The sequence below is a fragment of the Rhodoferax ferrireducens genome (genome assembly GCF_003347515.1).
Taxonomy (GTDB): domain Bacteria; phylum Pseudomonadota; class Gammaproteobacteria; order Burkholderiales; family Burkholderiaceae_C; genus Rhodoferax.
This window is the reverse complement of record NZ_QEII01000324.1, coordinates 1-54,745: the sequence shown is the minus strand read 5'-3', so window position 1 is coordinate 54,745 and position 54,745 is coordinate 1. Positions and strand designations below refer to the sequence as shown.

The following is a 54,745-nucleotide window of genomic DNA, read 5'->3' as shown; positions in this document are numbered from 1 at the left end:
CGGCCAGGGCGTCACACTTCTCGATGGCTACCTTGTAGTCGGCATCGCTCTTGGCTGCGCTGTCGTCCTTCTTGGCTTCGCCGATTTCTTTGTTCATCTTGGCGTCGGCCAGCGCCTTGGTCTCTACGGCCTTGGCCTCCTTCACGCACACGTCTTTGGCGTTACCGGCCTGGTCATCGCACTTTTCCTTGGCAACGGCGTAGTCAGCCTTTGCCTTGGTTTCCAGCGCCTTGGTCCGGTCTTTGGCCTTGCCCGAATAAGCGGATTCCAGCTCGGCGCGTGCGACCTTTTCCTTGCCCTTGGCTTCTTCCACACAGATGTCCTTGGCATTGGCCTTCAGGGCGTCGCATGCCGCCTTGTCGGTCTTGTACTCCGCGCTGATGCGGGTCTTGTCAGCCGTGTAATCGGCCTTGGCCATGGTGGCGGCCTGTGCCACTGGCAGTGCCAACAGGGTGGCAACAATCAGCGAGGCTTTGAAGTTAAATGAAGTAGTCATGAATGTCCTTTTCAATGGTGCAATATTGATTAGCAACTTGATGTGCTGCACCAAGTATGAAATGCAGGACGTCTCAAAAACACAGGATGGCGCCTCAAACTTCTGTAGTAGTTATCCTACGCGCTGCGTCCTCAGTGCGTCAGGCCGCGCGGATGTTCAAAGAAGAAACGTAGCATCTCCAGCGTGGCATCGGGGCCGCTGGCATCGGTGTAGGAACCCGTGGCGTGGCCGCCCGACCACGCATGCCCGGCCCCATGCACCAGCCAATGCTCGGTCACAGCCTGACCCTTGTCGCCATGCCGGGTAGAACGTGTGTAGCGCCGCCCCTGGGCCGAGACCCCCTGCTCCACCCGCGTGCTGCCGGCGCCGCCCTGCGCCGCGGCAATCACCTGCTCGCCATTGCGCGGATGCACGGTCTGGTCCTGGTCGCCGTGAAACACGATGGTGGGGACCAATATCTGCGGCTGCAGCGGCGCTTTCGCTGCCGCGCCAGGATGCCCGACCTTCGCCGGCACGACGAAGCCGACGTTGCCGCTCTTCATCACCATCAGCGCCTCGGCCACATTGTTCGCGGCGCCACTCGGCAAGCCCGAGTGCACGCCGACCGCAGCAAACAGGTCCGGGTAGGCCGCCGCGACGATGGCGGCCATGGCGCCGCCGGCCGACAAACCGGCGACGTAGACGCGACGTGCATCCATGCCGTACTCCTTCATCACCGTTTGCGTCATGCTGGCGAGCAGGGCTGGTTCACCGCGGCCGCGTTGCTGGTGGTTGTGCTTGAACCAGTTCCAGCAGCGGGAGGGATTGGCGTCCTGTGACTGCTCCGGGTAGAGCACAAAAAAGCCCTGCTCGCACGCCCGCTCATTCATGGCAGTGCCGGCAGCGAAGTCGTCCGGATCCTGGGTGCAACCGTGCAGCATCACCACCAGTGGCAGAGATCGGCCGACATGTCCCGGCGGTATGTAGAGCTTGAAGCGGCGCGTCAACGAGGCGTGGGTGTGCGTGCCACTAATGAACGCCCCGATGCCGGTGTCGGGGGCGGCCGGTTTGCGTGCATCCACCTCGAAGACACAGCCCTCCAGCACCAGTGGCGAAGCCTTTGGCCTCACAGCCTCGGCTGTCGGCATCGACGTGCCCGCCGCCCACGTGTTCATGGGGTCAGGCACGGAGCCCGCCGATGCCGCGCCACGCAACGCGCGTTGGATGGTCTCGGTCGCTTCCGCCAGGCGGCCCGACTGGGTCAGCCGTGTGGCGGTGCGCATTATTTCCTGAAAGGTTTCGTTCATATGCAACTTTCTTGGGTTGGAATGGCGGGTAAGCCGGCGGGTCTAGCGCAGCCGGTTGGCAAGCGCCGTCTTCACCGCCGGGCTGGCCTGCAGCGCCCCCAGCACCTCCAGCGAGGCAATGGTGGCCAAGGCCAGTTCAGGACTGACGTCATGGGCGATCGTCACCAGGCCGAGGACGCGAATCTGCAGCGTCTGGTTCGCAGCCTGCACGGCACGCAAATCGTCCGCGCTGAAGTGCTGCAGGCCAAGCACAAGCATCTTGCGCGCCACCACCTGCTTCACGGCTTCCGAGTGGGTGCCGAGCTGATTGCGGATGGCGGTGCGGATGAAGTCGGTTCGGTTGCTGTAAAAACCTTCAGCGACCAGCAGATCGACATGACCCAGGTCCACAAACCCGAGGTTGATGGTGATCTTCTCCGAGTCCGCCAGTTTGAGCTTGACGGGATTGGGGGCGGTATTTTTGATCATGGCGCCATAATACACCATCCACCTGGATGGCGTATGGATGGCATTTATACGAAATCATGATAAATGGAAGCGCTGCCGACTCGCTAACAAGTGCGGTGTGTGGACTACTGAGCACACACCGCACCACGGGCTTGAGCAAAAATCAATACCGCCGTGCAACTCCATTTTCGATCATCACCCGGTCACCGACTCGAATATTGGGGTTTGTGGTTTGCGTCAACGTTTGATAGGAACCGTCATTCATGCGAATCGTGAATCTGTAAGCGTCGGCACTTTGCTGCCTGCGCTTTTCAATCTCGTGTCCGGCATAGGCCCCCCCGGCCGCCCCGAGAACAGTGGCCGCTGCATTACCTTGGCCCTGACCGATCTGGTTGCCGACGATGCCTCCCACCACCGCGCCAGCGATGGTCCCGACACCGATGCCGCTACCACCGATGCCGTCATTGCCCTGCCTGACCAATTCAATGGATTGGACGACGCCATATCCAGAATGAATTCGATTAGAACTGGTGGATTGTGGGTACGCGGACCCCGAATTTCCCGCACTGCCTGGCATATCCATGTTTTCGCAAGCCCCGAGCGTCAGCACGGCGGTCACGCTGATGACTGATCCGACATGAGTCAAGAGTTTCATAATCAATCTCCTCGATGTGCTAGTCACTAGGTAGGAAAATTGTGGTCGTGGCGCCAATGTTCAGCAGCTCTCCATCCGGCGGCAGCGACAGCGTGCAGCTTGATGTGCCTGCTCGCCATGACCTCAGCTTCCCAGTCTATTGACCTGTCGGCGCCTTACTTTGTTCCCGACGATCTGCCGCTACGGGCTCTGGTTGAAGCCATGAAACGGGGTGTCAAGCTGCGCATCGTCGTGCCCGGCGCGCGCATAGCGGCCCTATTTGGCTCGCAGCTTTGCCCCCCTTGCGCGGGCGCACAGTCTGAGCCTCGCGCAAGACGGACTCGTCATAGCCGTCCCGATAGCAGCAGCACGAGAACGATGATCACCACCAGGCCCAATGCTCCGCTGGGTCCATAGCCCCAGTTTCTGCTGTGCGGCCAGCTGGGGATAGCACCAATCAATATCAGGATCAAGATAATCAACAGAATGGTTCCCAAGCTCATGGCAGCTCCTTGTGGTTATGAGAAACCTAGTTCGCGGGCGCCGAGGACGGCGCTGACGCAGGTGGCATCACGATCACAGTGGTGCCATCACCGGACTTGCCGGTTTCACCCGTGCTGCCGGCGGCACCCGTGCTACCGGTCGAGCCCTCGCTGCCGGTGGCACCTTGTGGCCCGGCTGCGCCAGCCGGTCCGGGTACAGGAGTGGCGGCGGGGGGGGCGGGAACATTGATGACATCGGGTTGTTTGTTGCACGCGCTCAGGCCCAACGCGCCGAATAAAGCCAAAATCAGTATTGATTTGTTCATTTGAAATCCTTCTTGAAAGTCGTGCCATGGTGAATTCCATGGATTGAGTGGAGCAATCATGACGCGTTGCGTCGGCACACGGCATCGGACGATTTGCCGCGTTCTTGTAGGAAAACCGCTTTTGAAGACGTCAGCAATTTGCCATTGACCGATATTCAAGGTCGACTAAAGGAACTGGCTCGACCGTGCGACGGCGTACAGACCCAGCAGGATCCACCCGATACGCTTGAATCCAACCGTTTCGCATGGGTCTTACGAAGGAAAAAGCACATGAACAATTACCGCCACCACGTTTCAGGCTTTTTTGCCGATCTCGACGACGCCGAAAGCGCGTATTTCACGCTGGTCGAGCGCGGGTTGCCGCGAAACCGGCTGCAGATATTCGAGACCAACCCCACCGGCCACGGCGCCATGACCAAGGTAAGTTGGTATTCCGCGCTGCTCCACGATAAGATTGAAAGCAGACAGATCGTGTTGGTGGTAGACAACCGGACGGAACAGGATACGGCCATCGCACGGGAGGTCATCCAGGCCTGCGTAGGCGACTATTAACAGGAGTACCGTATGGACAAAACCCATCCTCCCCTGGCCTTTGGGGTCTTCAAGCCGGTGGGACACACCGTCATCGCTTACAGGTCCGCAGTCGATATGCAGGCCGCCGTGAGCGCCCTGGTCGAGCACGGGTTCGTGTACTCGACCCTGGTCCTCTACACGCCTGAAGAGATGAAGGCCCAGGTCGACGCGGAGTTGCGCACGGCCAGCCCGCTCGCGGCCTTCGGCTATGAACTGGACCTGATCAAGGGGCACCGGGCGCTGGCTGAGAGCGGATGCAGTTTCCTGATCGTGCATGCCCCCGACGACAAGCGGGCCGAGTACGTCGCGACCGTGGCGCGATCCACGAAGGCCGTCGCAGCGCACCACTACGGTACCTTCATGATCGAAGAGATAACGGAGCAGGCGCCGGGGGGCGAACCGGCGTCCTGATCAAAGACGAAAAGTCGTGGTGCCATCGGTGGTGCTGCCGGAATCCAGGGCCTGAACCGATCGCAGGGGCTATGGCTTGCAAGCGCGCCAGGACAACTGTTGCAAAAAGGATCAACTGCTCCAGCCTGTGGCGCAGTTCTATCGGCAACTGCCGCCCCACAGCGGCATGGTCTTCTGGTTTACCACCATCGCGATGGTCTATTCATGCCCGCAGGGCGCGGGGTACGGTCCTTGCGTTGTCTTTCGCATGTGAAAGTCGCCCTATGGCGCCTGCAATCGAGAGCCAACGATGCCAGCATCCTGTGTTCAATCAGAGCCGCAGCCCCATGCGGGCGGGCGGCTCAGCCTGCATACCCGCATCAGCCTGCTGCTGACCGCGGTGGTGGCCAGCCTGACACTGGTATTGGGCGGGCTGTGGCTCAGCAATACACGCGACAGCATCCATGAGGAGGTCGAGGCCGCTACCCGCGTCTGCGAACAATGGCTGAACGTGCTCGCCGGCGAGGTGCGCACCGCACCCTCTGGCGATGCCAGCAATCGCCTGCTGGCCGATATCAAGTCGGTCGGACGCATCCGGGCCAATGCACTCGAAGTCATCGATAGCAGCGGCCAGCGCGTGTACCTGTCGCCGCAGCCGACCTACAAAGCGGGCCGATCCTCTCCCGCCTGGTTTGCAGAAATCACCGAACCGGTTTTTGGGCAGCGGCGCATTGGCGCCGCAAACCTGACCCTGATCCTCACCCCCGATCCTTCGCGCGCCAGCCTGGATGCCTGGGATCGCTTGTTTGAGATGGCCGCCTGGGCCTGTGCGCTGCTGGCTGGCCTGTTCGTCACGACCCGCTGGGCGCTGAACCGTGCATTGCATCCACTCGATCAAATCAAGGCCGCGCTCGAACGCACCGGCCAGGGCCGTTTCGAGACGCGCCTGCCGGTCTACGCCAGCCACGACTTGAATCGATTGGCGAATGCCTTCAACGGCATGGCGGATCGCCTGAAGGAAGCGGTCAATGACAATGTTCGCCTCGACAGCGAACGGGAACTGTCGCGCGTGCTGCAGGCCCGGCTCGAAGCAGAACGACGCAGCATTTCCCAGGAGCTGCACGATGAACTGGCGCAGGGCATCACCGCGGTGCGCGCACTGGCCGGTGCCATCGTCCAGCGCACGACCGACCAGCCGGCGCTGCATGGGCACGCACAAAGCATCATCGCCGTCACCAACCAGATCCAGGATGGCATACGCCACATCCTGCAGCGCCTTCGTCCGCTCGGCAGCCATGTCGTGACCGACCTGGAGCAGGCGCTACAGCACTACCTGGAACACTGGCAACAGCACTACCCGGCGCTGACGCTGCATGTCGATATGCATACCGGGACGATACAGGTCAGCAACGACCTGGCGCTGGCCGTGCTGCGCATTATTCAGGAAGGCTTGACCAACGTGGTCCGCCATGCCGCCGCAGCGCAGGTGCATCTGACGCTGCACACCCGGCAACAAGATGACGGCGAGTGGCTGGAACTGACGCTGGCCGACAACGGGCGCGGTCTCTGCGGAAAATCCAGCGACATGGCGGGTTGCGGCTTCGGCTTGACCGGCATGCGCGAGCGGGTCGCGGCGCTGCATGGTGAGCTGTCGATCGCCAGCATGGCGGGCGGCGGCGTGTGTTTGCGCGCGCGCCTGCCGGCGAACCGGATACAAGCCAAGCAGGCGCTCCCTCAATAAACCAACGTATTGCCTATCTTCAATGGAGCACTTGCCGTGAACACTGTTCTGAAAAACCTGACTATTTTGCTGACCGACGACCACGCCCTTGTCCGCATGGGTTTTCGTCTGCTGCTGGAAGGCGCCGGTGCCACCCAAGTGATCGAAGCCGATAGCGGCGAGGCCGCGCTCAGCCGCTACGACGAGACACACCCGGATGTGCTGGTGATGGATATCTCGATGCCCGGCATGGGCGGACTGGCGGCGCTGGTGCGCCTGCGCAGCCACCATCCGACGGCGCGCGTACTGATGCTGTCGGCTTACCACGACGCGATCAGTCCGGTGCGCGCGCTGAAAGCCGGTGCGATGGGCTATCTGAGCAAGCGCTGCCCGCCGGAAGAACTGGTCAAGGCGGTGCACCAGGTCAGCCGCGACCAGCGTTACATCGACCCGGAACTGGCGCAATCCGTGGCGCTGGCGCAGTTGACCGGCGACGCCGATCCGGCCAGCACCCTGACCGACAAGGAACTGCTGGTCTTCCTGCAACTGGCCCAGGGCCGCTCGGTCAATCAGGTGGCGCTTGACTTCCACCTCAGCCCGAGCACCGTCGGCACCCATCTGTACCACATCAAGCAGAAACTCAATGTGCACAACGCTGCCGAAATGACCATGGTCGCGCTGCGCGGCGGTTTTATTGAAGCCTGAGCGAAGGTTTCCGACCATTCCATTGCACAATCAATCGTGAACGCGAAGACGAAGCGCGGACAGTACGCAGGTACGGCAAGCGAAGTCGACAAAGTGCACGGTTGATTTTGCGATGGAATCAAGCCTGCAGCCAGCCCTTGTCCTGTGCCAGGTCGATGAACGCCTGCGTGCTGCGGCTGATGGCATCGGTGTTGCCGGGGAATGCCGTCTGCAGGTCGGTGACGATGCCGGCGACGTTGCGCTGGCCATCACAACGCTTGAGTATTTCACCGGCTGAACCATTCAGCTTGATCAAGCCTTCCGGATACAGCAGGATGTAGGCCGCCTGGCTTTCTTCCCAGCGAAACACATAGTGGGACGAGAGCCGGGGAACGACGTTGGCAGACAGGGTCATGATTCGATCTCGCAGGGTCGGGGCCAGGAACACAAGGGGCGGAAGCGGCAATCAGAATCGCCTGCCGCTTCCAAATACATTTAGCGCGTGTAGACGTAAGCCGTCACTTCAAAGCCGAGACGGATTTCGCAGTAGGCAGGGTTTTCCCAGATCATCGTGTATCTCCTAAATTTTGGTGTGGCGACATGCTGCACCTGAGCTGATTGTTTGCTCATCGACTGGTGTACGCCAGCGCGCTTTGTCCAAAAACATCTCGTGAAAATCATGAGCCGCCATGCGCGCCGAGGCCTGCCCGATGCGCTGCCGCCAACCCGGCCAGCAACGGCGGCAGGCAGGCGCTGCCTTGCTCGACGAAAACGCTATGCACCTGAATGCCGCTCGCACCGGCGCCCAGCGCGGCCCGCACGTCGGCGCTAGTGCGCATGCCACCGACCGCCACCAGTTGCGCCGCACCGTTGATGCGCCGCGCCCATGCCTGCAGCCAGTCAAGCCGTTCAGGCCGCTGCGGCAGCACCGCGACCACCGCATCGAAACCCGCTGCCAGCGCCATCTGCGCCGCCGTTGACAGCGGCTGGGCCTCCAGCGGCAGTTTGAGCGCCAGCGCCACATGACGCCGGCCGTCGGCAGTCAAACGTTGGCGCTCCCTGGCAACGGTGGCCAGCGCATCGGCCAGCAGCACCGCATGTTCCGGCGCCAGCAAGGGCCGGTAAGCGGCGGCACTCAAATTGAAGCTCAGGTAATCGGCCACCGGCCATGCCGCCTTCAGCCCGGCCAGCCAGTGCGCGGCCAGTGCCGTCAACGCAGCGCCCTGCCCCAGCCCCAGGCCGATGCCAATCAACACCTGGTTTTGATGATCCGGTGGGCGACCCAGTCCGGCAAGACGTTGTGCCAACACGGCGACGCCGGGCTGGCGGCCCGGCTCCGCCTCGGGTGTGACGGTGCCGAACTCGACGCTGCCAAAACCAGCCGCCAGCAATTCAGCCGCGCGGCTGCCATCGCGGTCGATTCCACCGGCCAGGCCCGGCCGCTCGCTCCCCAGACGCAACCGGCAGGCGCTCATCCCGCTCATCCGTAACGCCGCACAAAGTCGGCCATGCAGGCCGTTAGCGCCACCACGCCGGCTTCCGGCATCGCGTTATACAAGCTGGCGCGCAGCCCGCCGATCTGGCTGTGGCCGTGCAAATTGCTCAGGCCGCGTGCTTCGGCCGCCACAATAAATGCCTCGGTCAGCGCCTCGTCGGCCAGATGAAAACGGACATTGCTGGTGGAGCGATGGCCGATCGCCACCGGTGCGCGGTAAAAACCGTCGCTGGCGTCGATCGCCGCATACAGCAGCGCCGCCTTGCGGCGGTTGAGCCGGCCCATCGCTGCCAGACCGCCGTTGTCGGCAATCCAGTCAAACACCATGCCGGCCAGATGGATCGCTATGGTCGGCGGGGTATTGACGCAACTCTGCTGTTCGGCCTGAATCCGGTAAGAAAACGGCGTCGGCACCTGCGGCGCCGGCCGCTCCAGCAAATCCGCGCGCACGATCACCACCGTCATGCCGGCGATCCCGATGTTTTTCTGGGCCGCGGCGTAGATCAGCCCGAAGCGCGCCACGTCCAGTGGCGCCGTCAGCAGGCAGGAGGTCGCATCCGCCACCAACGGGATGTTGCCGCAGTCGGGCAGTGCCGGGTAGGCGATGCCATCGACGGTTTCATTGGGCGTGATGTGGCAATACGCGCTGTCGGCGGGCAGACGCCAGTCATGCAGCGGCGGCGCGGCGAGCGGCACGCTGCCGGCGAATTGCGCCGCCACGGTCACTTCGGCATAGCGTGCTGCCTCTACCATCGCGCGCCGCGACCAGTAACCGGAATCCGCATAGGCGGCGTGGCGCGAGTCGCCCAGCAGATTGAGCGGCACCATCGAGAACTGGTGCATTGCACCGCCGGCCAGGAACAGGATGCGGTAGTTATCCGGCAGCGCCAGCAGTTCGGCCAGGCGCTGGCGGGCATGCGCCAGCGTGATGCGAAACGCGGCACCGGTGAACGGGCGCTCGGCCGCGCACGCGCCGTCGGCGCCACGCAGCAGCAATTCCTGCTGCGCGCGCGCCAGCACCGCGTCCGGCAGCCGGGCCGGGCCGGAAGCAAAGTTATAACTCGTCATTTGAACAGGTAAGCGCCGCCGTGGGCGCCGGCCGCCATGAAAAACAGCAGCGGCAGCGACAGCATGGTGTTGGTGCGCGACGACAGGTGGCTGATGCGCGAGCAACGCAGCCGTTCGCTGATCGTGGCCGGCACCAGCCCCAGCACCTTCTGCTGGTGCGGCCACAGCACGAACCAGGCGTTGAGCATCATCAGCGTGCCGATATACATGCCGATACCGATCGGCGCCAGCGCGCCGGACAGACTCAGCGCGCCGCCCAGCGTGCCGCGCTGCCACAGCATCAGCAGGCCGGCGCTCCAGGTCACCACGGACGCCCAGCGGAACACCCCATGCTCGCGATGGAGCAATGCCTGGAAGCGCGGGCTGTCGTCGTTGCTCAGATCCTCGGCGCACAGCGGCCGATAAGTCGGCCGCTGCACCACGCTGGAATAGTTATGACCGACCCAGATCATCCCGGCCAGAAAGTGCAGCCAGCGCAGCAAGAGATCGAAGATTGCGGCATCCATGCCCACCTCACAGAATCACGAAATGCAGCAGCGCCAGCAGCAGGACTGTCAGCAGCGCACCCAGCAGCACGGTGCCGGTCGCGGTGTCATATGGATGGCGCATTCATTTCTCCATGAAGGCGGTGGACATCACGCCGTTGGCACGCTTGATCAGCGGCTTGTGAAAGCGGATCGGCTGCGCCGCGGCCTGCACCGCCGCCTGGATCAGGTGGTGGTGCGACGATTTGCTGCAGGCCGGGTCGGTATTGCCGGCATCGCCGGTCAGCAGGAAAGCCTGGCAGCGGCAGCCGCCGAAATCCTTCTCGCGCTCGTCGCAGCTGCGGCAGGTCTCCGGCAACCAGTCCAGCCCGCGGTATTTGCGGAACAGCGGCGACTCGTGCCAGATCCAGTCCAGCGGCTGATCGCGCACCGACACAAAATCCAGTCCAGGAATCACGCGCGACTCCTGGCACGGCATCGCCACGCCATCCGGCGCGATGGTCAGATGGATCGCGCCCCAGCCGTTCATGCAAGCCTTCGGGCGATCCTCGTAATAGTCGGGAATCACGTAGAAGATCGCCATTTTTTTGCCCAGCTGGGCACGCCGGTCCTGCACCACCGCTTCCGCCGCGCGCACCTGTGCCAGGCTCGGCATCAGCTCCTCGCGATTGATCAGCGCCCAGTTGTAATACTGCAAATTGGCCAGCTCCAGGTATTCGGCGCCGAGCCCAGCCGCATAGTCGATCATCGCGCCGACCTGGGCGATGTTCTGGCGCCCGACCGGCATGTTCAACACCATCGGGAAGCCGTGCGCCTTGATCAGTCGCGCCGCTTCCAGCTTCAGCGCATGCGCCCTGGCCCCGACCAGTTCATCGGTCAGCGCGGCATCGGTGGATTGCATCGACAGCTGGATCTGCTTCAGTCCCGCTTGTTTCAGCGCGATCAGGCGTTCTTCGCTGAGACCGATGCCGGAGGTGATCAGGTTGCTGTACAGGCCGATTTCCTCGGCATACGCCACCAGTTCTTCCAGATCCCTGCGCTGCAAGGGTTCGCCGCCGGTGAAGCCGACCTGCAGCGCCCCCAGCGCGCGCGCTTCGCGCATCACGCGGCGCCACTCGTCGGTGGACAGTTCGAGCGCGGCGTAGTCCTCGAAATCGAGCGGATTGCTACACCACGAGCATTTCAGCGGACAGCGATAAGTCAATTCCAGCGCCAGCCATAGCGGCTTGCCCTGGCCGTCCAGACTGACCCCGGTAGATTCTTTGGCCATCGCGAAATCCTTGTTGATGCGTAAGGTGATCTGGAACGCCCAGACCTTGACGGCCATTGTCGAAGGACGAAGGAAATCAAAACACCAGAAAGCCGGGAACCGGGCATCGCGAATGGCTGGAGCCGGGCCTAGCGATATTCTGTAGTCGGGCTCAGTCCGCCGTCACGAAATCGATAAAGCCACGCTCCACATTGGTCGCCACGAGCTTGACGCGGAGCTTGTCACCGACCTTCAAGCCGCCCTCGCCCGCCACCAGCTTGCCATCGGCGGGCGGGGTGAAAATCCGGACCCAGATGCCATCGGTGGTACTGCCGGTGACGATGGCGTCGTAACTTTGACCGACGTGCGATTCAAGCAGCAGCGCCGCCTCGGACTTGCGCATCTTGCGCTCCACCTTTTGCGCGGAATTTTCCTGGCGCGTGCAGTGCGCCGCCAGCTCGCCCAGTTCGGCGTTTGAATAGGGCGAGCGCTTGTGCAATAACGCGGCCTTGAGCAGGCGCGAGGTGATCAGATCGGGGAAGCGCCGATTCGGCGCGGTGGAATGGGTGTAGTCGCGCACCGCCAGGCCAAAGTGGCCAATCGGCGGACCGCCGGGCGTTTCCACCACGTATTCGCCCGAGCCCATGAGCCGCACGATGACCAGCGACAGGTCGGGAAAGCGCAGCGGGTCGGCCCGGTGGCGTTTGGCCAGAAAGGCTTCCAGCGCCTTGGAGTCGGGTTCGGCCGGCAGGGTTTCGCCGTATTCCTCGGCCACCGCCGCGATGCGCAGCCAGCGATCCGGCGAACGCACCACGCGCCGCAGCGAAGCGCCGCCCTGCGCCGCGAGGTAACGCGCGGTGCAACCGTTGGTGGCAATCATCACTTCCTCGATCAGCTGGCGGGCGCGGTTGTGCACCTGGTCGCGAATGTCGACCACCTGCTCACCCTCGAACACGGCGCGCGGCTGGAAGGTTTCCAGCTCCAGCGAACCCTCGGCATGGCGGCGCGCACGCTGCTGCTGGGCCACGGCATCCTGCGTGCGCAGTTGCGCCTCCATACCGGGCACGGCGGCGGCTTCGGCCGGCAACGCGCCCTCGCCGTCGATCCAGGCGCTGACCGCGTCGTAAGCCAGCTTGGCCTTGTTGCGCACCCGGGCCCGGTACACCGTGGCGCCCGCCAGTGAGGCATCGGCATTGAAGACCATCTCGGTCACCAGCGCCAACCGTTCCTCGTCGAAGTTGAGCGAGGTCAGGTCGGTGGACAGGCGCTCGGGCAGCATCGGGAAGATGCGCGCCGAGGTGTAGACGGAGGTGGTGTTGGCACGGGCGTGGTCGTCAATCGGCGTGCCCTTTTTGACCAGCGCGTCCACATCGGCAATGGCCACCCACAAGCGGACGGCGCCCTGCGCCAGCACCTCACAGGCGGTGAGCTGGTCCAGATCAAGTGAATCGTCGTTGTCGATGGAACACCAAAGCAGCTCCGTGAGATCACGCATGGCTGCGCCGGCCTCGCTGGCGGGACCGGTGATGGACGCCAGTTGCGCCGCGACACCGGCGGAGAACTCGGGTTGCAGGCCGCGCTCGGACATGGCGCAGGTGGCGAGGCGCGCCAGATCGGCGCGGTGATGGGGGTGGTTGGCGTTCATGCGGCCAATATACAGGCAAGCCTGACAAACGGCGTTCGAACGCTATTTAATATATAGCTGCCTACGCTTATTCCACCTGGGCTAGAGACCAATTACATCGAATATTTTCCTGAATCAGCTCTTTTTCCCAACCGCCGTCCACAACTCGCTCACCGGCACCATGCGTCCATGCAGCGGCAGGATGCGCTCCACCTGCAGGTTCAGGCGCTCTATGTTTTGCACCAGATTCAGGTTCAGCTCGTTCGGCACGGCGGGCGGCGCGGCATTGGGCGGGCCGGGCGTGTAGGCGTCCGCCTCGATCAGCAGCTTGTCCTTTGGCAGGTAGACCATCATGAAACCCTGGGCGTGCAGACTGCTCTCGATGTAATGGACCTCGACCACGCGCTCGCCGTCGGTGAATATGCGTTTGCCGCTCACGCCCGTCAGAACCGCTTTTTTGCCTGACTTTTCCATCGCATCGGGTTGGATCCAATTCGGATTCGCCAGGATGCGTTCGAAGTAGGGCCGGGCCAGCTCGCTCGTCACCAGCGTGGCCCCCTCGGCCACCGCCGTACGCAGGCCGCCTGAATGGTCAAAGTGGTGATGCGAATTGAGCACTACACGAATCGGCTTGCCGTTGCCCAGTTTTTTCACCTCCGCCAGCAGGGGTGCGGCCCGGCCGTCATACAGTGGGCTCTCAACCAGCATCATGTGATCCTTCATTTCGATGGCGACGCTGTTGTGCGAGCCGCCGGCCATGAACCACACGCCGGGGGCCGCCGGATCGGCCGTGACCCGTTCAGTCGCCGTAGTCACCAGGGCCGGTACTTCGATACCGGTCGGCGCATTCGGCATGACCTCGTCCACTGTCAGGTCGAGCACCGGAAAACCGCCCATGCTCTGGCGAATACGCATCGGAAATTTGACGCCACCAAAGTCGCGGTAATCCGAAAAGCTGATGACAGAGCCGGTGTCGCCCATGACCGGGTTGGGCTGGACCGTCTCAATCTGCTCGACCAGGCCGGCCGGATTGATCAGCGCGATGGCACTGAAGCGGCCCGGCACGGTAAACGACACCGCCGTCAGCGACTGGCCACCCTCACGGCGCATGCTCACCTTCGCTCTGTTCGCGAGCGCCGCCTTGATCACGCCATGCGGCGTGGTCCACAGGTCATGGATCCGTCCCTCCAGCGCCAACGCTGACGGCACCGGCGCCGGGCCGACCAGGTTCCAGGCGAAGCCGTCGCGAGTCAGGCCCGTTGTGCGTTGCTCACCCGCGCCCATCAAGGGCACCCCGCCGCCACCGGTGGGCTCGGCGCGGCTGCGTGCCGCATCCTCGCGAAAGGCGGCGTTCTCATAGTCGGCCAGGCGCGAAAAACTGGAATAGCTGATCTTCGGCCACGCCATGCCGGGCTGAAAAGCCTGGCCAAACGTGGCCCCGCTGCCGCGACCCGAAAATGAGATGCTGCGCAAGGCCGTGCCGCCCATCGCCGTGTTGGCGCGCTGCAGTACTGTTTCAGCACTTTCCGGGGGCGGCGCACTGGCGCATGCCACCAGCGCGGTGATGACCACCACCCAAGCCGTTGAGCGGCCCAGGGCGCCCAGTTTGGTTTGTCGCATACCCGTCTCCTGTTACCGAATTGTTTCGCGCCTGATTGCGCGCACTTGATCTTTTACAGACCGGTAGCACTCAAGTATTAGAGAAAACGCAAACAAGCTCTGCGGAATAAATGAATTGCCTTGATCATTTACATCTGGTCGCAATTTAACTGCAATTGATTCCCGCATTTAACCCACGCGGGACTATCCTGAAAGGTCTGCGCGACAGCAGAACCCGAACGCAGTCCAGTGCGACTGCGGAGATAAGAATGCGCCATCATGCAAACGCTGCCAAAGCGTTCCACGCTGTAATTTATGAAATGACGTTCTTTAATTAGGAGTGCAATGACATGAATCCCAACGACAGGCCCGAGGGACTTCCTTCGGATGAATTGGACTGCCAGGTGTCGGAAATCACGATCGCCCAACTGGTTGGCCAGGTCTACGAAGCGGCCCCCCCCATCGAACGAAGTCGCCTGCTCGAACATTTGCTGAGGCCATTGGGCGTACTCTCACTCGTCGCCGTGGCCAATGGCATCTTCGCGACGATCCGGTTTCGCAGCGGTTGGCCCGACATCCACGTTCGACCTGAAGATGCACAGAACGTGGATGCCAGTGACGTCATCACCCTGGTCAACCATGTCCAGCAGGTCAGCTTCCACGCGGTCGACGGCTTGACTACCATGCTCGCGGCATCGCCGGTGCTGACGGGCTCGGCCGCCGCAGCGATGCTGATGACGGTGCTGATGCAGCGCGCCCGAACGCGCCGAAGTGATGACCCTGAACTCGGCGACTCCTCTGCGGCACCGAGCTGAGCAATGCCGGGATGTCGAAAGTCAGGTGAAGCACTGCTTGACATCGATGCTTGATCGTCGGCCGACATCCTCCAGGTGTTCGCTAAGCCAATGACTGGCACGCTCCCGGCCCTGATCGCGTAGCAGTTCCAGAAACGGAGCGTGCGCCAACAGCTTGGTCTCGGTTCGTTGCAGGCTCACCAGCTCGCTGGCGTCGATCATGTGAAAGCGCATTTGCTGCAGCCGTCGCTCAAGCCGGCCCCAGGTCAGAAAGGTCGGGCTTGAGAACTCGGCGGCCTGCACGAACATGCGCATCTCACGCATGAAGTGGGCACTGAAGGCCAGTTCGACAATGCGCGACTCGATCTCCTCCACCGTGTGCGGTGTGCCCTCGCGCTTGAGCGGACTCAACAACACCAGCAACACATCGCGCGAATCGCAGTCATAAAACAGCGGAAATACCGCCGGATTGGCCGAGTAGCCACCATCCCAATAGGGTTCGCCATCAATTTCCACCGAATGATGGATTTTGGGCAGACAGGCGGACGCGAGCAACACGTCAACGGTGAGTTCGTTTTCGCGAAACACGCGCAGCCTGCCTGTGTTCGCCTGCGTCGTGCCAATGAACAGCTTGAACGGACTCGACTCGCGCAAACGTTCGAAGTCAACCTGGCGGTTGAGCATATCGCGCAGGGGGTTCAGGTCAAAGGGGTTGAGCTGCGAGGGCGAGAAGTTACCGGCCCAGTTCGCCAGCAACTTGGCGGCGGGTGACAGACTGATGGTTTCGCCTTCGCCCTGCGTCACCAGCTTCCACGGCATTTGCTTGCCGACCTCGGTCCAGAAATCCGCCAGACCCTGCCGTGCGCCATCGCGCCCGCCCTTCATCCAGCCATCGGCCAGGACCACCGCGTTCATGGCCCCGGCACTGCTGCCGCTCAAGCCCTCGAATTCAAGCTGCGGGTTCTCGAGCAGGGCATCGAGCACGCCCCAGGTAAAGGCCCCGTGCGCGCCGCCGCCCTGAAGCGCGAGGTTCAGCCGGCCCGGCGACATACCGACCAAACGCTGCAGCCGGGCAAGGCCCGACCGGGGTACAGCGCTGGGACGTGTGACTGTGAGTGGTACTGAGGCGTCGGTCATTTGATCTCCTTCTCGGTGCACAAGGTGCAAACACGCAAGGGACAGTATAGGGTTTTCCCTAGCTACCTGATCACCGACCCGCTCAGATATCCCCTGCTGGGCGACCGGAGCCCGCGCGACGGGTTTCCCGCAACATGAACAGGTAGAGACTTTCCACCTTCTCGCGCGCCCACGGCGTCTTGCGCAGGAACTTCAGGCTCGACGCGACGCTGGGCTCGCTGATGAAGCAGCGCACCGGAATGCGCTCGCCCAAACCGGCCCAGCCGTAATGCGCCACCAGCGCCGTGACGATCGCCTCCAGCGTCAGGCCATGCAGAGGATTGCGAGTTTGGGTGGAAGGCGGGGACGAAGGTGGGGTATGCATACTGTGATTTTGGCACTGCAAGTCCCGCAAAGTGTCGCAATAACCCTCAGAAACTCAGGATTGAAGCCTTGCCCGTCTTGAAATGGATAATGCAAACATCTGGGCGCGTCCGCCTGGCGCCGATAGGCGCCAGTGGTAACAACGAAAGTCTGTAAATTTGTGAAGAAGACCCAAACCCCATCTTTGGCGCTACCGCTGGGGCCCGAACCTGCACTGGAGGCCGCCTTGGCCGTCAACAAGGAATTGAGCGAGCTGCTGGACGCCGCCGGTATCGCCACCATCCTGCTGGATCACCAGATGCACATCCGGCGCTTCACCCGCACGGCCGCCCAGCTTCTCCATCTGAATCTCGACGCAGTGGGGCGGCCGGTGGTTCCCCTGCTGTCCCGGCTGGTCGGCGATGTCCCGTGGCTGGCGGACATGCAGGCCGGAATGAACTCGCCAATCCCCGTGGAGGTGCAAGTGCAAACCACGGCTGGTTTGTGGTTCAAGTTACGCATCCAGCCCGAGCAAAAGCCGGACAACACCATTGAAGGCGCCGTCATCACCCTGGTGGACATCACGGAGATGAAGCGCCTGGAGAAGGCGCTTCTGGACGGCGAAGAACGGTACCGGACCATGGTTGAATGGTCGCCCGAAGCGATCAACATACTGCGCGATGGCAAATTTATTTATGTCAATTCGGCCGCCATCGAGCTGTACGGAGCGACCTCGGCGCAAGACCTTCTGGGCCAACCCTCTCGCGACCGGGTGCACCCGGATGATCTTGAAAGCGCATTGCTCCGCATGAAGAGCCTCACCCTGCATGGTGTCAGCGCGCCCTTGGTCGAGATGACATTTTTCAAGCTGGATGGATCGGCCATCAAAGTGCAGGCACAGGCCAAGCGGGTTGAGTACGAAGGCGCCCCTGCCGTTCACGTGGCGTGGCGCGACATCAGTGAACGCAAGCGGGCGCAGGACGCCCTGCGGGAAAGCGTCCAGCGCACGGAAATGGCGGATGAGGTGCTCCATCTGGCCTTTCATGACGCGCTCACCAACCTGCCAAACCGCCGCGTCCTCGTTGACCGGATTGACCAGGCCATGATTGCCAGCAAGCGCAGTGGCTGCCATGGCGCATTGATGTTCATTGATCTGGACAATTTCAAGACGCTGAATGACACGCATGGGCATGCCGTTGGCGATCAGTTGTTGATCGAGGTTGCGCAACGACTGAGAAACAGCGTGCGCGAGGCAGACACCGTGGCGCGTTTCGGGGGCGATGAATTTGTCGTGGTCTTCAGCCCCTTGAAATCCGACAAGGCCGATTCGGGTTCGCAAGCAAATATCATTGCTCGAAATATCTGTGCCGCCTTGTCGCAACCCTACCGACTAACAATCCGGCATGAGGGGGAAACCCAAAATACCGTCGAGCATGTTTGCACGGCGAGCATTGGTGTGGCGTTATTTTTCAGCCATGAAGCGGGCCACGACGACATCCTTAAATGGGCTGACATGGCCATGTACCAAGCCAAGAAATCGGGTCGCAATGCGATTCGATTTCATGAGCCATCGGCCTGACGGTGCAGACGCGTGGCGCAGTCCCGAAGGGCCTGGCGCAGTTCGGCGGGCGCCATGACCTCAAAGTCAAATGACAGCCGCGCCAGTTGCCGGGCGTACCACGCCAGGTCATCGGCCTGGCTGTACAGAATGACCTCGTCACCAGCCGGGTGAAACAGGCCGATCGCCTCAAACAGCTCGGCGCGCGCCGTCGCCATGTCGGTCTTGAGGCGAACGGAAATGGCGTGTGCCCTGGGCAGACTGGCGAGCCCCAGGGCGAGGTGACGAACCGCGTCGAAATCTTCCGGTGGTGCAAAAATCGTCTTGAGCGGCGCAATCGACTTGATGCGGTCAAGACGGAACGAACGCAAGTCATGACGGAGATGGCAATAGCCCACGCCGTACCAGCTCCCGCCACGCCAGGCCAGGCCGTAGCAGTCAAACTCCCGCTCGGTCATCTCGTCCCGGGCCGAGCCGTACTGCAATCTGACGCGCTGCCGCCCATGGGCCGCCGCGCTCATGTCCAGCAGTGCCTCGCTGGGGATGGCCGCGCCCGCGTGCGACAGGTCCAGCTTCACGGTTTCACCGAGCGCGCGCAACTTGGCGCCCAGTCCTTTGGGCATCACCCGCTCCAGCTTGGCCTGCGCGCTCTGGGCGCCGCTGCCCGTGGCGGCCAGACCCAACTGCTTCGCAAACAGCAGACCCACCGACAGCGCCACGGCCTCCGTGTCGGTGAACATCATCGGTGGCAGTTTGGAGCCTGGCGTCAGCCGGTAAGCGCCATAGCGCCCCCGCTCAGAGACTACCGGAATGCCGAGTTCCTGAAGTTTGCTGATGTAGCGCCGCAGTGTCCGCCCATCCACTTCCAGCCGTTGCGCCAACGCGTTACCACTGAGCGCGTCATGGCTTTGCAGCAGCTCCAGCACGGCGAGCACGCGGGTAGTGGGAGAGGTCATGTCGCCAGTTTAAAACGCGGTGAAAGTTATTAGGGCGGAAACTGTCCGGATGCCACTTTATATTTCTCTTCAGACTTCCCACCGGGGAGATGAAAGGATGAAATCATGGAAATCTTGACAATGGTTCAGACCAGCCATCTTTGGCTGTTCGGCCTGATGGTGCTGGGGGTGATCGTGCTGCCGGGCCTCGACATGGCTTTTGTCGTGGCCAGCGCCTTGACCGGCGGACGCAGGGCAGGCCTGGCGGCGGTTGCGGGCGTGGTCGCGGGGGGTGTTGTGCATGTGCTCATGGCAACGCTGGGCATCGGCATCGTGCTGCGGCTGTATCCCGTGGCGTTCAACGCCATGCTGCTGGCCGGCGCCCTCTACATCGCCTGGATCGGGTGGTCCTTGTGGCGCGGCGCCGCCGCGCTGGGTGAGGTGAGCCAGGGGCCTCGCCTCACCATCGCCCAGACTTTCTGGCGCGGCACACTGACCTGCCTGATGAACCCGAAGGCTTACGTGTTCATGCTGGCGATTTTTCCGCAGTTCATGCGAACAGAATACGGGACGCTGGGACTGCAGGCGGTGATGATGGCACTGATCATCGCGTCGACGCAGACCGGCGTCTACGGCGCCATGGCGTGGGGTGCCGGGGGCCTGCAGGACTGGCTGCGCAACAACCCGCGCAGCCAGATTCAAATCGGCCGGGCCGTGGGCGCGTTATTGATCGTGGCGGCTTTATGGACGGGGTGGCAAGGGTGGCGACTGAACGCTTGATTCCTCCCGGGGGCTTCAGCAGGCCCGCTGCGCAAACGCCTCGAACTCAGCCAGCGGCAGCGGACGGCTGAACAGATAGCCCTGGTAGGCATGACAACCCAGGTGGGCCAGAAAGTCCCGCTGGGCCTCGATTTCTACGCCCTCGGCGATGACCGTCAAGCCCAGACTTTCCGCCAGGGCCACCACCATCTTGGCAATCGCGGCATCGTTGGGGTCGATCAGGATGTCCCGGACAAAACCCTGGTCGATTTTCAGCTGGTCCAGCGGCAGCCGTTTCAGGTAGGACAGCGAGGAGTAGCCGGTGCCAAAATCATCCAGTGAAAAGCCCACACCGTGCACTTTCAGTGCCGCCATCTTGGCGATGGTGTTTTCCACCTGGGACACCAGCAAGCTCTCGGTCAGTTCCAGCTTGAGCTTCCTCGGATTTGCACCGGTACTGGTGAGGATCGCCAGTACCTGGTCCACAAAGTCGCACTGGTGCAACTGCTTGGCGCTGACGTTCACGGCCAAAGAGAGATGGGCGGTGTCTGACTGAGTGGCCCATTTCGCCAACTGGGCACAGGCGGTTTCCATGACCCACCGGCCTAGCGGCAGGATCAAGCCGGTGTCCTCGGCCAGTGGAATGAACTCGGCGGGCGGCACCAGGCCGCGCCGTGGATGCTGCCAGCGCACCAGCGCCTCGGCACCCGTCAGGCGGCCGCCACCCACGACCTGCGCCTGGTAGTGCAGGACGAACTGCTCCAGCCGAACCGCCTCGCGCAGATCGACCTCCAGCGCCGCACGGTCGATCACGATGGCCTGCATCTGGGGATCGAAAAACCGCAAGGTATTGCGGCCCGCCGTCTTGGACTGGTACATGGCCAGATCGGCCTGTTTCAACAGTTCCTCGACCGGTGTCTGGTGGCCATTCAGGAGTGTGACACCGATGCTGGCAGTGCAGTGGTACGCGTTGGCGCCAAGCCGGTAGGCCTGGTTCAGCGTGGCGTGAATCTTCTCACCCAGGGCTTCGGCCCGCGTCGCGGCTTCATCAGGATGTTCGCTCAGACCTTCGAGCATCACGACAAACTCGTCGGCACCCAGACGCGCCACGGTATCGCCTTCGCACACACAGGCGCCCAACCGCTGCCCGGCCAGTTCCAGCAGCAGGTCGCCGGCGTCATGGCCCAAGGTGTCGTTCAGTGTCTTGAAGTGGTCCAGGTCGATGAAGAGCAGCGCCCCGTAGTGCGCGCTGCGCGCGCTGGACGCCAGCGCCTGCTGCAAGCGGTCCAGCAGCAAGCGCCGGTTCGGCAGCCCGGTCAGCTGGTCGTAGAAGGCCAGTTGCAGGATCTCTTCTTCGGCCGCCTTGCGCGCCGTGATGTCGGCGTGTGTGCCCACGTAGTGGGTCACGACGCCGTCGTCCGACTTCACCGCGGTGATGGTCACCCAGCTGGGAAAGACTTCGCCATTCTTGCGCCGGTCCCAGATTTCACCTTCCCAACTCCCCGTGCGCTGAATACTCTCCCACATGCCGGCAAAAAAAGCCGCGTTGTGGCGACCCGACTTCAGCAGGCGCAGCGTCTGACCCGTGACCTCTTCGCTGGTGTAGCCGGTGATGTCGGTAAAGGCGCGGTTGACCTGCAGAATCACATGACTGGCATCGGTGACGATCATGCCTTCGCGCGACTCGAACGCCGTGGCGGCAATGCGGAGTTTCGCGTCGGTGTGCTGCTGCGCTTCGATCATGGCATTGAATTCCTGGGCCACCGCGGCGATGTCGCGTGGCCCGTCCACCGGCGCCCTGACGCCGAGGTCGCCACCGTGGACGGCGCGCGCGGCGCGTTCCAGTTCCGCCACCGGTCTGGCGATCCGTCGCGCGATGGCAAGCGCCAGAAGAAGCATGGACATGATCGTGGCCAGCGCGACGACCGAGGCGATGAATGCACGCCGACTCGCCTCGGCGAAGACCGTTGACGCCGGGACGCCCACAAAGGCAAGCCATCCGGTCTCCGGCATCGACACCACGGAATAGAAACGCCTCACGCCGTCCACCCCCTGGCTCTCGAATTCGCCATCCCGCACCTCGACAATCCTGCGCGCCACATCCGAATTGGGTCGGGTGCCAATCGTGCGCTCCGGGTCGGAGTTGCGCCAGATCACACTCCCATCTGCACTGAAGAAGCCGTAACGGACATCGGCTGGCAAGAACTGGGCGGGGATATGGGGGTCCAAAGCCGCCAGGTCGACGGGGAAATGGATCCCGCCGACCATTTCCCGACGCTCATTCCAGATCGGCTCTCTCAGAATGGCTATCCACTTGCCGGTGATCGAGCCGAAAAACGGCTGCCCAACGCTGAAATTCCGCAACGTGAGGAAGGTCTGGAACGACGGCGTTGACCCGTAATTGACCAGCATGCCACCCGGTTGTGGCACCGCCGAGCAGACCACCACACCGGCCATATCCGAATACCCGACATTGGTATAACCTGGGTTCACGCTGAGGAGGTCCTTCAGTGCAGTATCACAATTCTTGGGGTCGACCTGCCTGATCAGTGGACGCAGCGCCAGTCGTTCCATGATCTGGCGGGCATTGGCGATCTGGCTGCCCGTGTTGCTGACCATCGTGCTCGCCAGCATGCGCAGCGAAGTCTTGGTCTGATGGATGGTTTGCTGCGTGTCGGCGTAAATCCCCAGTCCAACGATCGCCACGAGCGGGACCGATACCGCCAGGACCAGTAGCAGGAGATGGCTTCGTATCGATGCTTTGCTCATTGCCTTATTACACCGTACCAAGGCAGAGCGCTCAGGGGGTTTCTTACTGGGGAAAACCATAGGTGCATGGCGTCGCCCCTGCAAGTAGAACATCCCCGGAACAACAGTGAACCGCTACAAAATAAATAGCTATCTGCGCTTATTCCACGAGGGCTAGAGGCCTAAAACCTATAAATTACCCTCAAACTGCGGATGCAGCTGGCGGATCCGGCTCATGGCCATGCCGGCGGCCGCCGTGCGCGTCTCCACGCCCAGCTTGGCAAACACGCGCTCCAGGTGTTTCTTCACGGTCATGGGGCTGGAACCCACAATATCGCCAATGTCGCGGTTGATCTTGCCTTTGACCACCCAGTACAGCACCTCGGCTTCGCGCGGGGTGAGCTTGAAGCTCAGGGCGATGGCTTCGATCACGCTCTCGTCCGACACCTCCTGCATGATGATGAGCCAGTCGCCGCCGCCCTCGGAGTCGCCAATTTGCTGGTGCAGGCGAAAGGTCAGGCGCTTGGGACCGAGCTCGATGCTCAGGCGTGGCGGCTCGACCAGCGCCACCGCCTCCGTCACATGACGGCGCAACCACTGGCATACCGGCTCGGGCGTTTTCGGCGCCTCGGTGCCGTAGTAGCGCAGCAGCAGTTCGCGCGCCAGCGGGGTTTGCCACATGAGCTTGCCATCGCTCACGCGCACGGTGATGCTGGCGTAGCCAAAGGCATCGAGCGCATTGCGGGCCTGGCGCCGTTCGCGCGCGCCCTGCAGATGCACCTGCATGCGGGCCAGCACTTCCTTGGGTTTGATCGGCTTGGTGACGTAGTCGACCCCGCCGGCCTCCAGCGCCGCAACCAGGTACTCGGTCTCGGTCAGGCCGGTCATGAAGATGAGGGGAATATGCGCAGTTTGCGGCGCGGCTTTCAGGCGCCGCGCCACTTCAAAGCCGTCCATGCCGGGCATCATGGCGTCCAGCAGAATGATGTCGGGCAAGGCTTGGGCGGCGCGCTGCAGGGCCGCCTCGCCATTCGTGGCGACCAGCACGGTGTAGCCGGATTCATCAAGCGCGTCATGCAGCACCGAGAGGTTGTCGGGCACGTCGTCCACGATCAGCACAAGGTCGCTGTTGGCGCGGTCAAGGGTTTGGTCTAGGGATGGCTTGGACATTTCTTTGCTCGTCAGGGTTCGTCATTGCGAGCGCAGCGCTCGCAATGACAAATTCAGGGAAGTGCGCATAAGGAGCTTGACTCAATTGCTGACCCATGAGCTCAAACTGGAACTGCCTGGCCAGCGCGCGCATGTCAGCCACAAAGGCGGCACATGACGCTTCGCTGGCTTCGATCTCGTCGAGCTTGTTCATGATGCCGCGGTAGTAGCCCAGGCTTACCACTTCGCGCAACGCCTCCAGCTGCGCAGGTGCGGGGTAAATCAGGGCCTCTCGCGGGGCCGCGATAAGCAGTGCCGACGTGCTGGCTTCGGCCGCCGGTGCCGGCGCCTCCAGCCAGGTGAGGGCCAGGCGTAGCGCCAGCCAGTCCAGCAGTTCGGAGTGGCGCACCGGCTTGAGGATGAAGTCCTCAGCAGGAATGCCCGCGTCGTTGTCCAAGCCCTTGTCAAAGGCATTGGCCGAGACGATGGCAATGCGCGCCTGCGCCAGGGCGCTGCCCTGACCCAGCGCACGCAGGCGGCGAATGGTCTCCCAGCCGTCAATGCCGGGCATGGCCAGGTCCATGAAGATGACGTCGGGCTGGTAACCGGCGGCCAGCAGGTCCAGGCAGTCGTGGCCGCTGGCGGCGGTGCGCAGCTCAAAACCGAGCGGCTGCAGCAAATGAAGAAGCAGCTCGCGATCGGCCTCCTCGTTGTCCACCACCAGCACGCGCCGACGCGGCCCGGCATAGCCGTGGCGCGGTTTGTTCGCCAAGGGCCTGGGCATGTCGGCCGGTGAGCCGGACAGGGACAAGGCTCCGACGGCACCCGCCGTCACGCGCACTTCCGGCAAGAACAGTTTGACCTTGAATATCGAGCCCACGCCCGGCGTGCTGGTCACGCTGAGTTGGCCGCCCATCAGGTCGGTCAGCATCTTGGCGATGGTCAGCCCCAAGCCGGCCCCGGGCGCGGTGGCGCCGGGCGTATTGGCGCGGGTGAAGGGCTCAAAGATTCGCTCGTGTTCCTGCGTTGAGAGGCCGGGCCCGGTGTCTTCAATGTCGATCACCGCCATCTCGCGCGCATAGCGAAGCCGAAACGTGACCTGCCCGCGCGTCGTGAACTTGATGGCGTTGCCCAGCAGGTTGATCAAGATCTGGCGCACCCGCTTTTCGTCGGCCCGCACGACGGCGGGCAGCGCGCCTTCCGCCTCAAACTGAAAGCGCAGGCCCTTGCCCTGCGCTTCGAGCTCGAACAGGCTGGCGATCTCTTGCACAAAGGAGGCAAAGTGCATGGGTTTGACGTTGAGCGTGAGCTTGCCGCTCTCGATATGCGCGATGTCCAGCGTGCCCTCGATCAGCGAGAGCAGGTGCTCGCCGCCGCGCTTGATGACGCTGACGGCCTGCTGGCGGTGCGCCGGAATGGACGCGTCTTCGCCCATCAGCTGCGCATAGCCCAGGATGCTGTTGAGCGGCGTGCGCAGCTCGTGGCTGATGGCGCTGATGTAGCGGCTCTTGGCCTGGTTGGCCTGGTCGGCGGCATGGCGCGCCTGCTCCGCCACGCGCTTCGCGGTTTGCAGGGCCTCGTCGGTCTGGCGGTGCGACTCGATCTCCAGCATCAGCAGGTGGGTCTGGCGATTCGATTCTTCCTGCGCCACCTGGCGGCTTTTGTGCGCCAGCACCACCCACCAGGCCACCAGCCCGGCCAGCAGCAGCAGCGCCATATAGGCTTTCAGAAAACCCGAGCGCAGGGCCGCGTGCGGCGCCTGCGACAGGTCGATGTCGGTCACGGCCTGCGCCAGGGCGCGCAGTTCCTGGTGGTAGAGCAGGCCGAACACACTGGCCAGCAGCGGCACGATCACCAGCATCAGCAGCAGGAAGTAGCCCAGGCCGGTATCCAGGTACGGCCAGCTGGCGCGCGGCAGCAGCCAGCGCAAGGTGGCGGACCATTGGTGCGACAGCGAAGCGTGGGGTTTGCACAGGTCGCCGCAGCGCGCATCCAGCGTGCAGCACAGCGAGCAGATGGCGCCCTGGTAGGCCGGGCAATGCGCCATGTCCGGCCCTTCGTACTCGCGCTCGCAGATCACGCAGCGCTGGAGCTGGTAGCGCTGGTAAGTGCCCTCACCCACCGCCTCGCCACCTCGGCCCGCGCACGCTCGCACAGCACCGGTTGGGTCCTCGACCGCCGGCCCTTCACTCCGTCGTGCAATGTAGTATTTGCCTCGGGTCGCCCAGGCGATCAGCGGCGCGGTGACAAAAGCCGTGCCCAGCGCAATCAGCGCCGAGAAGGCCTGCGCCATCGGTCCAAACACGCCCAGGTGCGCCGTGACCGACAAGAGAGAAGCCAGCGCCATGGCGCCGACGCCCACGGGGTTGATGTCGTATAGGTGCGCGCGCTTGAACTCAATGCCCGGCGGCGACAGGCCCAGCGGCTTGTTGATGACCAGATCGGCCACCACCGCCATCATCCACGCGATGGCGATGTTGGAATACAGGCCCAGCACATCGCCCAGCGCCTGAAACACATTCATCTCCATCAGCATGAAGGCAATGAGCGTGTTGAACACCACCCACACCACCCGGCCCGGGTGGCTGTGCGTGAGGCGCGAGAAGAAGTTGGACCAGGCGAGAGAGCCGGCGTAGGCGTTGGTGACGTTGATCTTGAGCTGCGAGATGACCACGAACAGCGCCGTCGCGGCCACGGCCCAGCCGTAATTCGGAAACACATATTCGTAGGCCGCCAGGTACATCTGGTTCGGGTCCACCGCCCGGTCCGCCGGCACCGAGTGGCTGATGGCCAGGTAGGCCAGCAAGGCGCCGCCCAGCATCTTGAGCACACCCAGGCCCACCCAGCCCGGCCCGCCGACCAGCACGCTCAGCCACCAGCGTTTGCGGTTGGCGGGTGTTTTGGCGGGCATGAAGCGCAGGTAGTCAGCCTGCTCGCCCATTTGCGTCATCAGGGCAACGCCGACCGTCAGCGCCGCACCAAACAGGGGCAGGCTAAAGCCAGCGTTGACGCCCTTCTCCCCGATGTAGTGCACCACGCCCGAGAAAGCACCGGGATCGCGCATCAGCACAAACGCAAAGGGCACCACCAGCATCACCAGCCACAAGGGCTGGGTCCAGACTTGCAGGCGGCTGATGGTGGAGACGCCATGCGTCACCAGCGGAATCACCACCAGCGCGCAAATCAGGTAGCCCCAGCTGGGCGGAATGCCCAAGGCCAGCTCCAGCGCATAGGCCATGACGGCCGCCTCCAGCGCAAAGAAGATGAAGGTGAACGAGGCGTAGATAAGCGAGGTCAGGGTGGAGCCGATGTAGCCGAAACCGGCGCCGCGCGTGAGCAGGTCCATGTCCACGCCATAGCGGGCGGCGTAAATGCTGATCGGCAGGCCGGCCAGAAAGATGATGAGGCCGGTCGCCAGAATGGCCCAGAAGGCATTGGTGAAACCGTATTGCACCAGCAGCGTCGCGCCCACGGCCTCCAGAATCAGGAACGAGGCCGCGCCAAAAGCGGTGTTGGCCACGCGCCATTCCGACCATTTGCGAAAGCGCTGCGGCGTGAAGCGCAGCGCGTAGTCTTCCAGGGTTTCGCTGGCCACCCAGGCGTTGTAGTCGCGCCGGACCAGGGTGATGCGCTGGACCGGCACGTCGGCAACAGGCGGAATCAGGGGCGTGACCAGGGCGTCCATGGATGAAGATAGGGATGGAGGCTGGGCAGTTGGAAAGTACAGATACGCGCAGATGGCAAGTGCAGGTTCTGTGCCATCCCGTGCGGCGTGCCGCCGATGCCGGACCCGACAGACAGTTATGGCACTAATATTGCTGACCGACATCCCGTATTGCCTGCAGCCCGCCCCGGAGAAGACCCATGGAATTGACCCCCAGAGAAAAAGACAAGCTGCTGATTTTTACCGCCGGATTGCTGGCCGAGCGCCGCAAGGCGCGCGGCCTCAAGCTCAACTACCCCGAAGCACTGGCCCTGATCAGCGCCGCCGTGATGGAAGGCGCACGCGACGGCAAAACCGTGGCGCAGCTGATGAGCGAGGGCCGCACCATCCTGACGCGCGCCGACGTGATGGACGGCATCGCCGAGATGATTCCCGACATTCAGGTGGAAGCCACGTTCCCCGATGGCACCAAGCTGGTCACCGTGCACCAGCCGATTGTTTGAGTGCATTTCCATACCGTCATTTAAAGGAGACCGCCACCATGAATTCCAGGTTATTCACCACTCTTATTTTCATAGCTGCTTGCGCAATATCCACGGGGGCTAGCGCCCATATTGGCACTGATGTTGGCGTTCACTCAGAGATTGGCTTCCTGGACGGTCTGCTGCACCCCTTGACCGGACTGGACCACCTGGCCGCCATGCTGGCCGTGGGGTTCTGGAGCGCCCTCACGGCACGCCGCCTGTGGACCACACCGCTGGCTTTCGCCGCCATACTGCTGCTCGGCGCCAGCCTCGGCCCGGCCGGGATTGAACTGCCGGCGGTGGAGCCGATGATTGCGGCCTCTCTGCTGGTACTGGGCCTGCTGGTGGCCTTGCGTGCCCGCCTGCCCGCCCTGTTGGCCGCGGCCTTGGTGGGTGTGTTTGCGATCTTTCACGGCGTGGCGCACGGCACCGAACTGGCCGGTGCGCCGCACATCTGGGCGCCGCTGCTGGGCATGTTGGCCACCACCGTGGCACTGCACGCAACAGGTCTGGGTTTGGGTCTGGCCCTGCGCCGCCGCGGCCACTGGGCTTCGCGGATGGCCGGTGTGGCAGTCACCGTGTTCGGCAGCGTCTTGCTGCTGCAAATGGTTTAACCAGGACACACCATGACACCCGGCGAAATCATCACCGACGGCCCCGATCATGTGCTCAACCCGGGACGGCGCACCCTGACACTGGTGGTGCAAAACACGGCGGACCGACCGATCCAGGTCGGTTCGCACTACCACTTTGCCGAGACCAATGGCGCGCTGGGTTTCGACCGCGCCGCCGCCCAAGGCATGCGCCTGAACATTGCCTCCGGCGCGGCCGTGCGCTTCGAGCCGGGGCAGCAACGCACGGTGGAATTGGTGGACTACGCGGGCGCTCGCGTGGTGTTTGGTTTTCGCGGTTTGACGAACGGTGCAGTGGACGCCAGCATCAAGGGAGCTCCGTAATGGCAACGATAGGACGACGCGCGTACGCCGAGATTTTTGGTCCCACCGTGGGCGACCGGGTACGCCTGGCCGACACCGATCTGCTGATTGAAGTCGAACAGGACCTCACGCTGGGCGCCGGTGGCTACGGCGAAGAGGTCAAGTTCGGCGGCGGCAAAACGATACGCGACGGCATGGCGCAATCGCAGCGCACCCGCGCCGAAGGCGCCGTCGACTGCGTCATGACCAACGCGCTGATCCTGGACCACTGGGGCATCGTCAAGGCCGACATCGGCCTCAAAGGCGGGCGTATTGTCGCCGTCGGCAAGGCCGGCAATCCGGACGTGCAGCCCGGTGTGGACATCATCATCGGCCCCGGCACCGAGGTCATCAGCTGCGAAGGCAATATCGTCACGGCCGGCGGCATCGATTCGCATATTCATTTCATCTGCCCGCAGCAGATTGAAGAGGCGCTGGCCAGTGGCGTGACCACCATGCTCGGCGGCGGCACCGGCCCCGCCACCGGCACTTTTGCCACCACCTGCACGCCGGGGCCGTGGAACATCGAACGCATGCTGCAGGCGGCCGACGCCTTCCCGATGAACCTGGGCTTTCTGGGCAAGGGCAACGCCAGCCTGCCGGCCGCGCTGCATGAGCAGGTCAACGCCGGGGTCATCGGCCTGAAGCTGCACGAAGACTGGGGCACGACACCGGCGGCCATCAGCAACTGCCTGGACGTGGCGGAAGAGACCGACGTGCAGGTGGCGATTCACTCCGACACGCTCAACGAGAGCGGCTTTGTCGAGAACACCATTGCCGCAACCAAGGGCCGTACGCTCTGCGCTTTTCACACCGAAGGCGCGGGCGGCGGCCATGCGCCTGACATCCTTCGCGTGGTGGGCGAGGCCAACTTCCTGCCCTCCTCCACCAACCCGACCATGCCTTACACGCGCAACACGCTGGACGAGCACGTCGACATGCTGATGGTCTGCCACCACCTGGACGCCTCCATCGCCGAAGACCTGGCCTTTGCCGAGAGCCGCATCCGCAAGGAAACCATTGCCGCCGAAGACGTGCTGCACGACCTGGGCGCCATCAGCATGATGAGCAGCGACAGCCAGGCCATGGGCCGCGTGGGCGAAGTGATTCTGCGCACCTGGCAGACGGCGCACAAGATGAAGGGGCAGCGCGGCAAACTTCCCGAAGACAGCGAGCGCAACGACAACTTTCGCGCCAAACGCTATGTCGCCAAATACACCATCAACCCGGCCATTGCTCACGGCATCAGCCACGAGGTGGGCAGCATCGAGGTCGGCAAATGGGCCGATCTGGTGGTGTGGAAGCCGGCCTTCTTCGGCGTCAAACCCGCGCTGATTCTGAAAGGCGGCTTCATCGCCATGGCCGCCATGGGCGACCCCAACGCCAGCATCCCGACGCCGCAGCCGGTGCACTACCGGCCGATGTTTGGCGCCTATGGCGGCGCGCTGACGCGCGGCTCGCTGACCTTTGTATCGCAGGCCGGGCTCAACGCCGGTATCAAGGAACGTTTCGGACTGGCCAAGACGTTGAGCGCTGTGAAGAACATCCGCGGCGTGCGCAAGCAACACATGGTGCACAACAGCTACCTGCCGAAGATGGAGATTGACGCGCAGACCTACACCGTGCGCGCCGATGGCCAGTTGCTGACCTGCGATCCGGCGCTAAGCTTGCCCATGTCGCAACGCTATTTCTTATTCTGATGCTCCAAATCTCCAAACTCATGCCGCAAGGCGCCGGCCTCGCCCCGGTGCTGATCAAACGCGCCGCCACCGTCGAGCTCGACTGGGACGTGCGCCAGAAAAGCCGCTTTGACGCGACCGATTCACAGAATCGCGCCTTGGGCGTGTTCCTGCCGCGCGGCACTTTGGTACGCGGTGGCGATGTGCTGGTGGCCGAAGACGGCTCGCTGATCCGGGTGATTGCCGCTCCGCAGCCGGTGCTGGTGATCACCGCCTGCGCCGAGCACGGCAGCCCGTTCGACCTGACGCGCGCCGCCTACCACCTGGGCAACCGCCACGTCCCCATCGAACTCAAACCCGACCACCTGAAAATCGAACCCGATCATGTGCTGGCCGACATGCTGCGCGCCATGCATTTGACTGTGCGCGAGGCGATCGAGGCGTTTGAGCCGGAGGGCGGCGCCTATTCAAGCAGCGGTCACAGCCACGGCAATGCGCACGCCCCCGCCGCCCACACGCACGACGCTGATCACGGGCACGCGCATGCCCATGCGGCGGCGAAACCCAAGCCCGTCAACATTCCGATTGCCGCGGCGACAACGCCCCACGTCCACGGACCGGGCTGCAACCACGGTCACAAGCACTGATGCAGCGCACCGATGCCAGCTTGATACAACTGATGTGGCTGGCTTCGCCGGCCCTGCCGATTGGCGGATTTTCTTATTCAGAATGCCTTGAAGCGGCCGTGGACAGTGCGCAAGTAGCTACAGAATCAGGAGCATCTGAGTGGCTGCTGGAGCAGCTTCATCTGAGCCTGGCGCGTGGCGACCTGGCCGTGGTCGCGCAGGCGGTGCGCGCCTGGCAGCACGCAGACCACGCCCACGTTGCCGAACTCAACGCCTGGGTGCTGCACACCCGCGAGAGCAGCGAACTGCGTGCGCAAGCCGAGCAAATGGGTCGCTCCCTGCTCGAATGGCTGCGCAACCACACCACTGCCCGCGCCGAACAAATCGACACGCTGGCCGCCCTGCAGCCGACCTACCCCCTGGCTTTTGCGCTGGCAGCTTCCGCCACCCAAGCCCCGGTGCGCGATTGCCTGCTGACCTATGCCTTCGGTTGGGCCGAGAACATGGTGCAGGCCGCCATCAAGTCCGTGCCGCTGGGCCAAAGTGCCGGGCAACGCATTTTGTCCGCCTTGGTGGCCGAAATTCCGGCCGCTGTCGACCATGCGCTGTCGCTGGAGAACAGCGAACGCCAAGCCTTTTCCCCCATGCTGGCCATCCTCAGTGCCCAGCATGAAGTTCAATATTCCCGCCTCTTTAGATCCTGAAAGCCGCGCCCATGTCCGCACTGCACCACATCGCTCATCGCACCAAGAACCTGCCGCCCCTGCGTGTCGGCATCGGCGGCCCGGTCGGCTCTGGCAAAACCACCTTGCTGGAAATGCTCTGCAAAGGCATGCGCGACCAATACGACCTGGTCGCCATCACCAACGATATCTACACCAAGGAAGACCAGCGCTTGCTGACCGAGAGCGGCGCGCTGGCCGCTGAACGCATCATGGGGGTCGAGACCGGCGGCTGCCCGCACACCGCCATCCGCGAGGATGCCTCGATCAACCTGGAGGCCATCGACCGCATGCTGGTGGACTTTCCCGACGCCGACATCGTGTTCATCGAGAGCGGCGGCGACAACCTGGCCGCCACCTTCAGCCCCGAACTGAGCGACTTGACGATCTACGTGATCGACGTCGCCGCTGGCGAGAAGATCCCGCGCAAAGGCGGCCCCGGCATCACCAAGAGTGATCTGTTCGTGATCAACAAGACCGACCTCGCGCCCTACGTGGGCGCCGACCTGAACGTGATGGCGGCGGACACCACCCGCATGCGCACCACGGCCAAAGGCCTCAAGCCCTTTGTCATGACCAATTTAAAGACCCAGGCCGGTCTGAGCGACGTGATTTCTTTCATCGAAACCAAAGGCATGCTGCAAGCCAGTTAGAATACGCGGCTTGGAAGCGTGGCAGAGTGGTCGATTGCACCGGTCTTGAAAACCGGCAAACCGAAAGGTTTCGTGAGTTCGAATCTCACCGCTTCCGCCAACTGGCTTGACTTTTTCGAAGTCGCTGCAATAGCGTACTTTCCGGCTCTGCTTCCAGTGCCGCGACCGCAATCCAGTGCTCTGGACTCTCTCCTAATTTCATAGCAATACCTCCAGCAAGCGCAGGGCTTAGCCGTCCTCTGATCTTTGCTACCGCAAGCGTGTTTCTTGATACGCCTAGCTCGTCGCACCAAGCTTTTGCAGATGGTTCCACCGTCAACGCCTGCTGGAAAAGTTCCATCGTTGTGTTCATTTTTGCGCCTTTCGTGATGTCAGACTGTAATCTTTTCATTGATTACCGTCAGTAATCATGGTAGCTTCCGGTCTTGATTACGCTTTGTAATCAAAAGTAACCAAGAGCCGCCATGATTAAACTCATAACTGCATCGCCCGCCTCGGGCATGTCACTTTCCGATTTTTGCTCTCCGCCTGCCGCAAAAACTGAATCCATTCAAGGCTTGGCGGCTCTGGTGGATTCAGGGCAGGCGGGGGGCATTCGTCGCCACCCCATGTACGCGCCTTTTTACGAAAACCGTCACCTGTGGGTAAAGAAGTTTTGTCGGCTTCGTCGGTCCATCAATGAGGTTTTGTGGCTTCAGTCCGCTGGCGATTTGAGTACTGAGGCTTGGGTTGACTGCGATACAGCGCTTCGCGACAGTTTGCGCGAGATCGTCAGAGAGGCCACCGATTACGGCCTTCTGCTGTTTTTGGTCGCTGAGTCGGCATGAACGAGCCCTACACCCACGCCATGCATAGCCGTAGGTGCTCTGAATCGGCCCGTAGCGGCCTTTCAGCGGTCGGCTTGAGGGTACAGGTCCAAAAACGCGGCGTGACCTACTGCGCCCGCATTGCGGCCCCCTGGACCACGCCCGACGGGCTGGATTGCTGGACGGTTGAATCCACTTGTCCCGAAGTTGCTCGCTTTACCGTCCCGGTTCGCCGTGTACGCGAATGCGGGCAGGCCGATTGTTCTTGTGCACCCACCGCCGCAGGCGTGGACCGGGCGAAGCTTGCGCCGCACGTGTCCCCCGCCCAAGCGGCGGCGGAAACTGGGATTCGAGGGTGAGATGCAAGTAACACCTCACCAAATGTTCACCGGTGAACAAAAATCACTTAAAAGCGCGGGTAAACCCTTACTTTCAGTGACCCAGTTGAAAAGCATCAAGAAAGCCAAGAATCAGCCTTTGCCGGTGCTTAAATCCGTTGCAAACGTCGCTTGCCCTTGCCCTCTGGACCCCGCGAAGCAGCCGGTCTACGTCCCGGCCCAGTTTGCCGACTTGAATCGCCGTGATGATCCCACGGAACCGTTTTTCGTCGATTGGCTCACCATGCGCCAGTCCCATGAATTTGAACTGCCTGTCATCAATGCGGGCGTGGTCTGCGGCATCGATGCCCACGGCGAAATTGAATGGCAGACCCAACGCGCATCACAGATCGAAGGCTCGTTTGATACGTCGATTCAACTTCGCTGTGATGGCCATACGGTCCTTTTTTCCGGCAACGTGTCCCGGTTCGGTCGTACAAATAATTTGTTCGGCTTCTCGTTTGCTGACTGCCTGCGCCGGGTAAACCACGTCCTCGCCCGCTTCGGCTTGCCGCCGTTCTCGGCTGGCAAAAAGATGTACCGCACGGTTCGTCATTCAGATGGTGCCTGCACCGTGTCACCAGCTTGGACCGGCGCCACTATCAGCCGTATTGACTTGACCGGGAACTATGAAACTGGCTCGCTGTCGAACGCCCGCGCTTACCTCGAATGGCTGGCAACGCAACAGGGTAACGCCCGCCTGAAAGTCGGTACTCGCGTGGATGGTGAAACCGTCGATTGGGGGCGCGGCTCCCGTCGCCTCTACTCAAAAATTTACATCAAGTCTGCCGAATTGCGTAAGCACGCGGCCCCCGGCGACTTGCTTTTCAATGACGACGAAAGCCTAGATACCGATCTGGCTCGCCTTGTCCGTCATTGCGAAAACGTGGGCCTCGTGCGCTTTGAAGTAACGGCGAAAGCCACCCAGTTGATATCAATGGGCTGCAACTATTTAGGAGGTTTTGATATGCACAAAATCGTTGAACTTTATTCAGAACGCGCTGCCGTTCTCAGTCGCGCGACTCATACCCATGACGACCTCGAAGACTGTCCCAATCAGTTTCGCCGTACCGCTCGTGATTACCTTGCTGGCGATGATCTTCACAAGCATTTGAGCGTGTCCACCTTCCGGCGTCACCGCCTCGCATTGCTTCGTTTTGGTTTGGACATCAGTGTTCGGCGAAACGTCATAAATTTTCAACCCCGTGTCCGCGTCATTGAGCTAAAGGCGGCTACGGTTCCCAGTTGGTATCAGCTCGATGAAAGGTTAGTAGCATGAAAGTTCTCGTCATTGGTTTGGATTTTGCAGAAGGTGTTTCCACCAAGTCCGGCACACCTAAACCGTACTCCATCGGCAAGCTCTTCGTAGCTTGCAAGATCGACGGTCAAAACGCCCGTGGTGCGCAAGGCACTGAATATCAAGTTGATGTCTCCACCATCAAAAAAATCAATCATCTGCCCTTGCCTTTCGAAGCAGATTTGCATGTCGAGGATGTGATGCGTTTCGGTAAACGTGAATCCAAGGTGTTTGACGTGGTGCCGACTTCACTCGTTAAACCTGCGGCCTCCGCTCCCGGTACTGGCCTGCGCGCTGCTTAAGAATTCGCCCGTTTTGGGCAATACGTGGACGGGGCGTTTTCCTCGTCGTTTCTGAAAGAGTTCTCATGAACAAAAACATCATTCGCGGCCTCGTGGCTGCTGGCGTACTGGCTACCGTCGGCGCTGCCAATGCTGCCTTGCCGACTGAAGCCGCGACTGCGATTACCACGGCGGGTACCGACTTGCTGTCGGCTATCGGCATGGTCATCGCTTCCATGGTCGCTGTTTGGGGTCTGCGCAAGTTGGGCCAAAAAATGGGCTGGCTGTAACCTGTTAAGGGTTAGTTCCTGAAGGGTTCCGGCCTCGGTGCCCTTTGGAAAATCACTCTGAAAAATCATGGGCTCACTTTTTCAAAACGTCTGTTATCCAACTCAGGAAATGGCCCGTGTCTCGGCCTGTTCTGGTGTGCAGGCATCGGCCATCGTCGGCGGCGATCTGATTACCGCTGAATGCACCTCCTCGGCCTTTGGCGGTGCCACCATGGATATCTGCAAGCGCACCAATGGCGGTTCCTGCCTCTCCGTGGCCTCTCCTTGGCCCGCTACGCCTGATTGCGCCCATGACGGAGGGGTCACCCTCTCCTATGATTATTTCCTCGCTGCAATCACGTTCTTGTGCGTGGTGTGGGGCGGTAAAAAACTGATCCAACTTTTTGACCATCACCATGCAGACTCATGACTTACGAACACTATCAACTTATCAACACTTACGCTCCCTTGGCTGTCTTCTTCTTGGGGCTCTATGTGGTTTTCAAGTAAACGCGCAGGTCGCAACCGGCCAATACACCGCCTTCGATAAGTTCATGGCCCTGTCCACGGGCAGTAAAACCACGGTTGGATTTCCTCCAGTCCTTACGGGTGGTTCTCCCGTCGCCGCTAATGCATTGACTGGGACGGGTGCTCGCATTGGGCGTTTTGGCATTGCCGCTGACTTGGCGACTAAAGGCCTTGCTCTCAGTGGTTCGGGTAATTTGCCTCTTGGTGCTGCGGGCCGTGTCGTTCCCGTTGCCCTTGTTGGCAAAGTCTCCAATAAAGCTTTGGGCTTGGCCTTGGGTCGTTTTGTTGGCGCTGCTGGTGGTCCTATGGGTTTTGCTGTCATTACGGCGGGCACGATTGCGATTCCTGCTGTCATGGACTGGCTAGAAAGTGCCGATTTGGAGACTGGCGGTCCTTCTGGTTTTCAGAAGCGCAGGCTTGGCGATGTGTGTGTTAGTGGGTGTCTTGAGTGGAGTCCGTATGACACCGCTGGCGGTTGGTATAAGGGGAGTGCTGCTGCTGCTCAGGCCGTGGCTGATTGGGCGGCGCCTAGGATGTGTCCGTCTAACGCCTCTAATTGCTCATCTCGTGTGGATCGGATCGACTTTGAGGCGTACCCTATTAAAGTTTGGGTTCATGAAACCTTTGATCTAAATACCGGTGGTGTCGGGTCGAGCGACAACGCTTATTCGATCGTGTCTCGGCCCACGCCGGGTTATGATTTAAGTAGTGTGGAGCCTGTTGAATTGCCTGATGTGCTCGCCGCTTTGGAGGCGGTTCAGCCGTCCCCTGAAGTGCTTCAAGAGTTGTTCACCATTGACCAGACCGGGCGTTACTCGGATCAGCTCTTGAAGGATTTGGCGGTACAGAATGTGGTGGCCTCGGGTCCGTCTACCGTCATCGGTCCTGTTGAAACTAAGACGGAACCGGCTACCTCCACGACTCCGGAAAAAACTACCACGACCAAGACCGATTACAACTGCGTCTATGTCATGGCTGACGTCACCTGTACTGACAAGAAAACGGAAACCGCCACCACTACGAAAATCAATCCAGCTACCGGTCTTCCAGAGACTGAGACGACCACGACCACGACCGAAAAAGAGCCGGAAACCAAACAGGAAGACCCTTGCAACGAGCACCCGAATCGGAACGGTTGCCGCGAAGATGAATTCGATATTCCGGACGGTGAAATTCCGAAAATTGACAAGACCATCACTTTTCAAGCGGAAGATTTAGGTTTTGGCGGCGGCTCTTGTCCTGCCAATAAAACGATGATGGTCGGCGGTCAATCCATCACCGTGGTGGACTGGGCCGAAAACTGCTCTTACATCACCACTTACGCCAAGCCGATGATTCTTGCCATGGCTTTTTTCTCGGCCATGATGATTATCTTTGTCGGGGGCAAGATCGAATGAAACTCGGCACTTGGTTATTTGCGCTGATCTCGCCCGCTATCGGTCGCATTCTGACAGCGTTGGGTTTTTCGGTTGTCTCCATCCTCGGCATGGAAGCGCTTTTAGGCCAGCTCCGTACCTCGCTCGTTTCTGGCCTCGGCGGCATGTCAGTCGATTTGTTCAACGTCTTTTTGCTCGCTGGCGGCGGTCAGGCGCTTGGCATCATTACCGGCGCTCTCACGACAAAATTGCTTCTCTGGCAAGTGCAAAACGCTACCAAAATTCTTGGCGTCAACCCCGGCTAAAACGCCTGTTTTTTTATCTGTCGTTATCGTGCCGCCATCAAACTATATAAACAGTTTATATAGTTTCTTCTGTCGTTAAAATTACTCAAAACGCGCATGGTTATTATTTACTACGCTATCACAATATGAGCATAACGTTAATCACCGGCGTCCCCGGCTCGGGGAAAACGCTCTACGCGATCGGTAATTTGCTGAAACAGTACATCGGTGCCACCGTCCCCCAAGAAGTGGACGGCGTGACCACCATTCACCCGCGCACCATCTATTCCAACATCAACGGTCTGTTGCTCGATCACGAGCTGATTGACGCTGGCGATAACCAAGGTTTGCGCGACTGGCACACCTGGGCGAAACCCGGTTCCGTCATCTGCTACGACGAATTCCAAAAGGCTTGGCCACCACGCCCCAACGGCTCCAAGGTCCCCGACGATATCCAAGCCTTGGACACCCACCGCCATATGGGCGTTGACTTCATCCTGATCACGCAAAATTGCATGAACGTGGACCGCCACATTTTGGGCCTCGTCGATCGGCATTTGCATGTGCGCCGCGTGGCAAATATGGGCATGGCCGTTGTTTACGAATGGGACCATGCCAGCAAATCACTGCTGTACAAAAACGCCTTGACCAAGGCCCCATGGCGCTACGACAAAAGCGTTTTCAAGCTCTACAAAAGCGCCGAAGTCCACACCAAGCAAAAACGCAAATTGCCGGGGTTGGTCTGGTTCATCTTGGCCGGTCTGGCCGGTACTGCTTACGCTGTCCCGAATCTCAAAGCCCGCTTAACTGAGCGTATCAGTGGCAAACCTGCTCCCTCTGCCTCGGCGCCCGATCAGCCCAAGCCCGGGCAAAAAATGGAGTACTCCAAGGATGGCATCAAATACACGGTCGAGACGACTAAAGCGCCTTTTTCCCCCCTCGTTGCTGTTGCGCCTGTTGCGTCCGCTTCTGCGCCGTCTGCTGCGCCTGTAATGGCCGGTTGTGTGGCTACCCCCGTCAAATGCGCTTGCGTTGATGCTGCGGGCGCTCCGATCGCTGCTGAACCTGATTTCTGCCGTGCTCAGATTCTCGGCAATGCCGCACCAGGTCAAAAGGTCAACACGCTTGAGCTGGTCAAGGCTCCGGACATGGCTGACATCCCCAAGGATGCAGACCGTCAAGCCGTCGATGTTTCGGTTCTGGCCTTCATGTCCCGCAATGCCTCGCGGCCGCATCGTTACCCGTAACGATTCAAAAGGAGCCTGAAACATGCCACGCAAAAGAATCCATGCCGATGCTGCCGCCAGGACTGCCGCTCATCGGGCCAAGAACGACACCGTCACGCTGTCCGTCGATCTGCCGCGCCATCTGGTCGAATCGCTGGACGCCTTCCTGCGCTTCAAGAACGTCACCAAAGTCGAGGTCATATCGAAGCTGCTTATCTCCCAACTTCTACGCAAGCGATAAATCATCCTTCTGATAGACAAGGCTGTTCACGATTACCGGGAAGCGAATAGCGTTAACCCGGTATGAGGCCCCGGGGGTATGGGGCCGGCCCCATGTAGCGAAGCGGTAACTGCTGGCGTCCTGAAATGTCGCCGGAAGATCTTAAATCCTGACAATTGGGTCAAAAAGTAACAGGGGGTAATCCCTAATTCTGAGCTTAAAGAATCTTGACTTGGGTTAAATTTTTGCTTCAAAAAACAGGGAGTAAAACAGTGATTTACGGATATGCCAGGGTCAGCACGTCGGAACAAGAAACCACTTTGCAGATTGACGCCCTCAATCGTGCCGGTGTCCAGCGCATTTGCCAGGAAAAAACCAGTTCCATTGGCAAGCGTCCAGAGCTTCGAAAAATGCTGTCAAAGCTGACCAACAATGACAGCCTGATTGTTTATAAGCTGGACCGGCTGGCCCGAAGCCTCAAGGATTTGTTGCTGATCATTGAGCAATTGGAGCAAATTGGCTGCGGCTTCCGAAGCCTGACAGAGCCGATTGATACTGTTACCCCGGCTGGCCGTTTGATGCTGAACATCTTGGGCAGTGTGGCCGAATTTGAACGCAGCCTGATTCGTCAGCGTTCCATGGCCGGTCAAGCCTCGGCTCGACTTCGCGGCGTGCATTGTGGCCGTCCTCGCGCCTTATGCCCAGACACCGAATCTGACCTGGTCAAAATGTACGCCTCTGGTTATTACACCTTGCACGCGCTGGCCGATATCGCAGATGTTCACCCGTCCGTGGTCAAGCGAGCCGTTTATCGCGTTACGAAGCCAAATCATTCAAGCCTAAAATGATTTCATGAGTATCAAAATGTTAGTTCTTCTTGCCATTATTCAAATTGTCTGGGTCGCGATCATCTGGCGTAAACATGGTTTTTTGGGCTTTCTGCACTTCACCGCTTATTCAATGTTTTGTGGCATTTCTTACCTTTGGACACAAGGATTTTTCATTCAGGCGTAAAAAAACCCGGTCATTCCGGGTTGTCTTGTTGTTTTTTTTTCCACCGCTTCCGCCAAATACCATCGGCGACACTGGCCACACGGCCAAGTTCACCAAGGCCAGTCTTGCCAATCGGCAGTACCAGTCGCCGGCAAATCGCCCCTTAGTTTTCCCTGCTATTTTGAGAAAAATCAAGCGCTTGCGAGCGGCTCGGCACAAACTACTGCGAAGCCCGATCCCGCAGGGTCGGCGTCAAACCATTGGAAATGTGTGAAACACAAGTGGGAGCCTCATGACCAAGGAAGTTTCTCAAAAATCGCCTGCTGAGCCTCAACGGTCAAACATTCATCTTTACTCGGTGAACGATCCGATACCTGTGCCAGAAGCCATCGAATCTGACAGCGATGCCGCTTGGGCCTTGTGGGAAGACTCCTTATTGCCACCCAGCACGGAGTCTGATGCAGACTTCAAAAGTACCATCCCCGCTGAATTCCCACTTTTTCTATTTGACGATTCGCCCAAGCGCAACCTTTAACGCAAAAGTCAACCCCAAAGGTCCAGCGGCGGATCGGTTACCACCGCGCGCAAGATGTCGGACCGCGACACGAATCCGATGACTAGGCCTTGCTCGTCAACCACAGGCAGACCGGGCAGACCGGTATCCAGCAACACGCGCGCCACGCGCCGGATATCGGTATCTGGCGCCACGCTCGGCACTGGTGTCGACATAACGTCCGAGACGCTTTGCGCCAGCAGCGCCCGCCATACCAGCGCACTGCTATCTGGCTTGGGCAGGCGATCGGAGCGCAGCAAATCAGCACGCGACAACAAACCTACCAGCATCGCGGCCCCGTTCACCACCGGCGCCTGACCCACGCCATGCCTGGCGAGAATTTGCCAGGCCTCCAGCACAGTCGAAGTATCCGGCAAGGTGACCACGGATCGGCTCATCAGGGCGTCCACGCGCGTCAGCGGCTGGCGCTCAAGCATCACCTTCTGGCTCTGGGCGTAAGCCGCCAGTGCACTGCGATGAGTCTCATCGCCAGGAATTTGCGGCGCGGGCCCGGCAAAAGCGCCCGCAGACGTCGATTGGCCGTCCCGGCCATCGCGCCCAACGGCCTGGATGGCGATATTTCGGGCGACGGCACTGACGCCGCCAATCTGGCGCAACTTTTCCAACGAACCGCGAAATAACTGCCCGCCCACGCCATATACAGAGAACATCGTTCAGCACCTCCGTCGTCATTGGATCGGACTATAGCCCGCCAAGGCGCGAAACCACCGAAAACTTCAGCGGTGAGGCGGCAAGAATAGAGACTGCAGGTCGTTCAGAAAATCAAATCCACGCACACTGGGCTTGACACGCACAAAGTCGCGTTCGATCAAGCCTTTGCGCTCGGCCTCATCCAGCCCTTTTTGAATGGCGGTAATGGCCAATCCGGTGCGTTCCGAGAACTGCTGCAAGGCAAAGCCGTCTTTCAGACGCAAGGCGTTCAGCATGAACTCAAACGGCAAATCAGCCCGGCCAACTTCCTCGTCCTGCGCCAGGCAGTGGCCGGCCAGCGCTTTGTCCATGTACAACTTGGGTTCACGAAAACGCACCTGGCGCACCACCCGATGGGCAAAACTGAGCTTGCTGTGGGCCCCCGCGCCCAGGCCCAGGTAGTCACCAAACTGCCAGTAATTGAGGTTGTGAAAACAGCGGTGACCTGGGGCGGCATAGGCCGACACTTCGTAGCGCGAGAGTCCGGCCTCCCCCGTCATGTCCGTGATCAGATCCAGCATGTCGTAGGCCGTGTCCTCCTCGGGGATGATCGGTGGGTACTTGGCGAAATAGGTGTTGGGCTCGATGGTAAGGTGGTAAATCGAGATATGCGGCGGCGCCAGCGCCAGGGCGGTGGCCATGTCCTGCTTCAGGTCGGCCAGCGTCTGGCCCGGCAGCGCGTACATGATGTCCAGATTGAAGGTATCAAAAGCCTGGGCGGCTTCCTCCACGGCGGCCAGCGCTTGGGCCCGGTCGTGCACGCGCCCCAGGGTCTTCAAGAAATCATCGTTGAAGCTTTGCACCCCGACCGACAGGCGGGAGACGCCCGCCGACCGGAAGGCCTTGAAGCGGTCTTTCTCGAACGTGCCCGGATTGGCCTCCAGCGTGATCTCGCAATTGGGCTCCAGTCGCAAGCGGGCCCGAATGCCGCCCAGCAGGCGGTCAATGGCTTCGGGCGAAAAAAGACTGGGTGTGCCGCCACCGATAAAAATGCTGTGCACTGTGCGACCCCAGACCAAGGGCAAGGCGGCTTCCAGATCGGCCATCAAGGCATCCAGATAACGCTGCTCGGGCAACTCGGCCACGCGCATTTCGTGCGAGTTGAAGTCGCAGTAAGGGCACTTTTTAATGCACCAGGGCAGGTGTACATAAAGGGAAAGCGGCGGCAAGGCGGCCAACTGCAACGTGCCGGGCCGCATGTAATGCTGGATGTCGTGGGCCACCGATACGCCGGATTCGACAGCGGCGGTCGCGGGAAGAATAGGAATCATGGTCAGTGTGTCAAGCTTGGAGCCAGCGCTCACGCATCAGTTCCAGCATGGCCCGCGCGGCCCGGCCGCGATGGCTGTTGGCATTTTTCACGTCCACCGGCAATTCGGCAAAGGTCTGGCCAAACTCGGGGATGTACATCACCGGGTCGAAGCCGAAGCCATTGCTGCCCATAGCTTCACGGGCGATCTCGCCGACAACGCGACCGACGGCAATCAGGGGCTCGGGGTCCAGGGCCGAGCGCACCGCCACCAGGGTACTCACCAGCGCGGCACGCCGATTGTCCAGCTTGCGCATTTGTTCCAGCAGGGCGCGCACGTTGTTGTCATCGCCTTTGTCATACCCGAACTGGGTGGCGTAATACGCCGTCTGGACACCCGGCAAGCCGCCAAAGGCATCAACACACAAACCGGCATCGTCCGCCAGTGCGGGCAAGCCGCTGTGCTCTGCGGCGTGGCGGGCCTTGACCAGCGCGTTTTCCACAAAAGTGTGGAACGGCTCCACCGCCTCAGGGATGCCCAAATCGCCCTGCGCAATCAACTCAAACCCCAGGGGCGCGAACATGGCGCGCAGCTCGGCCAATTTGCCTTGGTTGTTGGAGGCCAGAACAATTTTCATGAAATAAGGCTGTAGCCCTCGTTTAATATGCGCAGATAGCTATTAATTTAATAGCGAATGTTTTTGCAGGGCAACCAGATCGCTGATGCCTTTTTCGGCCAGCGTCAACAGCGCATCCATCTCCTGGCGTGAAAATGCCGCACCCTCGGCGGTGCCCTGCACTTCGACGAAATGGCCAGACCCCGTCATCACCACGTTCATGTCGGTATCGCAAGCCGAGTCTTCGGTGTATTCCAGGTCCAGCAGGGGTGTACCCTGCACGATGCCGACCGAGATGGCGGCGACATGGTCGCGAATCGGGGATTCCTGGAGCTTGCCCTGGGCCAGCAGTTGGGTGACGGCATCCTGCGCGGCCACAAAAGCACCGGTGATGGCGGCCGTGCGGGTGCCGCCGTCGGCCTGAAGCACATCGCAGTCCAGATGGATCGTGCGTTCGCCCAGCTTGGTGAGGTCAAACACCGCCCGCATGGAGCGGCCGATGAGGCGTTGAATTTCCTGGGTACGTCCGCTTTGCTTGCCGCGCGCCGCTTCGCGATCACTGCGGGTGTGCGTGGCACGCGGCAGCATGCCGTATTCGGCCGTCACCCAGCCTTCACCGCTGCCTTTTTTGTGACCCGGCACCTTTTCCTCGACCGACGCCGTGCACAAGACCTTGGTGTCACCGAATTCGATCAAGACCGAACCTTCGGCATGGATGGTGTAGCCGCGTGTGATGCGCACGGCCCGTAGCTCATTCGCCGCACGGGCGGCGGTCCTTATAAATTCATTCATGGTTTCCTGATCAGTCAGGGACAGACTTGACGCGCGCTGCGTGGCTGGGGACTGTCCCACTAGGTTTCTGGTATGTAGTATGTTTGCCGGGCACCTCTCAGGCGCGGCCCCCGACTCGATAGGAGTTAAACGGTATCAGGTTTTCTTGGCAGCAGAACGCCGGATCGCCTCGTTGATTTCGGCGATGGAGCGCTCAATGGCGGCGTCGTCCAGGTCGTCCATCCCGGAGTCAGGCCAGCCCGCTTGAACGGTAGAGGCAAAAACATCCTCACTGACGGTATCGGTGGAAATACTGCCCCGCGTTGATTCGAAGCCGTTCGGGGTCTCCCACTCCAGCGCAATGCACGTGACGTTGTCACTGCTGTCACCCGCCTTTGCAAGCGCTTGTTCCACCAGATCAGGAACGGCTTCGCTGACCGGTTTGTGGCTCAACTGGTAAGTGATGTCGGCATCGCCCAGACTGCCCCACAGGCCATCCGAGCACAGCATCAGCTTGTCGCCTTGCTGCAGCGCAACCGGTCCGGTCACGTCAAACACCGGCTTGGTCGGCGAACCCAGGCAGGTAAACAGGATATTGCGATTGATGTGCTCGGGCAATTTCAAACCCGCTGCGGCAGCCTGGCGTTGCTCCAGAAAGGAATGATCCCGGGTCCGCGCCAGCAGTTCGCCCTGACGCACCATGTAGAGTCGAGAGTCCCCACAATGAATCCAGGTAACCGATCCAGCCTGGACAACGGCCGCCACAATGGTCGTTCGGGGGGTGTCCAGCATGCCTTTTTCAATCGAATAACGCAGAATTTGACGATGGGCCGCCATCACGGCCGCAGCCAAAAATGCGCCAACATCAGTCAGCTCGGGTTTGGCCTCTTTCTGAAACATCGCTGAGATCGCCTGCAAGGCCAACTGGGCCGCGACCTCCCCCTGCGGGTGCCCGCCCATACCATCCGCCAAAAGGAAAATACCCGATCCGCGGGTGTAGCAATACCCCATGCGATCTTCGTTTTTTTCCCGTCCGCCTTTGCGACTCACCTGAAAAACAGAGAACTTCATTTGAGCTTTCCACCCATGCCGGTGGCTTTCTGGACGTTCTTTTTGGTATCTGACACCATGGTGTCAAACTGGAGACGGACTTTTTCGCTGACGCTCAGCTTGGTATAGCGCCGCTCGCCTTCCCGGCTCAGCTCTTTCTGCAGGGCGAACACCGACTGCGGTCGTGAGAGGGGGTCCAGCGACATGCACCACTCCACCACCTCAATCAGATTGTCCGAGTACACGCCACGCAAGCGCGCCAGGGCGATAGCAATCCGGTCTTTTTCAAGCCGCTGCGGCGCCTCATTGGGCGGATAGCCCTGCATGCAGGCGTAAATACAGGCGCCGATGGCGTAAATGTCGGTCCACGGCCCCATGGAGGCGTCACGCCGGTACATTTCCGGCGCGGCAAAGCCGGGCGTGTACATCGGGCGGATGAAGTTACCTTCTTTGCTCAGGACTTCACGCGCTGCGCCGAAGTCAATCAGAACTGACTTGTTGTCATCCGTGATGAAAATATTGGCCGGCTTGATGTCCAGATGCAGCATCTTGTGCTGATGAACAATTCGCAAACCCCGCAGGATTTCATCGAACAAGGAGCGGATGGTGGATTCCCTGAACACCTTGGCCGTTTTGAGATCACGCGCGGTAATGATGAAATCCTGCAGGGACGCGCCCTCCAGATAATTCATCACCATGTAAACCGTTTCATTCTCCCGAAAGAAGTTCATCACGCTCACCACCGAGGGGTGTGAAATCTGGGCTAGGGAGCGGCCCTCTTCAAAGAAACTCTTCAGGCCGAGTCGGTACAGGGACAGTTTTTCCGGCTGAACCCGGGGCAGCAACTCGCCCGCCGCACGCGTCGCCAGTGATGACGGCAGGTACTCCTTGACCGCAACTTGCTGGCCCTCGGCATCGACCGCCAGATACACCACGCCAAAGCCGCCGGCCGCGACTTTGCGGACAACGCGGTAACCACCTATCTTGGTGTCTGGCGGTAACGGTGCGGGTTTGACCTTTGACATAATTTTCGGGTGAGCTCCTGTCCGGACTGCCTGAACCGGGTTATTCTCAGGCACGTTCCATTGATCAAAGAGTCGCGATGCCAGTTTACAGCATGACTGGCTATGCCAGTGCCCAGCACAGCACAGCCAATTCAACCACCGAGCCCGAGTCCAGAAACGCCCTCCCCAGCCATCTCGGGCTGGAAATCCGGTCTGTCAACAGCCGCTTTCTGGACCTGTCATTTCGTTTGCCCGAAGAACTGCGTCAATACGAGCCCGCGCTTCGGGAACTTGTTGTCGGACGACTCAAGCGCGGCAAGGTTGAAGTACGTGCCGCCATTGAGTCCACGACCCAGAACACCGTGGTGGACCCGACACCCCGCATGCTGCAACGGCTCAACGCCGTGCAGGACAGTGTCAAAGCCTGGCTGCCTGATGCCAGACCTTTGAGCGTCGCTGACGTCATCCGCCTGTCCGTCAATGAACAGACCTCCGCCCGCGACTGGCGCGAAGACATTCTTTCTCTCGCTGAAAAAACCGTGCAAGAACTGCTGTTAGCGCGCCAACGCGAGGGGGCACGACTGGCTACCATGTTGCTGGAACGTATCGGCCAGCTCCGTGCACTGGCAGAGCAAGCCATACCCTTGGTACCGCAGCTGGTAGCGCAGCAGCGGCAGCGCTTCATGGAGCGCTGGCGAGATGCCATGGCCTTGACCGAAGGGACGGTGTTGCCGGAGGCGGCACAGGATCGGGCACTGACCGAAGCCACGGCTTTTGCCATTCGCATTGATGTCGCTGAAGAAATCACCCGCCTGAACTCCCACCTGGATGAGCTTGAACGGCTAATCAACAAAGGCGGCGAAATTGGAAAGCGACTCGATTTTCTGATTCAGGAATTGCACCGGGAAGCCAATACCATGGGTTCGAAATCTGCTGCACTGGAGTTGACCCATATTTCAGTGGACATGAAAGTACTGATCGAGCAAATGCGCGAGCAGGTGCAGAACATAGAATAAGACGACCCTGTCAATCGTCCTCAAAAGCTGCTTCTCTCATGGAATACCCCGGAAATTTGTTTGTTGTTGCGGCCCCCAGCGGCGCCGGAAAATCCAGTCTGGTCAAGGCCCTGCTGGAACTTGACTCGCATGTGCAACCCTCGGTTTCGCACACGACGCGTGCGCCCAGAGGGCAGGAAAAACACGGTCGCGAATATTTTTTCGTGTCTGAGTCTGAATTTGATGCCATGGTGCAAGCTGGGGCTTTTGTGGAATGGGCCAATGTGCACAACCACCGGTATGGAACCTCCAGAAAAGCGATTGAAGAGCGCATGAATCAGGGCGCAGATGTCATTCTTGAAATCGACTTTCAAGGCGCCATTCAGATCAAAAAGATTTTCGCCAACGCCATCAGCATCTTCATCTTGCCACCCAGTTGGGATGAGTTGCGCGCCCGATTGGAACGCCGTGGCGAGGATTCCCCCGAAGTCATCGAATTGCGGCTCAAAAATGCAGCGATTGAGGTCGCTCAGGTTCAACAATTCGACTTCGTTATAATTAACGAGTTGTTTGACCGGGCGCTTTTTGACCTCAAGGCAATCGTTCACTCTCAGCGACTCAAGTTCTCGGCGCAACGTCGCGCAAGAGCTGAAACATTCAAAGCACTGAACATCCCTTAGTGTTTACCCCTGTCTTTCGGAGAATTTCATGGCCCGTATTACCGTCGAAGACTGCCTCGTGCAGATCCCCAATCGCTTCCAGCTGGTATTGGCCGCAACTTATCGTGCGCGCATGCTGAGCCAAGGCCACGCGCCCAAGGTTGACTGCAAGAACAAGCCTGCTGTCACAGCTCTGCGCGAAATTGCTGCGGGCAAAGTGGGTCTGGAAATGCTGAAAAAAGTACCGCTGTAAGGGCTTTTGAAGTCGCGAAAAAGCACCGTTCACGGTGCTTTTTCATTGGAAAATCACAAACTGCCGGCTGCACGCTATATTTGAGGGGTGAGTACACTTCTCAAATCGTCTTTCAGCAAGGCTCCATCCGCGGGCGCAATCGGTCTCGTACCAGCGCCCAGTCCCGCCGCAGCTAATGCGGCGGCGGCCAGTTTCGCCAGTCTGACGGCAAAACTCGATTACCTGTCGCCGACTGATCTTGAGCATGTACGCTTGGCCTACCGGTTTGCCGATCAAGCGCACCTAGGGCAGCTGCGCAACAGCGGCGAACCGTACATCACGCACCCCATCGCGGTCGCGGCCCAATGCGCGGAATGGAAACTGGATGCCCAGGCCCTGATGGCAGCGCTCCTCCACGATGCACTGGAGGATTGCAGCGTCACGAAGATTGAATTGATTGAACGCTTTGGCTCCCCGGTGGCCGAACTCGTGGATGGACTGACCAAACTCGACAAACTGCATTTCAATACCCGGGAAGAAAATCAGGCCGAATCGTTTCGCAAAATGCTTTTGGCCATGGCGCGCGATGTGCGCGTCATCCTGATCAAATTGGCGGATCGAACCCACAACATGCGTACGCTATCAGATGCGCCGCGCGAAAAGTGGGGACGCATCGCCTCTGAAACTCTGGACATCTACGCCCCTATTGCGCATCGTCTGGGCTTGAACCAGACCTATCGGGAGCTGCAGAACCTCGCTTTTTGTCATTTGCGGCCCTGGCGCTTCGCTATTTTGTCCAAAGCCGTCGCCAAAGCACGCAGTCGCCGACGGGACCTGATTCAGAAAGTGCAGCGGGAGGTTGAGACCGCATTCACCAGCAGTGGCATGAAAGTCAGGATTGCTGGACGGGAAAAAACACTGTATTCGATTTACCAGAAGATGCATGAAAAACACCTGAGCTTTGCCCAGGTAACTGACATCTATGGTTTCCGGGTCATTGCTCCCACTGTGATTGATTGCTACACGGCACTTGGCACCCTGCACCAGCTCTACAAGCCGGTACCCGGCAAGTTCAAGGATCACATTGCCATTGGCAAGATCAATGGCTATCAGTCACTTCACACCACGCTGGTCGGCCCCTCCGGCGTCAATGTGGAATTTCAGGTGCGGACCGAAGCCATGCACATCGTTGCCGAGTCGGGCGTGGCCGCACACTGGCTCTATAAGGTCAACAACCCGGCTGAGACGACCAGTGGCGACCGGCTGAGCTCCAAGTGGCTACAGTCACTTCTGGAAATCCAGGATGAAACGCGGGATGCCGCTGAATTCTGGGACCATGTCAAAGTCGATCTATTCCCCGATGCTGTGTATGTTCTGACGCCCAAGAGCCAAATCATGGCGTTGCCAAGAGGAGCGACGGTGGTGGACTTTGCCTACGCAATTCACAGCAACGTCGGAGACAGGACCCTGGCGGCAAAAATTAATGGCGAACAAGTGCCATTGCGTACCGAGCTCAAAAATGGCGATGTCATTGAAATTGTCACGGCGCCGGTATCTACACCCAACCCGGCTTGGCTTGGCTTTGTTCGTACAGCTCGTGCGCGTTCAAAAATTCGCCAGCACCTCAAAACACTAGCGCAGGCAGATTCCGAAGGGATGGGCGAGAAAATGCTGACACAGGCACTGCGCGCCGAGGGCATTGAAAAACTGCCGGATGATACGGGGAATAATCAGCAAATTTGGGAAAAGCTACTTCGGTTCAGTGGCAACAAAAACAGATCCGAGCTGTTGACGGATATTGGCTTGGGCAAACGAATTGCCAGTATTGTCGCCAAGCGTTTGCTCACTCTGCTGACTGACAGTGGCGAAAAGCACGACGCCGTATTGCTCACGCGTGAGCGCTTTACAGCGAACGACATGGTGTCGCAAGGCGGCATCGTTCTGGATGGAAGCGAAAACTCGTCCGTCAAGTTTGCACCGTGCTGTAGGCCCGTGCCGGGTGACGGCATTGTCGGCTACCTCGGACGCGGCGAAGGTTTGATCGTGCACGCCGACGACTGCACGGTTGCCGTGCGACTCAAACACAAAGACAGTGAGCGGTTTATCAACGTGGAGTGGTCTGATGAGCCTGTTCGTACTTTTGAAACCGAGGTATTGGTGACGGTCACCAATGGCAAGGGCGTATTGGCCCGTGTGGCGGCTGCGTTGGCAACCGCCGAGGCGGACATTACGCACATCAACATGGAAGACGAAGCCGCGCAGGATGCTACGGATTTGCGCTTTATCATTGCCGTGCGTGACCGCAACCAGCTAGAAGTTGCGCTGCGCAATCTGAGAAGAACCCCGTCGGTGCTCAAGGCGCAGCGCGCCAAAATCACACAGTAGATCCGTTCGGACCCGGCACAGGGTATTGAACGCTGAGGACTTCGATCTCAACAATACCGGCGGGCGTCACCAGCTGCAGAACGTCCCCGGTCCGGGCTTTCAACAATGTTCTGGCAATGGGCGACACCCAGCTGACCTGCGCCAACGAACTATCAGCCTCATCGACGCCCAAAATGGTGACTGTTCGCTGCACGCCAGCGTCGTCAATATAAGTCACGGTCGCACCAAAGAATATCTGGTCACTGCCGTGATGCACCGAGGGATCCGAGACCTCCATGATTTCAAGACGTTTTGTCAGAAACCGAATTCGCCGATCAATCTCGCGTAAACGTTTCTTGCCATAGATGTAGTCGCCGTTTTCGGATCGGTCGCCATTGCTGGCAGCCCAATGCACGATCTCCACCACCTTGGGGCGCTCGTTATCAATCAAGTCCAGCAGTTCGCCACGAATCCTGGCATAGCCTTGAGGCGTGATGTAGTTCTTTCCGCCAGACAGGGCCAAAGGCAATTGCGGATCATCGTCGTCCGCTTCGTCGGATTCCTTGGTGAAAGCCTTGTTCATTGCGATTTAATCGAATAGATTATTGGCGTGTATTCTAGAAAATACAAAAGAAAAAGGTCTGCAACTTTTCAGTTGCAGACCTTTACTTTTTGGTGCGGCTGGCAGGAATTGAACCCACTACCCCTTGGTTCGTAGTCAATAGAATGAGCATCCGACGACGTCCGATCAAATCCAGAGATTGAATAAATATCTTTATAAATCAATTACTTAGTGAAATTAAGTGTCCAATGCGTACCAAACCCGTACAATGAAAGCCAGCGAGAAACGGTAACCGAACGGCAACCAGCCGGAAGAAACGGTAACCAGACGGCAACGAGAAAGTACAACATGGGCATCATCACAGACAAGGAAATGGGGTCAAAAGCGAACGGCGCTGACCAATGGTTCATCGACCCCGCGCCGCGAGGTGCCGGACGGTTCATGGGCCGGATCACGGCCAGTGGCGAACGTTCGTTCTATTTTCGTTATACCACCAGCACAGGCCAGCGAGACACCCTGCCCGTTGGTGCGTATGACTCCAAAGGCCGCGAAGGCTATTTCACCCTGGCCGCAGCACGGGAGATTGCCGCAGGCTGGTCAAAGCAATACAAAAATGGAGCCCGCGACCTGCGACAGCACTTCGCCACGGTCGAAGCCAACAGACTGGAAGCCATCGAAACGGCTCGCGACCAGGCTGACAAAGAAAAGCGTACAGCCGAAGCGGCTGAGCAACAAGCCGAACTGGACAAACAACGTCGATTGACGGTGCGTCAGGTTTTCGAGCGCTGGGCATCCACCGAGTTGGCACCGCATATCGGCGGTGACGGCAAACGCATCGGGCGCAAGGATGGTGGCCAGTATGTGCGTGAGCAGTTTGAGCGGCGGGTCTTTGGGGACTTCGGCGATGTCGCTGTCATGGATATACGCAAGGCGGACGTGTTGTCAATTCTCGATGCAGTCAAGGCCGAGGGGAAGTTGCGCACCGCCAACATGCTGCTAGCCGACTTGAAGCAGATGTTTCGGTTTGCGGCCGAGCGTGAAATCATTGAACACAGCCCAATCGAGTTGATCAGCAAACGGAAAATCGGCGGCAAAGACATCAAACGTGACCGGGTCCTGACCGACAGTGAATTAAAGGCTTTGGTCAAGCAGCTACCCATGGCCAATTTAAACAGACGCACCGTGCTCGGACTTTGGTTAATACTGGCAACGGGATGCCGCATCGGCGAGTTGATGGGGGCGGTGTGGGTCGATGCCAAGTCAAATCAACAGGCATTGCAAGCTGTGGTAGATGAGCACAACTTGGTGCAGAAGTCTGGCGCAGTGCAATTAGGCTTTGTCGATTCTGTGGCACGAACCTGGTATATGCCCACCACCAAAAATCAGCGTGATCATCAGATCCATCTCAGTAAATTTGCATTGACGCAATTTTCCGAACTTGCCGCACTGCGCGAAACCGACCGCGTAACCGGTAAGCCGCTGCCATGGGTGTTCCCTGACAGTCGAGGCGCCGGACCAGTTTGCATTAAATCGTTCGGCAAACAACTGGCGGACAGGCAACGCAGCGCCGATGAGCGCATGATGAATCGCACCAAGGCAGTCGATGCACTGGCACTTGCGGGTGGCCGCTGGACCGCACATGACTTGCGCCGCACGACCTCAACCATGATGAGTCAGTTGGGAATATCAAACGACGTGATCAATGAATGCGAAAACCACATCAAACAAGGCATGAGCGGTGTTTACATTCAAGATCGACGCCAAGCAGAACAGGCACAGGCATTCGACACCTTAGGTCAAAAGCTGACCGATCTGGTCTTCTCAACAATCTGACGGCATACGGCCCGAAAGCCACGGTCATTCATGATCTAATATTTCGCAATTACTAGACCACGGAAACAAACAATGAATGACGAAAGCCGCCAATCAAGGGAACAGCCAGCGATTGAGAAGTTGGGAGTTCAAAATATATTGGAACTGGCAAATTTCTACATCATGTCAAATCCAGGTCAGACTGAGAAAGATTTCATCGATAAATTTGTCAACCGCATGTCCGTTGAAGGCAGCATGAGCGGTGATGAAATTCTTGAGGATCTCAAGAAAATTCATAGCTCAGGTACACCCGCAGACTTCAAATACGGGCCAATGCTAATTTCATGCGCACATTACGTGCGGGCCATGAAGGCATACGAATTGAATGAACGTGAATTGGCGTGGTCCTACATGGCAGATGCTCGCTACTGGTGTGGCGTGACGTTGGCAGGTCAAGGGATTGAGGCGATTAGAGAAAAAACAATTCAAGCCGCCAGGAAGATTGCGCCCTCAAAGGGCGGTACAGCTAGGGCCGAAATAAAATATAAAGAAATAAAGGATGAGGCGTTCAGACTTGCACGAGATTCCCGCCCGCTGGAAAAAGGTTGGGCTTCCCGGTTAAATGCAGCCCGTGCAATTAAGAAACAGGTGATGGCGTACGCCAGTCAAAAAAAGCAAGCGCTCTCCGAACAGCAAGCTGAAAAAACGATTTACGATTGGCTAAAAGGAATGCCGGACGCAAAATCGCTCTTTCCAGACAGAAAACAAGCCAAACTAAAAAGTGCTGCATAAACACCAGATGGGGGGCCAATAGGATGTCCCGAGTTTTGTGTAAACAGCTGTTAAATTAGACGCACGGCATGCGCCCGGCAACCGGCATAGTGAAGCGACTCACTGCCGCCTCCACGACACGGATCAGCTGGGTCAATTTCTAACTTTCAACGGCTATACGTTGAATAGAGCCGTCAGACTGCTCTTCTCCCCATCACTGCAACGCAAAGCTTCCGCATTTACAGCCATCGCTAAACAGTTGGCATCTATCCTGAAAGCCTTCACGGCACAGATAAAAGGCTCACAAATAGCGTTCTGCCTGAAACGCCGTCCATCAGAGGCTGGAATACGCATTGACACTGGTACGGCAATCTGCAATTTCCAGCCTTTGTCCAATAGCGCCACTCCTGACTCTCATTTGTCTAGAGCATCCATTCCCCCATGTCACTTGCGCCAGTCAAGCAAGGATTTTCGGCAGGTTTGCGTAGCCCCCTCCAACCGATAAACCGATGGCACGAGAACGTCAATAGGGATTACCGGTCTGCAAGCAGACATCTAACGTGTGCAAGCAGCAATACCAAAAATCAATTGAAATCCGATAACAATAGATTTACCCAATCAGGGTAGTCAATTAAAAGGAGTTCCAAAGATGACAAATCAAATTCAAACCTATCGCCACATACTGCGCATGAAAGCGGTCCCACCGAAAATCGGTGTTGGACGGTCGACCGTATATGGGTGGCTTGACCCGAACTCAGCCAGCTATGACCCCACCTTCCCAAAACGCATACTGTCCTGATCTAATAACTTCGTACACACAGATAGGTGGAAATCACCTGAGAAAATAAACGTGACGAAATCAAAACGAAGAGTCTTTGACGCGAGCTTCAAGCTGCAAGTCGTTGAAATGATCCGG

The 54,745-nt window shown here is 59.9% G+C and carries 60 protein-coding genes, 1 tRNA gene and 1 pseudogene (1 of these 62 cut by a window edge); 34 read left to right on the top strand and 28 right to left on the bottom strand.

Features of this window, described 5'->3' with window-relative positions; translation table 11 throughout:
- The 4 genes from C5P05_RS30850 to C5P05_RS30835 all read right to left on the bottom strand — a co-directional run.
- On the bottom strand, window positions 1–496 hold the 5' portion of the coding sequence (locus C5P05_RS30850) for a hypothetical protein (protein ID WP_114973701.1). Its footprint begins 56 nt before the window's first position; 496 of the gene's 552 nt are visible here — the first part of the coding sequence; it begins with the start codon at window positions 494–496; its stop codon lies beyond the left edge, outside the window.
- 131 nt (window positions 497–627) lie between these two features.
- Window positions 628–1,782, bottom strand: coding sequence for an alpha/beta hydrolase family esterase (locus tag C5P05_RS30845; protein WP_114973700.1), 1,155 nt, complete (start codon window positions 1,780–1,782; stop codon window positions 628–630).
- A gap of 42 nt (window positions 1,783–1,824) precedes the next feature.
- Window positions 1,825–2,250, bottom strand: a complete 426-nt coding sequence (locus tag C5P05_RS30840) for a CopG family transcriptional regulator (protein ID WP_114974165.1) — start codon at window positions 2,248–2,250, stop codon at window positions 1,825–1,827.
- 142 nt (window positions 2,251–2,392) lie between these two features.
- A complete protein-coding gene (locus C5P05_RS30835) occupies window positions 2,393–2,884 on the bottom strand; it encodes a glycine zipper 2TM domain-containing protein (protein WP_114973699.1) in 492 nt (163 codons plus the stop codon).
- Window positions 2,885–2,931: 47 nt separating this feature from the next.
- Here C5P05_RS30835 and C5P05_RS34835 point away from each other — a divergent pair.
- Window positions 2,932–3,133, top strand: a pseudogene (locus C5P05_RS34835) (phospholipase D-like domain-containing protein); the annotation flags it as partial.
- Window positions 3,134–3,207: 74 nt separating this feature from the next.
- Here C5P05_RS34835 and C5P05_RS30825 read toward each other — a convergent pair.
- Window positions 3,208–3,366 (bottom strand): DUF3309 family protein, encoded by a 159-nt coding sequence (locus C5P05_RS30825; RefSeq protein WP_114973698.1) that lies wholly within the window; start codon window positions 3,364–3,366, stop codon window positions 3,208–3,210.
- A gap of 26 nt (window positions 3,367–3,392) precedes the next feature.
- Window positions 3,393–3,671 carry a hypothetical protein gene (locus C5P05_RS35085; RefSeq protein ID WP_114973697.1) on the bottom strand — a complete coding sequence of 93 codons (279 nt, stop codon included), beginning with the start codon at window positions 3,669–3,671 and terminating at the stop codon, window positions 3,393–3,395.
- 270 nt (window positions 3,672–3,941) lie between these two features.
- On the opposite strand from C5P05_RS35085, the gene C5P05_RS30815 reads away from it, so the two are divergent.
- From C5P05_RS30815 to C5P05_RS30800, 4 genes are all read left to right on the top strand, one after another.
- A complete protein-coding gene (locus C5P05_RS30815) occupies window positions 3,942–4,223 on the top strand; it encodes a hypothetical protein (protein WP_114973696.1) in 282 nt (93 codons plus the stop codon).
- Window positions 4,224–4,235: 12 nt separating this feature from the next.
- Window positions 4,236–4,655, top strand: a complete 420-nt coding sequence (locus tag C5P05_RS30810) for a hypothetical protein (RefSeq protein ID WP_114973695.1) — start codon at window positions 4,236–4,238, stop codon at window positions 4,653–4,655.
- Between the two features lie 289 nt (window positions 4,656–4,944).
- The gene (locus tag C5P05_RS30805) at window positions 4,945–6,375 is read left to right on the top strand and encodes an ATP-binding protein (protein ID WP_114973694.1); all 1,431 of its coding nucleotides are present in this window, start codon (window positions 4,945–4,947) and stop codon (window positions 6,373–6,375) included.
- 36 nt (window positions 6,376–6,411) lie between these two features.
- Entirely contained in the window at window positions 6,412–7,059 is a 648-nt protein-coding gene (locus C5P05_RS30800) for a response regulator transcription factor (protein WP_114973693.1), read from the top strand.
- A gap of 118 nt (window positions 7,060–7,177) precedes the next feature.
- Here C5P05_RS30800 and pqqD read toward each other — a convergent pair whose 3' ends face one another.
- From pqqD to C5P05_RS30760, 8 genes are all read right to left on the bottom strand, one after another.
- Complete coding sequence (gene pqqD, locus C5P05_RS30795; RefSeq protein ID WP_114973692.1) at window positions 7,178–7,453, bottom strand: pyrroloquinoline quinone biosynthesis peptide chaperone PqqD; 276 nt, start codon at window positions 7,451–7,453, stop codon at window positions 7,178–7,180.
- Between the two features lie 80 nt (window positions 7,454–7,533).
- Window positions 7,534–7,608: a pyrroloquinoline quinone precursor peptide PqqA gene (pqqA, locus tag C5P05_RS35370; RefSeq protein ID WP_114974164.1), complete on the bottom strand. Its 75-nt coding sequence runs from the start codon at window positions 7,606–7,608 to the stop codon at window positions 7,534–7,536.
- A 107-nt stretch (window positions 7,609–7,715) separates the two neighbouring features.
- The gene (locus C5P05_RS30785; protein WP_114973691.1) at window positions 7,716–8,513 is read right to left on the bottom strand and encodes a dihydroorotate dehydrogenase; all 798 of its coding nucleotides are present in this window, start codon (window positions 8,511–8,513) and stop codon (window positions 7,716–7,718) included.
- Between the two features lie 5 nt (window positions 8,514–8,518).
- Window positions 8,519–9,601 carry a 3-phosphoserine/phosphohydroxythreonine transaminase gene (gene serC / locus C5P05_RS30780; RefSeq protein ID WP_114973690.1) on the bottom strand — a complete coding sequence of 361 codons (1,083 nt, stop codon included), beginning with the start codon at window positions 9,599–9,601 and terminating at the stop codon, window positions 8,519–8,521.
- Window positions 9,598–10,107, bottom strand: a complete 510-nt coding sequence (locus C5P05_RS30775; protein ID WP_114973689.1) for a urate hydroxylase PuuD — start codon at window positions 10,105–10,107, stop codon at window positions 9,598–9,600. The genes serC and C5P05_RS30775 overlap by 4 nt, the downstream gene beginning before the upstream one ends.
- A 103-nt stretch (window positions 10,108–10,210) precedes the next feature.
- On the bottom strand, window positions 10,211–11,356 hold the full coding sequence (gene pqqE, locus C5P05_RS30770) for a pyrroloquinoline quinone biosynthesis protein PqqE (RefSeq protein ID WP_114974163.1): 1,146 nt from the start codon (window positions 11,354–11,356) through the stop codon (window positions 10,211–10,213).
- 151 nt (window positions 11,357–11,507) lie between these two features.
- Window positions 11,508–12,980, bottom strand: a complete 1,473-nt coding sequence (locus tag C5P05_RS30765; RefSeq protein WP_114973688.1) for an RNB domain-containing ribonuclease — start codon at window positions 12,978–12,980, stop codon at window positions 11,508–11,510.
- A 114-nt stretch (window positions 12,981–13,094) separates the two neighbouring features.
- A complete protein-coding gene (locus C5P05_RS30760) occupies window positions 13,095–14,579 on the bottom strand; it encodes an MBL fold metallo-hydrolase (RefSeq protein WP_114973687.1) in 1,485 nt (494 codons plus the stop codon).
- A gap of 329 nt (window positions 14,580–14,908) precedes the next feature.
- Here C5P05_RS30760 and C5P05_RS30755 point away from each other — a divergent pair, with 329 nt between their 5' ends.
- Window positions 14,909–15,373, top strand: a complete 465-nt coding sequence (locus C5P05_RS30755; protein WP_114973686.1) for a hypothetical protein — start codon at window positions 14,909–14,911, stop codon at window positions 15,371–15,373.
- A 21-nt stretch (window positions 15,374–15,394) separates the two neighbouring features.
- Here C5P05_RS30755 and C5P05_RS30750 read toward each other — a convergent pair whose 3' ends face one another.
- Together C5P05_RS30750 and C5P05_RS30745 are read right to left on the bottom strand one after the other, a co-directional pair.
- Entirely contained in the window at window positions 15,395–16,489 is a 1,095-nt protein-coding gene (locus C5P05_RS30750) for a patatin-like phospholipase family protein (protein ID WP_332871377.1), read from the bottom strand.
- A gap of 82 nt (window positions 16,490–16,571) precedes the next feature.
- Complete coding sequence (locus C5P05_RS30745; RefSeq protein ID WP_114973684.1) at window positions 16,572–16,853, bottom strand: VF530 family DNA-binding protein; 282 nt, start codon at window positions 16,851–16,853, stop codon at window positions 16,572–16,574.
- A gap of 159 nt (window positions 16,854–17,012) precedes the next feature.
- Between C5P05_RS30745 and C5P05_RS30740 the strand changes: the two genes are divergently transcribed.
- Window positions 17,013–18,410 (top strand): diguanylate cyclase domain-containing protein, encoded by a 1,398-nt coding sequence (locus tag C5P05_RS30740; protein ID WP_198674919.1) that lies wholly within the window; start codon window positions 17,013–17,015, stop codon window positions 18,408–18,410.
- Here the strand turns inward: C5P05_RS30740 and C5P05_RS30735 are convergent.
- On the bottom strand, window positions 18,392–19,345 hold the full coding sequence (locus tag C5P05_RS30735; protein WP_114973682.1) for a helix-turn-helix transcriptional regulator: 954 nt from the start codon (window positions 19,343–19,345) through the stop codon (window positions 18,392–18,394). The genes C5P05_RS30740 and C5P05_RS30735 overlap by 19 nt on opposite strands.
- 105 nt (window positions 19,346–19,450) lie before the next feature.
- Here C5P05_RS30735 and C5P05_RS30730 point away from each other — a divergent pair, with 105 nt between their 5' ends.
- Window positions 19,451–20,104 (top strand): LysE family translocator, encoded by a 654-nt coding sequence (locus tag C5P05_RS30730; RefSeq protein WP_232834736.1) that lies wholly within the window; start codon window positions 19,451–19,453, stop codon window positions 20,102–20,104.
- 15 nt (window positions 20,105–20,119) lie between these two features.
- Here C5P05_RS30730 and C5P05_RS30725 read toward each other — a convergent pair whose 3' ends face one another.
- The 3 genes from C5P05_RS30725 to C5P05_RS30715 form a co-directional block, all read right to left on the bottom strand.
- Window positions 20,120–22,852 carry an EAL domain-containing protein gene (locus C5P05_RS30725; protein WP_232834735.1) on the bottom strand — a complete coding sequence of 911 codons (2,733 nt, stop codon included), beginning with the start codon at window positions 22,850–22,852 and terminating at the stop codon, window positions 20,120–20,122.
- Between the two features lie 168 nt (window positions 22,853–23,020).
- Window positions 23,021–24,001 carry a response regulator gene (locus tag C5P05_RS30720; protein ID WP_114973680.1) on the bottom strand — a complete coding sequence of 327 codons (981 nt, stop codon included), beginning with the start codon at window positions 23,999–24,001 and terminating at the stop codon, window positions 23,021–23,023.
- Window positions 23,970–27,665, bottom strand: a complete 3,696-nt coding sequence (locus C5P05_RS30715) for an ATP-binding protein (protein WP_114973679.1) — start codon at window positions 27,663–27,665, stop codon at window positions 23,970–23,972. Before C5P05_RS30715 ends, C5P05_RS30720 begins: the two co-directional genes overlap by 32 nt.
- A gap of 179 nt (window positions 27,666–27,844) precedes the next feature.
- Between C5P05_RS30715 and ureA the strand changes: the two genes are divergently transcribed.
- The 8 genes from ureA to C5P05_RS30675 all read left to right on the top strand — a co-directional run bounded on the left by ureA (window position 27,845) and on the right by C5P05_RS30675 (window position 32,922).
- Window positions 27,845–28,147, top strand: a complete 303-nt coding sequence (gene ureA / locus C5P05_RS30710; RefSeq protein WP_114973678.1) for an urease subunit gamma — start codon at window positions 27,845–27,847, stop codon at window positions 28,145–28,147.
- Between the two features lie 38 nt (window positions 28,148–28,185).
- Window positions 28,186–28,782, top strand: coding sequence for a HupE/UreJ family protein (locus C5P05_RS30705; protein WP_114973677.1), 597 nt, complete (start codon window positions 28,186–28,188; stop codon window positions 28,780–28,782).
- 12 nt (window positions 28,783–28,794) lie between these two features.
- Window positions 28,795–29,124 carry an urease subunit beta gene (locus C5P05_RS30700; protein WP_114973676.1) on the top strand — a complete coding sequence of 110 codons (330 nt, stop codon included), beginning with the start codon at window positions 28,795–28,797 and terminating at the stop codon, window positions 29,122–29,124.
- A complete protein-coding gene (ureC, locus tag C5P05_RS30695) occupies window positions 29,124–30,842 on the top strand; it encodes an urease subunit alpha (protein WP_114973675.1) in 1,719 nt (572 codons plus the stop codon). The genes C5P05_RS30700 and ureC overlap by 1 nt, the downstream gene beginning before the upstream one ends.
- The gene (gene ureE / locus C5P05_RS30690; protein ID WP_114973674.1) at window positions 30,842–31,468 is read left to right on the top strand and encodes an urease accessory protein UreE; all 627 of its coding nucleotides are present in this window, start codon (window positions 30,842–30,844) and stop codon (window positions 31,466–31,468) included. The genes ureC and ureE overlap by 1 nt, the downstream gene beginning before the upstream one ends.
- A complete protein-coding gene (locus C5P05_RS30685; protein ID WP_114973673.1) occupies window positions 31,468–32,151 on the top strand; it encodes an urease accessory protein UreF in 684 nt (227 codons plus the stop codon). Before ureE ends, C5P05_RS30685 begins: the two co-directional genes overlap by 1 nt.
- Before the next feature lie 11 nt (window positions 32,152–32,162).
- Window positions 32,163–32,822 (top strand): urease accessory protein UreG, encoded by a 660-nt coding sequence (ureG, locus tag C5P05_RS30680; protein WP_114973672.1) that lies wholly within the window; start codon window positions 32,163–32,165, stop codon window positions 32,820–32,822.
- Between the two features lie 12 nt (window positions 32,823–32,834).
- A tRNA-Ser gene (locus tag C5P05_RS30675) sits at window positions 32,835–32,922 on the top strand.
- On the opposite strand, the gene C5P05_RS33940 is transcribed toward C5P05_RS30675, so the two are convergent.
- Window positions 32,908–33,213, bottom strand: coding sequence for a hypothetical protein (locus C5P05_RS33940; RefSeq protein WP_198674918.1), 306 nt, complete (start codon window positions 33,211–33,213; stop codon window positions 32,908–32,910). The genes C5P05_RS30675 and C5P05_RS33940 overlap by 15 nt on opposite strands.
- A gap of 73 nt (window positions 33,214–33,286) precedes the next feature.
- Here C5P05_RS33940 and C5P05_RS30670 point away from each other — a divergent pair, with 73 nt between their 5' ends.
- The 11 genes from C5P05_RS30670 (at window position 33,287) to C5P05_RS30620 (ending at window position 41,014) form a co-directional block, all read left to right on the top strand.
- The gene (locus tag C5P05_RS30670; protein WP_114973671.1) at window positions 33,287–33,649 is read left to right on the top strand and encodes a hypothetical protein; all 363 of its coding nucleotides are present in this window, start codon (window positions 33,287–33,289) and stop codon (window positions 33,647–33,649) included.
- Window positions 33,650–33,988: 339 nt separating this feature from the next.
- Window positions 33,989–35,284: a phage/plasmid replication domain-containing protein gene (locus C5P05_RS30665; RefSeq protein WP_114973670.1), complete on the top strand. Its 1,296-nt coding sequence runs from the start codon at window positions 33,989–33,991 to the stop codon at window positions 35,282–35,284.
- The gene (locus C5P05_RS30660) at window positions 35,281–35,604 is read left to right on the top strand and encodes a hypothetical protein (RefSeq protein WP_114973669.1); all 324 of its coding nucleotides are present in this window, start codon (window positions 35,281–35,283) and stop codon (window positions 35,602–35,604) included. The genes C5P05_RS30665 and C5P05_RS30660 overlap by 4 nt, the downstream gene beginning before the upstream one ends.
- Before the next feature lie 65 nt (window positions 35,605–35,669).
- The gene (locus C5P05_RS30655; RefSeq protein WP_114973668.1) at window positions 35,670–35,873 is read left to right on the top strand and encodes a major capsid protein; all 204 of its coding nucleotides are present in this window, start codon (window positions 35,670–35,672) and stop codon (window positions 35,871–35,873) included.
- A 67-nt stretch (window positions 35,874–35,940) separates the two neighbouring features.
- The gene (locus tag C5P05_RS30650) at window positions 35,941–36,282 is read left to right on the top strand and encodes a hypothetical protein (protein WP_157979493.1); all 342 of its coding nucleotides are present in this window, start codon (window positions 35,941–35,943) and stop codon (window positions 36,280–36,282) included.
- Window positions 36,257–37,777 (top strand): hypothetical protein, encoded by a 1,521-nt coding sequence (locus tag C5P05_RS33935; RefSeq protein WP_157979492.1) that lies wholly within the window; start codon window positions 36,257–36,259, stop codon window positions 37,775–37,777. The genes C5P05_RS30650 and C5P05_RS33935 overlap by 26 nt, the downstream gene beginning before the upstream one ends.
- Window positions 37,774–38,061 (top strand): DUF2523 domain-containing protein, encoded by a 288-nt coding sequence (locus C5P05_RS30640; protein WP_114973665.1) that lies wholly within the window; start codon window positions 37,774–37,776, stop codon window positions 38,059–38,061. Before C5P05_RS33935 ends, C5P05_RS30640 begins: the two co-directional genes overlap by 4 nt.
- Window positions 38,062–38,186: 125 nt before the next feature.
- Complete coding sequence (locus C5P05_RS30635; protein WP_114973664.1) at window positions 38,187–39,287, top strand: zonular occludens toxin domain-containing protein; 1,101 nt, start codon at window positions 38,187–38,189, stop codon at window positions 39,285–39,287.
- 22 nt (window positions 39,288–39,309) lie between these two features.
- Window positions 39,310–39,507 (top strand): hypothetical protein, encoded by a 198-nt coding sequence (locus C5P05_RS30630; protein WP_114973663.1) that lies wholly within the window; start codon window positions 39,310–39,312, stop codon window positions 39,505–39,507.
- Window positions 39,508–39,713: 206 nt separating this feature from the next.
- Window positions 39,714–40,334 (top strand): recombinase family protein, encoded by a 621-nt coding sequence (locus C5P05_RS30625; RefSeq protein WP_332871376.1) that lies wholly within the window; start codon window positions 39,714–39,716, stop codon window positions 40,332–40,334.
- A 437-nt stretch (window positions 40,335–40,771) separates the two neighbouring features.
- The gene (locus C5P05_RS30620) at window positions 40,772–41,014 is read left to right on the top strand and encodes a hypothetical protein (protein ID WP_114973661.1); all 243 of its coding nucleotides are present in this window, start codon (window positions 40,772–40,774) and stop codon (window positions 41,012–41,014) included.
- An 8-nt stretch (window positions 41,015–41,022) separates the two neighbouring features.
- On the opposite strand, the gene C5P05_RS30615 is transcribed toward C5P05_RS30620, so the two are convergent.
- The 6 genes from C5P05_RS30615 to C5P05_RS30590 all read right to left on the bottom strand — a co-directional run bounded on the left by C5P05_RS30615 (window position 41,023) and on the right by C5P05_RS30590 (window position 46,455).
- Complete coding sequence (locus tag C5P05_RS30615; protein WP_114973660.1) at window positions 41,023–41,703, bottom strand: HPP family protein; 681 nt, start codon at window positions 41,701–41,703, stop codon at window positions 41,023–41,025.
- A gap of 66 nt (window positions 41,704–41,769) precedes the next feature.
- Window positions 41,770–43,014 (bottom strand): radical SAM family heme chaperone HemW, encoded by a 1,245-nt coding sequence (gene hemW, locus C5P05_RS30610; RefSeq protein ID WP_114974161.1) that lies wholly within the window; start codon window positions 43,012–43,014, stop codon window positions 41,770–41,772.
- A 10-nt stretch (window positions 43,015–43,024) separates the two neighbouring features.
- Window positions 43,025–43,630 (bottom strand): RdgB/HAM1 family non-canonical purine NTP pyrophosphatase, encoded by a 606-nt coding sequence (gene rdgB / locus C5P05_RS30605; RefSeq protein WP_114973659.1) that lies wholly within the window; start codon window positions 43,628–43,630, stop codon window positions 43,025–43,027.
- Between the two features lie 42 nt (window positions 43,631–43,672).
- Window positions 43,673–44,401 carry a ribonuclease PH gene (rph, locus tag C5P05_RS30600; protein ID WP_114973658.1) on the bottom strand — a complete coding sequence of 243 codons (729 nt, stop codon included), beginning with the start codon at window positions 44,399–44,401 and terminating at the stop codon, window positions 43,673–43,675.
- Window positions 44,402–44,536: 135 nt separating this feature from the next.
- Window positions 44,537–45,451: a PP2C family protein-serine/threonine phosphatase gene (locus tag C5P05_RS30595; protein WP_114973657.1), complete on the bottom strand. Its 915-nt coding sequence runs from the start codon at window positions 45,449–45,451 to the stop codon at window positions 44,537–44,539.
- Window positions 45,448–46,455, bottom strand: coding sequence for a serine/threonine protein kinase (locus C5P05_RS30590; RefSeq protein ID WP_114973656.1), 1,008 nt, complete (start codon window positions 46,453–46,455; stop codon window positions 45,448–45,450). The genes C5P05_RS30595 and C5P05_RS30590 overlap by 4 nt, the downstream gene beginning before the upstream one ends.
- A gap of 77 nt (window positions 46,456–46,532) precedes the next feature.
- Here C5P05_RS30590 and C5P05_RS30585 point away from each other — a divergent pair, with 77 nt between their 5' ends.
- The 4 genes from C5P05_RS30585 to C5P05_RS30570 all read left to right on the top strand — a co-directional run bounded on the left by C5P05_RS30585 (window position 46,533) and on the right by C5P05_RS30570 (window position 50,705).
- A complete protein-coding gene (locus tag C5P05_RS30585) occupies window positions 46,533–47,450 on the top strand; it encodes a YicC/YloC family endoribonuclease (protein ID WP_114973655.1) in 918 nt (305 codons plus the stop codon).
- Between the two features lie 38 nt (window positions 47,451–47,488).
- Complete coding sequence (gene gmk / locus C5P05_RS30580) at window positions 47,489–48,109, top strand: guanylate kinase (RefSeq protein WP_114973654.1); 621 nt, start codon at window positions 47,489–47,491, stop codon at window positions 48,107–48,109.
- A 28-nt stretch (window positions 48,110–48,137) separates the two neighbouring features.
- The gene (gene rpoZ / locus C5P05_RS30575) at window positions 48,138–48,341 is read left to right on the top strand and encodes a DNA-directed RNA polymerase subunit omega (protein ID WP_114973653.1); all 204 of its coding nucleotides are present in this window, start codon (window positions 48,138–48,140) and stop codon (window positions 48,339–48,341) included.
- A 138-nt stretch (window positions 48,342–48,479) separates the two neighbouring features.
- Window positions 48,480–50,705 carry a RelA/SpoT family protein gene (locus tag C5P05_RS30570; protein ID WP_114974160.1) on the top strand — a complete coding sequence of 742 codons (2,226 nt, stop codon included), beginning with the start codon at window positions 48,480–48,482 and terminating at the stop codon, window positions 50,703–50,705.
- Here the strand turns inward: C5P05_RS30570 and greB are convergent.
- Entirely contained in the window at window positions 50,695–51,267 is a 573-nt protein-coding gene (gene greB / locus C5P05_RS30565; protein WP_114973652.1) for a transcription elongation factor GreB, read from the bottom strand. The genes C5P05_RS30570 and greB overlap by 11 nt on opposite strands.
- Window positions 51,268–51,594: 327 nt before the next feature.
- Here greB and C5P05_RS30560 point away from each other — a divergent pair, with 327 nt between their 5' ends.
- From C5P05_RS30560 to C5P05_RS35365, 3 genes are all read left to right on the top strand, one after another.
- A complete protein-coding gene (locus C5P05_RS30560; RefSeq protein WP_114973651.1) occupies window positions 51,595–53,079 on the top strand; it encodes a tyrosine-type recombinase/integrase in 1,485 nt (494 codons plus the stop codon).
- Between the two features lie 72 nt (window positions 53,080–53,151).
- Window positions 53,152–53,850, top strand: coding sequence for a hypothetical protein (locus tag C5P05_RS30555; protein ID WP_114973650.1), 699 nt, complete (start codon window positions 53,152–53,154; stop codon window positions 53,848–53,850).
- A 628-nt stretch (window positions 53,851–54,478) separates the two neighbouring features.
- A complete protein-coding gene (locus C5P05_RS35365) occupies window positions 54,479–54,628 on the top strand; it encodes an AlpA family phage regulatory protein (RefSeq protein WP_114973649.1) in 150 nt (49 codons plus the stop codon).
- The last annotated feature ends 117 nt before the right edge of the window (window positions 54,629–54,745 follow it).

Bases quoted from the DNA above. Each gene is read 5' to 3' on its own strand.
- C5P05_RS30845 (WP_114973700.1), bottom strand. From the start codon at position 1,782: ATGAACGAAACCTTTCAGGAAATAATGCGCACCGCCACACGGCTGACC.
- C5P05_RS30840 (WP_114974165.1), bottom strand. From the start codon at position 2,250: ATGATCAAAAATACCGCCCCCAATCCCGTCAAGCTCAAACTGGCGGAC.
- C5P05_RS30835 (WP_114973699.1), bottom strand. From the start codon at position 2,884: ATGAAACTCTTGACTCATGTCGGATCAGTCATCAGCGTGACCGCCGTG.
- C5P05_RS30825 (WP_114973698.1), bottom strand. From the start codon at position 3,366: ATGAGCTTGGGAACCATTCTGTTGATTATCTTGATCCTGATATTGATT.
- C5P05_RS35085 (WP_114973697.1), bottom strand. From the start codon at position 3,671: ATGAACAAATCAATACTGATTTTGGCTTTATTCGGCGCGTTGGGCCTG.
- C5P05_RS30815 (WP_114973696.1), top strand. From the start codon at position 3,942: ATGAACAATTACCGCCACCACGTTTCAGGCTTTTTTGCCGATCTCGAC.
- C5P05_RS30810 (WP_114973695.1), top strand. From the start codon at position 4,236: ATGGACAAAACCCATCCTCCCCTGGCCTTTGGGGTCTTCAAGCCGGTG.
- C5P05_RS30805 (WP_114973694.1), top strand. From the start codon at position 4,945: ATGCCAGCATCCTGTGTTCAATCAGAGCCGCAGCCCCATGCGGGCGGG.
- pqqD (WP_114973692.1), bottom strand. From the start codon at position 7,453: ATGACCCTGTCTGCCAACGTCGTTCCCCGGCTCTCGTCCCACTATGTG.
- C5P05_RS30785 (WP_114973691.1), bottom strand. From the start codon at position 8,513: ATGAGCGCCTGCCGGTTGCGTCTGGGGAGCGAGCGGCCGGGCCTGGCC.
- serC (WP_114973690.1), bottom strand. From the start codon at position 9,601: ATGACGAGTTATAACTTTGCTTCCGGCCCGGCCCGGCTGCCGGACGCG.
- C5P05_RS30775 (WP_114973689.1), bottom strand. From the start codon at position 10,107: ATGGATGCCGCAATCTTCGATCTCTTGCTGCGCTGGCTGCACTTTCTG.
- pqqE (WP_114974163.1), bottom strand. From the start codon at position 11,356: ATGGCCAAAGAATCTACCGGGGTCAGTCTGGACGGCCAGGGCAAGCCG.
- C5P05_RS30765 (WP_114973688.1), bottom strand. From the start codon at position 12,980: ATGAACGCCAACCACCCCCATCACCGCGCCGATCTGGCGCGCCTCGCC.
- C5P05_RS30760 (WP_114973687.1), bottom strand. From the start codon at position 14,579: ATGCGACAAACCAAACTGGGCGCCCTGGGCCGCTCAACGGCTTGGGTG.
- C5P05_RS30755 (WP_114973686.1), top strand. From the start codon at position 14,909: ATGAATCCCAACGACAGGCCCGAGGGACTTCCTTCGGATGAATTGGAC.
- C5P05_RS30750 (WP_332871377.1), bottom strand. From the start codon at position 16,489: ATGACCGACGCCTCAGTACCACTCACAGTCACACGTCCCAGCGCTGTA.
- C5P05_RS30745 (WP_114973684.1), bottom strand. From the start codon at position 16,853: ATGCATACCCCACCTTCGTCCCCGCCTTCCACCCAAACTCGCAATCCT.
- C5P05_RS30735 (WP_114973682.1), bottom strand. From the start codon at position 19,345: ATGACCTCTCCCACTACCCGCGTGCTCGCCGTGCTGGAGCTGCTGCAA.
- C5P05_RS30730 (WP_232834736.1), top strand. From the start codon at position 19,451: ATGGAAATCTTGACAATGGTTCAGACCAGCCATCTTTGGCTGTTCGGC.
- C5P05_RS30725 (WP_232834735.1), bottom strand. From the start codon at position 22,852: ATGAGCAAAGCATCGATACGAAGCCATCTCCTGCTACTGGTCCTGGCG.
- C5P05_RS30720 (WP_114973680.1), bottom strand. From the start codon at position 24,001: ATGTCCAAGCCATCCCTAGACCAAACCCTTGACCGCGCCAACAGCGAC.
- C5P05_RS30715 (WP_114973679.1), bottom strand. From the start codon at position 27,665: ATGGACGCCCTGGTCACGCCCCTGATTCCGCCTGTTGCCGACGTGCCG.
- ureA (WP_114973678.1), top strand. From the start codon at position 27,845: ATGGAATTGACCCCCAGAGAAAAAGACAAGCTGCTGATTTTTACCGCC.
- C5P05_RS30705 (WP_114973677.1), top strand. From the start codon at position 28,186: ATGAATTCCAGGTTATTCACCACTCTTATTTTCATAGCTGCTTGCGCA.
- C5P05_RS30700 (WP_114973676.1), top strand. From the start codon at position 28,795: ATGACACCCGGCGAAATCATCACCGACGGCCCCGATCATGTGCTCAAC.
- ureC (WP_114973675.1), top strand. From the start codon at position 29,124: ATGGCAACGATAGGACGACGCGCGTACGCCGAGATTTTTGGTCCCACC.
- ureE (WP_114973674.1), top strand. From the start codon at position 30,842: ATGCTCCAAATCTCCAAACTCATGCCGCAAGGCGCCGGCCTCGCCCCG.
- C5P05_RS30685 (WP_114973673.1), top strand. From the start codon at position 31,468: ATGCAGCGCACCGATGCCAGCTTGATACAACTGATGTGGCTGGCTTCG.
- ureG (WP_114973672.1), top strand. From the start codon at position 32,163: ATGTCCGCACTGCACCACATCGCTCATCGCACCAAGAACCTGCCGCCC.
- C5P05_RS33940 (WP_198674918.1), bottom strand. From the start codon at position 33,213: ATGAAAAGATTACAGTCTGACATCACGAAAGGCGCAAAAATGAACACA.
- C5P05_RS30670 (WP_114973671.1), top strand. From the start codon at position 33,287: ATGATTAAACTCATAACTGCATCGCCCGCCTCGGGCATGTCACTTTCC.
- C5P05_RS30665 (WP_114973670.1), top strand. From the start codon at position 33,989: ATGCAAGTAACACCTCACCAAATGTTCACCGGTGAACAAAAATCACTT.
- C5P05_RS30660 (WP_114973669.1), top strand. From the start codon at position 35,281: ATGAAAGTTCTCGTCATTGGTTTGGATTTTGCAGAAGGTGTTTCCACC.
- C5P05_RS30655 (WP_114973668.1), top strand. From the start codon at position 35,670: ATGAACAAAAACATCATTCGCGGCCTCGTGGCTGCTGGCGTACTGGCT.
- C5P05_RS30650 (WP_157979493.1), top strand. From the start codon at position 35,941: ATGGGCTCACTTTTTCAAAACGTCTGTTATCCAACTCAGGAAATGGCC.
- C5P05_RS30640 (WP_114973665.1), top strand. From the start codon at position 37,774: ATGAAACTCGGCACTTGGTTATTTGCGCTGATCTCGCCCGCTATCGGT.
- C5P05_RS30635 (WP_114973664.1), top strand. From the start codon at position 38,187: ATGAGCATAACGTTAATCACCGGCGTCCCCGGCTCGGGGAAAACGCTC.
- C5P05_RS30630 (WP_114973663.1), top strand. From the start codon at position 39,310: ATGCCACGCAAAAGAATCCATGCCGATGCTGCCGCCAGGACTGCCGCT.
- C5P05_RS30620 (WP_114973661.1), top strand. From the start codon at position 40,772: ATGACCAAGGAAGTTTCTCAAAAATCGCCTGCTGAGCCTCAACGGTCA.
- C5P05_RS30615 (WP_114973660.1), bottom strand. From the start codon at position 41,703: ATGTTCTCTGTATATGGCGTGGGCGGGCAGTTATTTCGCGGTTCGTTG.
- hemW (WP_114974161.1), bottom strand. From the start codon at position 43,014: ATGATTCCTATTCTTCCCGCGACCGCCGCTGTCGAATCCGGCGTATCG.
- rdgB (WP_114973659.1), bottom strand. From the start codon at position 43,630: ATGAAAATTGTTCTGGCCTCCAACAACCAAGGCAAATTGGCCGAGCTG.
- rph (WP_114973658.1), bottom strand. From the start codon at position 44,401: ATGAATGAATTTATAAGGACCGCCGCCCGTGCGGCGAATGAGCTACGG.
- C5P05_RS30595 (WP_114973657.1), bottom strand. From the start codon at position 45,451: ATGAAGTTCTCTGTTTTTCAGGTGAGTCGCAAAGGCGGACGGGAAAAA.
- C5P05_RS30590 (WP_114973656.1), bottom strand. From the start codon at position 46,455: ATGTCAAAGGTCAAACCCGCACCGTTACCGCCAGACACCAAGATAGGT.
- C5P05_RS30585 (WP_114973655.1), top strand. From the start codon at position 46,533: ATGCCAGTTTACAGCATGACTGGCTATGCCAGTGCCCAGCACAGCACA.
- gmk (WP_114973654.1), top strand. From the start codon at position 47,489: ATGGAATACCCCGGAAATTTGTTTGTTGTTGCGGCCCCCAGCGGCGCC.
- rpoZ (WP_114973653.1), top strand. From the start codon at position 48,138: ATGGCCCGTATTACCGTCGAAGACTGCCTCGTGCAGATCCCCAATCGC.
- greB (WP_114973652.1), bottom strand. From the start codon at position 51,267: ATGAACAAGGCTTTCACCAAGGAATCCGACGAAGCGGACGACGATGAT.
- C5P05_RS30560 (WP_114973651.1), top strand. From the start codon at position 51,595: ATGGGCATCATCACAGACAAGGAAATGGGGTCAAAAGCGAACGGCGCT.
- C5P05_RS30555 (WP_114973650.1), top strand. From the start codon at position 53,152: ATGAATGACGAAAGCCGCCAATCAAGGGAACAGCCAGCGATTGAGAAG.
- C5P05_RS35365 (WP_114973649.1), top strand. From the start codon at position 54,479: ATGACAAATCAAATTCAAACCTATCGCCACATACTGCGCATGAAAGCG.